Raw genomic sequence first — 57671 nt, 5'->3', positions numbered from 1 at the left:
AAAGGGTGGACAAGTTAGAGTTATAAAAAGCCAATTCATATTTCGTCGCCTAGCCATCAATTCCATCGCTTTTGTCTGCATGTACAGTTCCGCAAACCTATTTTCAAAAGCTTTTTCCAGAGAAGCTAGTTTGAATTCGTTCCCGTTATGAGCCTGTATTGAGCGAAACTGTCTAAACTCTTGCATATCCTGAAGTTCAAACATACGTTCACGTCGCATTTCTGGAGACGCATAAAAAAACTTTTGTTGCAATCTCCCCATTTCAGATTTAAGCCAAGGAAGCATTACAGAATCTATTGCCTCAAAACCTTTTTCGTTAGATGAAATAATGTCCAAGCCATTTTCGCTATTTAATTGACTATTAACCCTTTTTGTAAAAACCGATAATTGAGATAAATTTAAAAATAGTTCACCATTTGACTTTGTAATAGAGGGGGTATAGCACATGCCTTTTTCAAGCATTAAACGTTGACGTCTATAAACTGAGGATGCCCTTCTACGCCTATTCCTAATAGAAGTAGCGTACTGCTTTATTGCTATATGCTGCATTACCTTCCCAGCCTCTCTTTTGACTTGTCGTCGTATATAAGCTGGATCGTATAATCGCATCAAGAAGTTTTTGTACTCAAATGCATTGGACACAAAAGGTATTTGCGAACAAATATATTCCTGAAAATCAGGCTTGTTCATTTTTCGATCTATCGCAAACCGACACAAGTCCGCTAGCTTCTTCATAAGAATATCAGTCAATGTTCTAACGGAACTCGGGTCCCTCCCTTTGAGATATAGATAAAGTGTATAACGATTCATGGGTACTCCGGCACTAACTTGAGAGCTAAAGGTTACCATAGTGGTTTTGGTCATCATCAGAGCATAATGTTTAAATACTCATAGACTTTCAAAGTCTAGGCAATAAAATTATTTTATCTAGTAAAATCAGATACTTTTCGTGATACATTGAACTTACTTCAATACAGAAAAGGCAATGTTATGAAAGAAAAATTAATGGTTTTCGGTGGCTCAAAATGCAAAGGTGTCTCGAAAAAAACGGGCAAGGATTATGACTTTACTCGCATCTTCATCGGTCGTGCTGCGAACGGAGTTGGTGAAAATGGCTCTGCATTCGGTTACGAACAATCAGAGTTCTCTATTACTGATGAGGCTTATCAAAAACTAAAGGAAATAAATTCTGATTTTCCATCGCTAGTGAGCGTGACACTCAGCATTAATAGCAGGAAGCAAGTTTATATTACAGATATTGGCTAATTTTAAAGCTCTTGTTTTATTTTACTTACAATACAAGTAAACTACTGTATAAAATAACATGGAAAAATAAAATGCAATTTAAAATCAAAAACTTAGATGCAGTAGAATTTCTCAAGACGCTTGATGATAACTCTGTAAACCTAATAATTACCGACCCAGCTTATGAATCTCTAGAAAAACATAGAAAGGTTGGAACTACTACGAGACTTAAGAATAGTAAAGCTTCGAGTAACAAGTGGTTCGAGATCTTTCCAAACTCAAGATTTGAGGAGCTTTTTATAGAGATATTTAGGGTACTAAAGAAAGGATCTCATTTTTATCTTTTCTGTGATCAAGAAACCGCTTTTTTTGCCAAGCCTATTGCTGAAGAAGCCGGATTTAAATTTTGGAAGCCTTTAGTATGGGACAAGGTGTCTATTGGAATGGGATATCATTACAGAGCAAGGTACGAATTTATCTTATTTTTTGAAAAAGGGAAACGAAAGCTTAAGGATCTATCAATACCAGATATATTAACCGAAAAAAGAGTTTGGAGGGGTTATCCGACTGAGAAGCCAGTTAATCTTGCCAAAACTCTTATATCTCAGAGCACTGATGAAGATGATTTAGTTGTAGATCCTTTTTGTGGCTCCGGCTTTGTCGGTATCGCTAGCTTATCAATGAACCGTAAATTTGTTGGTAACGATATATGTCTTGAAGCTTGCCAAGTAGCGTCAGAAAGAATGAAAAACTACGAAGACTTAATACCTTAGTCTTTCAAATTATGAAAATTTCTTAAATTGCTTAACCCAAGAAACCAGTGTTTGCGCTCTGCGTTTCGCGGTTGATTCACTTAACCCACGGCAATTGTGAATTAAAAAGTCAGCTGCCGAAGACTCGTCTATTTCAATAATAGAATCAACTTCTTGCTTTAAAGACCAAATATATGCACATTCAGTGTTTTCAAATTGCTCTCTAATAATAGGGATAAAGCTATTTGGGTCTTCGGATCTAGCTACCTTCAGACCATTCGGTGTTAGTTTACCGTAGTCATGTATCAATCCAAGTAACATGCAGGCATCTCTATAGTAAAGTACTTGCCTTTTCTCTTTCTTAAACAAGTTCTCGTTAACACTGCCATGTTGCAACAAAATTGCTACGAAATGTTGAATTTCAAATAAGTCATCGGCCTGTGGGACCATTGTACTATCGAGATAAGACGATAATCTAGAGTCTATTTCAGATAATAAACTGTATGCATTTGATGTGGTTAAAATCAATACCTTATCAGTCGTATCTTCATCAATAAGTTCAATGTCCAAATTCTCTGAGATTTGTACGTCTAGTAGTTTTCGGAAGGTTCGAAGATCGAGTCTGGTATTATCAATCAATTTTAATAATGAGTCTCTATTCCCAAATTTGGCAAAGAGGCTATAACCGTCGTTTCGTAATGAATCTACATTTTCAACTTTGACTCGATATACAAACGAGCCCTCAACGGCATCCTGAGGGTAGAAATCATTCGGTGCATCGGAACCTTTCAATAAGCTCTTCAAAAAATCTGTGAAAGCACTTGTTACACTACTTAGCTTTGCAGTAGTAAGCTTACCTGAATTGCTCTTGGAAACCCTTATTTTGTGTGAATGAGATCTTTTACCATCAAGATTTATGTTTTCAGTTATGAAAACATCATCTTTTGGAAAAAGATAATCTAATCTAGAAAATGTTTTCCACTCTTCTGATATATCGCTTCCGTCATATGGAGCTTTGATTAATAATACGCTATCTTTCTGAGTTGCACTAATCGCCTTTAGAATAGAAATATCTTTCTGTTCTAATTGATTAACTCGTTTTTCAGAAATAGGGGTAATAGTCCACAATTCATTTTTGTCTTCGTCGCCTAAGTTATAGCAAAAGAATTTTTGGTCATAACTATTTGTTGCAGTAAATATAACCGGCTCACCATAAAAGCTATAAACATTATGATAATAAATTTTCCCGAAAATCCGTGACTCTAAAAATAGTAAATTAGCTTTTTTAGTCATACTGGTTTAAATCCGGCAGGAAACACATCAAAATTAAACCAAATTGTAACATGCCCAGAAGAACCCTCGTGGCCAACACCATGCGTGTTATTGATACTACCAGCAGTAAGTGTGGAATCTTTAAATTTATTCGGTAGCCTAGCTTTTAAATCTTCAGCTGCTTTTTTAGAATTAAAAAATGATGTTCCGTGAAAAGCGGGAAGCAAATGCCGTGTACCCCACATATGTTTCTGAGTAGGATCTATACAACTTGGCAAAAAATCATCACCGTCTGGATTAGGCTTAGTAGCAAACCTAAAGAGTTTCAAATCTAACGGTTTTGCATTGGAGGGCGGAACTTCGAGATCCTTAGGCTTGTGTGTCATTCCTGAGCAACTCACTTCAATATCCATATAATTACAGCTATCATCTGCGTCATGATACCAGTAAAAGTGTATAAAGCAACATTTCGGTTACTAATCCATTATGGTTCATAGTCGTTAAGACCAAAGTGTCCAAAATGCTCATCGTCAACAATAGCTTTAACCTTCGCCTTCTTCTGCAATACCGCTTTTGCCTTTGCAAAGGCTATGTCCCACACCCTTTCAAGGGTAGCTTTAAGTTTGTCTATTTCCATAGACTTCATACTTAACTGTGACCTAAACGCTTTCATTTCTAAATTGTTATCGGCAACAGTTTTATGCGCTCTGGCAAGCTCGTGTTGCGCTTCTACTAACTTTAAGTTGAGCTCATCAACACGGCTACTCATTTCGTCAAATTTTTTCTTTGCGGCTTTATTTAAGCGCACGGTAGCGATGTCATTTTTTCTAGCCAACTCATATTTCTTCGAAACCTTATTGAAATATGAGTCTTGGAAAGATCTCAGACCTGTTTTAAACGCAGAAACTCTAGCCTTTTTGCTATTTGAAGTTAAACCAGCCTCTGCAAGGTTACCCGGGTGAAAATTTTTCACTGACATTGACGATAGATCATAACAGTAGAAGTGCAGATGGGGGTACGTCTCGTCACCATGTAACACTATCGATTGCAAGTATTCTCCGAACTCATCTCTTAGGAATTGCCTAGTATCATTTATCCATTTCTTTACTTCGTTTGCATCAAATGCAGAATCTGTAAATGCTATTGGAAATGACACAACCCCAGCAAGTAACACTCTGGCGTCTTTACGAAGGGCTTTTCCGTTAAATTTTTTATTAGAAGCATTCAAGAGCTCAACTTCCGCTCTATGCAGAGTCTTACCCTCAATGGTCATTATCTTCTTTTTACTCTTGATGTGTTTTGAGTGGGATTGTTCTCTCCTAGCCTCTTTAAGCACACCAATCGCATCGGGTTTATCCCCCTTTCTAGTCAAGCTATATTCTTCAATATGTATAAACTGGGATTTTTTCATATGACACCTTTTATTCGAAGTTGAGCGGAGCCATTTCTTTCGCTTGCGAAAGCCGATAAACCGCTAGGTTTGCATCTGTAAGATGCGGAGTCGGTTTTGATGCTCCTACTTCGATAATACCCTTAGTCTGGTTATCCCGCTTAGAATATCGCTAAAAATGTTAACTATTTCAAACAAATAGATAGTTTTCCCTTCAAAAATATAAAGAGCTAAAAAAAAAGTGCGAAAAAATTAGATTTTTTTATCAATAGCACTATCATAAGACCTAAGCACATGATTTTGAACAATTAAATACGCACAAAAAAGATAAAATTAATATGTTGCAGCTAGTGCTTATAATGAACATCGTTAGCATCAACTTAACAACAACAACGGATGAGGTGTTTTGAAAATGTTTTAATATTTGAGAGATTAAATTTGATTATGAAATATATAACTTACAATACGGTTTCCCGTGAAAGTACCGTTCCCCTATTCATCCTACTCTTTACCTATGGACGAAGTTCACTGACTTCTTCGGAGGTAAATCAATGAAAGTGTATACTCCAAGAATGTATGCAGAAAAAGTTGAACACGGACTAGTCTGCTCCAAGACAGTTATTAACTGGATAAAAGCTAATAAATTGGTTGGCCGAAAGGGTGTATCAAAGATAGAAGTATCCCCTTATGGTCGCTACATGATTGTTATTGAGAATGAAGCCAAGTCTAAAGTTGACAAAAAATTTCAAGATATACTTGAGAGAAAAGCATGGAGGGCGGCGTGATGCCACGGAAAAGAATGAGTTCAAGAACCAACTGGCCTGTTGGGTTATACCAGAAAGTTCTGAGGGGTAAGCGCCGCTATTATTACAAATTTCTTGATGGTTCCTCAGAATACTTTGATTCTAGCTTTACAGAACTTGAGGCCATCGAATTGGGCAGACTTCTAAGCCAAGAAGATCGAAGTCCAGAAAAGCTAAGATTAATTAAACAGGAAAGAAATGACCCGTTTAATATTCTATTAAAAAATGCTATTCCGATGGTAATTGACCGTGTAACCACAAACAAAGAACTCGGTCCTTCGAAGTTCAAAACTTTTATTGCGGATTGCGACAGGTTTGTAACTCTACTTGGCGACATCCCATCAAAGAAATACTCAAGTGAGCATGTAAATGCATACCTACAAAAGTACGTAGTTGAAGAAGGTAAGAGCAACGGTGTTTACAATTCGAAAATAAGCTTTCTAAACCGCATCGAAAAGTGGCTGAAAGACATGTCTCTCATCAATGGCCTTTTTGCTAAATATAAAGCTAAGCTTAAAGTAGCTGCCAAAGATGAGCAGCCCTTGCAAATGGAGCATTTTATTGCAATTTACGAAGCTGCGCCCCATTTCTTAAAGGTAGCTATGGAATTGGCATACAACACTACGCACTCTGTTCAAGAGATTCATAATGCACGATATGATGATTGCAGCTTTTTATCCAAACCAGAATTAGACGATTCCTCAGGGTTAAAGATTTACGGATACATGCGTATACATCGACTGAAAGTCGAAGAAAAGGAAGCATCCAGAGTTGAGATTCCTATCACTGAATCTCTAAATGAATTGATTAAGTCTTCTAGGGCAGACAATGTTGTAAGTCCGTATATCGTTCATGACTTACCGAGGAGAAATAGTAAACAGAGTCAAGAGTGTGATCATCCAACTCAATGTAGCCGTGGTAAAATAAGTAAAACCTTCTCAAAAGTTAGAGACTCGCTCGATCTTACTTTGCACATTCCGAAAAAAGGCAAACGTTCTAATTACTCGGAAGCTGATTTTGAGGTTGTAAAGATGCGCAATGTTGCTTCTGAGAAGAAACCCGGATTCCACGGTATTAGGGGTCTTTCTATGCGGCAGCTGAATGAAATTGGAGTAGATCCACAAGCAAGAGCGGCACACACTGACAGCCGTTCTACTAAGGTCTACATCGAAGACAATTTGAAGTGGACACGGGTTCCAGCAGTCAACATGAGATTCTAGTCAAAAATTAACTTTTTATAGATAAAAACTGCTACTGGATATTGGTGCGGAAATGGCGCGGATTTGGTACGCAGTTTTTTTTATAAAGTGCTAAATCTTGCTAATATATTGTTTTTAATATAATAAAATGGTGCGTCTACCCTGATTCGAACAGGGGACCTCTACCATGTCAAGGTAGCGCTCTAACCAACTGAGCTATAGACGCATATAGAATTTTGTTGCACCTGATAGGTGGGCGAATGCCAAGCAACGGCGCGTATAATACTTAGCACGAGCGTTGCCTGCAAGGAAAACTTATCAAATGCCGATTCAAGTGACTAATTTGACAGCAATTAGCCATTTTCTTCAACAATTGCGGTTAACTTAAATCATTTTAAATGGAAGCGGCTTGATAGCGTCTACTAAGGATCCGTCGTTAACAGCACGCATAAAATATTCACCCAACCTGTCGGTTTCTTTCAATACTGTTTGCCAATACTTGATGCGCGTTTTTGCATCAAGTACTTCAAAATCTCTCCTATCGGGGATTTTGCTATAAGGCAAATTAGCAACAAACGATGCCGAAGGCACTAGCATTACAACGTTATCGTAGCTTGACCGATGAGGCACCCTGCCCTTCAAGCCCTTATCGAACCAGCCTGGAATGGGCTTGTCGTAAAAATGCGGATATAACACTAAGCCATCGTCTGGCCCAAAGGACAAATCGAAGTGGTAGTCAATAATACCGCCATCTCGATACATTCCGGCTGGCGCACCTTCAATTTGCTGTACGCCCTCAATAACCACAGGAATAGAACCAGACGCTAGTAGCGCGGTATGAATATTTCCATGCGTTAATGCATGGTACTGAGTAGGCAGTTGATACGGGTCGTTTATCGCAAACTCCGTACCCGGCGTTGAGAACACGTAGCGCTTATATAAACGAGAAAGGTGTCGTCGGTTCACTGTATTGACCGCTGCACTCATCGCCAAGCCCGAAAGTTGCCTAAACTTACTTTCAAAACGAGTAGCACCTAAACATTTAGCAACGATCAGGTGCGCTTTAAAGCGGGAGTTAGACAGCACTTCTTGCCTACCTGCTTCATCCACCATTTCTTTCAGCAGGTCTTCAGCTTTAGCCGTAATTTCTCTAGGCGTAGGCTTATCACTGCTATAGGTCGTTGTTGAATAAGAAGAGGCTAGACGATTTATGGCTGCTAGGGGATCATTTTGAACAGCGCAAATGGTACGAAACGCACCTGCTGAAGAGCCAATCACGTGAATTTGATGCTTAACGTTGGCAAACCACTCAGGGAACAGTACGCGGTCTAAACCAGCAAGAGAAAACCATTTCGGGCCGCCAGATGCCCCCAGAAAATAGCTAAATAACTCAGGCGTAAACCCGTTTTTCATTATGGATTCACGTGCTTTTTTACCTGCGTATATTTCTAAGGGTGCCACTCAATGTCCTCACTGTGCGCCAAATAGAAGCGCTGTATAAAGCGCTTGATAAATATTTAAGGGGAAGCAACATGACTAATAAATCCAATAACTTCCCCATTTAATTAGTTTCGGGGGAATTTAACAGTTAAAGGCGCGAAAGTAACCTTTATAGCAATGCCCTCACATCTGCTCAGACCAGACTTTTCAACGACTTCACCCGAATCTTAAGGCGTTAGTGCATCTATCACTTTTACAAATATTCGATACTCATCTTCAGTGATATTTTCCAAACGCTTATTTTGCCAAGCCACAATTTTAGGCAACAGCGCCCGATAGATTCGTTCTCCTTCCACTGACAATGAAATTAATGTGGCCCGTTTATCTCGCTTGCTCACACGCTTAACGATAGCATCTCGCTTAACCAATCGCTCCAGCGCTCGCGAAACCTGCACTTTATCTAGTCGTGTTGCAATAGCGATTTCTTTTGCCGTTAGCAGTGATTTTGGCGAGCTTTCATTTCGACCGCCTAATGTAGCTAAGATTCGCCACTCTGGTTTAGTAAGTTTATACTCTGCATATTCTTTTGAGAGCGATTCACTTAAATCGCTCGCAAGCATGGCTACCTTGTAGGCAAGCATATCTTCTAGCTGCATGTTTTAAGCCCTTATCACTGTATTACTCTTGCTATTTTTACTTCTGTGACCGCCTTAAAAGCCATGGTTGTTTTTCATTTACCTTAGGCGTTACTTATACCCAGAGTGTCGCTACCATTGGTCGAGCGTTCAGGCGCGTTCAACATTAACCCACGTAACTTTCACAGCTAACATCGTGCATTAAAAACACGCAATACGTGTAACCTTGTAATAGCCCTCAAATAAAAGGTGTAAAGCTAGCGTACCAAATGACGTTGGCTCCATTCCCTCTACTCGCCCACGGCCATTGATTTACATTTCATTTACCTCTAGCCTAAATTACATAGTTTCATTTGTAACTACTTTATTTTGCATTCATCTGTACAGCCACATCGATGGCCGCCTATGAGAGGGTTTATGGATAATTTGTCATATTTAGCGGGTTTTAATAACGAGCACGAGACAGAGGCACTGCCGGGTGCCCTTCCTAAAGGCCAGTTCAGCCCACAAAAAGTGAATTATAAGCTTTACGCTGAACAGTTTAGCAGTACAGCATTTACTGCCCCACGAGCAGAAAACCGCCGCAGCTGGATATATCGTTTACGCCCTTCTATTGCTATGGGCGACTTTGAAAAAATTGATAACGACCTGGTTAGAACAGCACCTGAGTCTGATGTCCATTGCCCTCCGAATGTACTTAGGTGGGACCCTGTACCCTTACCAGAAAAAGACGTTGATTTTGTAGACTCGCTTGTAACCATTGCCACTAACGGTGACGCTAAAGCCCAAGTAGGTATGGGTATTCACTGCTACAGTGCCAGTGCTAATATGCAAAATCGTGTTTTCTACTCATCAGACGGGGAAATGCTTATTGTGCCCCAGCTAGGTGACATGCTGATCACCACCGAGTTTGGTAGGCTCAACCTGTCTGTAGGTGAAATAGCCGTTATTCCTCGTGGCGTTCGATTTTCGGTTAACCCTATTAATGGGCCAATTCGCGGATATATATGCGAAAACTACGGTCATCCTTTTGTGCTGCCAGAGCGCGGCCCGGTAGGCGCGAATGGCTATGCGAACCAGCGTGATTTTTGCTATCCCACGGCCTGGTTTGAAGATAATGAGACGCCTCACACTTTGGTAAACAAGTTCTGTGGAAATTTGTTCGAAGCAAAACTCGATCACTCTCCCTTTGATGTGGTGGCTTGGGTAGGTAACTCTGCCCCTTATAAATATGATTTGTCCCGTTTCAACGTTATGAACACCGTAAGTTTTGACCACCCGGACCCGTCGATATTTACCGTGCTTACCTCACCATCTGAGCTGGAAGGTACGGCGAACGTTGACTTCGTTATTTTCCCTCCAAGGTGGATGGTTGCTGAAAATACTTTTCGCCCACCGTATTACCACAGAAATATTATGAGCGAGTTTATGGGGCTAATTGAGGGGATGTACGACGCCAAAGAACACGGTTTTGTGCCCGGCGGCATGAGCCTTCACAACTGTATGACTCCCCATGGCCCAGAAGCTGAAGTATTTGAAAAAGCCTCGAACGCCGAGCTTTCACCGCAGCGTTATGAAAACACGCTGGCGTTTATGTTTGAATCTCGCTATGCCATTGCGCCAACGGAGTTCGCTTTAAACAGTGATATTCGTCAACGAAATTATTTGGCGTGCTGGAAAGGCCTTAAAAAGTACTACGATGGTGAAAAATAAGCGCCCTGGGATTTGTAACGTTACACGTACCGATACCTAAACAAGCAATTGTACTGATTTTTGAACACTACCGACAAGCATCACCTTTGCTCAATAGCATTTATTTTCAACAAGTTAGGGGAAGTTAGCTTTCCCTAACTCAGCATCTCATTCACGGGTGAAAACAAAACGTTACAGCTTTGCTTTCCATGCCCAAAATCCTTGAACTCGACACCTATTGCTTGCTTTTTCACTGCGCCCTTACAATCAGGTAACAATTATAAAATGTGATTTACGTTGAGGATGTATCGCTATGGCTGATTTGTTTGAAAACCCTATTGGTTTAGACGGGTTTGAATTTTTAGAGTTCACTGCGCCTAAAAAGGGCATGTTGGAACCCATTTTTGAAGCTATGGGCTTTACCCTTGTTGCTCGCCACAAATCAAAAGACGTGGAATTATGGCGTCAAGGCGACATCAATTTATTAAGTAACTACGAAAAGAAATGTCATGCAGCCTATTATGCCGAAGAACACGGTCCATCAGCGTGCGGTATGGCATTCCGCGTTAAAGATTCACAGCACGCATATAAAGAAGTGCTTGCCCGCGGTGCTCAGCCTATGGATACCCATACCGGTCCAATGGAACTGAAACTCCCTGCTATTAAAGGTATTGGCGGTGCGATGCTTTACCTTATAGACCGTTATGAAGGCGAAAATACCATTTACGACATCGACTTCAATTGGATTGAAGGCGTTGATCGCCATCCTGAAGGATGTGGCTTCCATACGCTCGATCACCTCACCCATAATGTGTACCGCGGCCGCATGAATTTCTGGGCAGGGTTCTACGAAAAGCTATTCAACTTTAAAGAAATTCGCTATTTCGATATTAAAGGTGAATACACGGGTCTATTATCGAAAGCAATGACTGCACCAGACGGTAAAATTCGCATACCGCTAAATGAAGAGGCGGTTGGCGGTGGTGGCCAAATTGAAGAGTTCTTAATGAAGTACAATGGTGAAGGTATTCAGCATATCGCTTTCGCTTGTGACGACCTAGTGGCGTGTTTAGACAAGCTTAAAGCGAAAGGCATGAAGTTTATGACGCCTCCACCAAATACCTACTACGATATGCTTGAAGAGCGTCTTCCTGGGCACGGCGAAAACGTAGATGAGCTACAAAAGCGCGGTATTCTATTGGACGGCACAACCGAAAATGGTGAGCCTCGCCTACTGCTTCAGATATTTTCTGAAACCGTTTTCGGCCCAGTATTCTTTGAATTTATCCAACGCAAACAAGATGAAGGTTTCGGCGAGGGTAACTTCAAGGCACTATTTGAGTCGATTGAACGCGATCAGGTAAATCGCGGCGTGCTAAACAAGTAAGTAGATAGCTAACACAATATTAGGGCAGCAAGTTTCGTCACTTGCTGCCTTTTTCATAAAGCGCGCACGCAGCGCCGCTTGGGTCAATGATGACACAAAAGCTGTCTTTTCCGTGATGACGTATATCACCCGCCTGTTTTCCACCTTTGGAAGTAACTTCTTTCAACGCAGCATCTAGATTTTCTACGGTAAAGTAATTAATCCATCCGCTTGGGTACTGCGCGTTTACACCCTGCTTATGACAAATGCCGCCCACAGGTGTGCCGTCGGCCTTCATCATGACATAATCATTGTACCCACCCATATCTATGGGCTCTTTCTTCCATCCAGTTATACCAGTCCGCATAGATAATTACCCACTCAGAAGGCGCTGGCAAGTTTCCTAGCAAAGCGTGGGAATGCAGGGATGGCTGTTCCCTTTCAAATTCCCAGAATGAAGCTAGGAAGCTTGCCAGACCTTCCCGAAGGGCGAGTTTAAAATGTCCGTACTCTTTGTTGTGTCACCTTGATGTAGAGCCACTATACCTGCGGTAACACGCCGCGATTACGAACATTTTAACTCTCGCTGAGTGGGTAATTATCTATGCGGACTGGTATTTCAGCTTCATAAAAGCTGACAAGTTCGTCTGCGTTTTCTACCGTAATATCGCACCATGAAGAATCTGACATTGTCTCTCCCTCTGTTTTTTGTTTAGGGCTGTTGTTTTGTTAGGGCTCTATTTATGGTTGAGGCATTTTTTCTAGTCAGCGCTCTTGTTCTGGTTAGAGATCAAATACCCAGTAAGCTACATAACTGATAAGCGCAATGCCCCATTGCTTCAATAAGCAAAACCCAAGACTAAATTAACTACTAACAGTAGTACCTTACTGAATATTTGTTAACTAATAGATCATTTTAATGTACTGATGTTTTAAAGGTAAAAAGGCTAGAGTCTATTGACCTTTGCTGTACATCAAAGATCAACATGGCCAAAAGCGTTCGATCATTTGAATCTCGCGTTTTAGTAATACGCAAATTTCTGAAAAAAGCCATGGTTGTCAAGCTAAGAAATTGCAAAATTACAAAACATTTTTTATTTTAGTTGTAGACATGGCCTGTGGAAAATGCTTGTGAAATTGAGAATGTTATCCACTGAACATTGTTTGTACAGTTTATTTATTTCTTTAAATACAAACACTTACAACAAAGCCCCAAACTACTCAACAAACTTATCCACAGATTAAGTGGATAACACGTAGCACTTAATCACAGTTAGTGGTTTAATGTGAATATCTTCGAAGTTATCTTTTTTTCGGTTTCTCATGCCCAAACAAACACTTTTAGTCAGAGAATCTTTGTTTACCATTCACAGCTTGGATCCTGAAACCAATATCCCCGCATCTGTACTTAATAGCCCTCTTTTTTTCTTAGGTAAAACAGAAGATGAACTATCTATTGTTGTGCCTGACTCGGTAGACGTACCGTCACTAGATAGTGATGAAGGTTGGCGTGCACTTGAACTGTTAGGGCCTTTGCACTTGTCCATGGTAGGGATCATGGCCCAAATCGGCCAAGTGTTAGCATCAGCAAAAGTGGCTATATTTGTGGTATCAACCTTCGACACTGACTTCTTTTTAGTAAAAGACAATAAACTAAAAGATGCCATTAGTGCGCTTAAGAAAGCTGGCTATTCGGTAAGTGAGGACGTTTAATACCGTGAATGCTAAGCAACTACAATACGCACCAGACAGTTTTACCAAGCAGTTTGTAACTTTAAGCCCGTTTTCAGGGCAAGTGGTTTCACTCTCACACATTGACGATCCCTATTATAAAAGTGGCCTTATGGGGCCTGGTGCAGCAATAAGCTCAACATCAAATACTGTCTTATCGCCTTTCGCTGGTAAAGTATTGAGCGTTTCTCCGCTAGATTACGCTATCGACATACAGTCTAGCGCGGGCCTCAAATGCAAGATTAAATATGGTGGCGATACTAGTCATTTGCATGGCGCACAATTCGCCTGTTCTCTGAAGCGGGGCGATGAAATAAGACTTAAACAAGTACTTTTTACCGTGAATGCTGCATGGCTAAAGCAGCGCGGTGTTAGCAATACCTGTTCAATGACGTTGCTTAATGCAAATGCGCTTATCGGTGTGGTGCCTACGCATCAAAAGTTTGTCGAAGCGGGCGAAGATACGTTGTTGACACTTTACCTCTAGGGCCTGTTGACCTAATTGTAAAACAGGCTTTCAGCCCTGAATGATTTACTATTAAAAATCATCGCAAGTGAGTTTATCAACGTATCAACAGCTTGTATGATGGAGCACATTGAAAAACAAAAATGTACAGGCGCACTGTTTTCGGGCTATTGCGGTTTTCTATTTTCTCTAGCTCTTCGAAACAGCGCCACATAATGGCACTGTTCTAACCAGCGTCTTTCATTTACAAACAACAAAGTAGTACGGAATAAATCACCATGAGCACAATCCTTTATGGGATCCCAAACTGTGACACCATTAAAAAAGCAAAAAAATGGTTAGCAGACAACGATATCGCTTTCACATTTCACGATTACCGCAAGGACGGGATAGATAACGACTTTCTTGTACGCGCCGAGTCTGAGCTTGGCTGGGAAGCAATGCTCAACAAACGCGGCACGACCTTTCGCCAGCTAGAAGAGCAAGAGAAAGCGAATCTAGATAAAGATAAAGCACTGGCCCTGCTAGAGCTTCATCCTGCCATGGTTAAACGCCCTATCCTTGTTCATGACAACGCGTTTTATATTGGCTTCAAACCCGCGCAGTATGAGGAAATATTTTGCTAAACGACTCTGTTATTGAAATTGCGAAAGAATTAATAAACCGCCGTTCTATAACGCCAGAAGACGCAGGTTGCCAAGAAGCCATGGGCGAGTTTTTAGGTGCTTTAGGGTTTAATAATGAAACCATGGTATTTGAAGACACGACGAACCTTTGGTCTCGCAGAGGTAAAGAAGGCCCGGTATTTTGTTTCGCAGGCCACACTGATGTAGTGCCTAGTGGCCCTGAGTCAGCATGGAAAACACCGCCATTTACCGCGACAGAAGTTGACGGCTATCTGCATGGGCGGGGCGCAGCTGACATGAAAGGCAGTCTTGCCGCTATGCTAGTAGCCACCCGCGAGTTTGTGAACAAATACCCTGATCACAAGGGAAGTATTGCGTACCTTATTACTAGCGACGAAGAAGGCCCTTTTATAAACGGTACCACCCGCGTTATTGATACCCTTGAAGCCCGCAATGAAAAAATTGATTGGTGTATTGTTGGCGAACCCTCTTCAACCGACGAAGTAGGCGATATTGTTAAGAATGGCCGTAGAGGTTCATTAACGGGTGATTTAGTAGTAAAAGGTGTCCAAGGCCATGTCGCCTACCCTCATTTAGCTAAAAACCCTGTTCACAGTGCAATGGCGGCCCTTGACGAGCTAGCTAAATCTCATTGGGATAACGGTAACGACTTTTTCCCTCCCACCAGCTTCCAGATATCAAACATTCACGCGGGTACAGGTGCGGGCAATGTGATCCCGGGCGAGATGCACGTTTGCTTCAACTTCCGTTTTTCAACGGAAGTAACCGACCAAATTCTCATTGAGAGAGTCACGGCAATTTTGGAAGCCCACGAACTGGAGTACGAGATTAAATGGACGTTTAACGGTCAACCCTTTTTGACCGATACGGGTGCCTTGTTAGAGGCCACTCAAGGTGCAATAGCGGCGGTTAAAGGAACACCTACCGTGCTGTCTACTGCTGGCGGTACATCTGATGGTCGCTTTATCGCGCCAACAGGCGCACAAGTCATAGAGCTAGGCCCGGTGAATGCCACTATTCACAAAATTGACGAGTGCGTGAAAATGTCTGATCTTGAACAGCTTGCTGATATGTACTTCGGTATCCTAGAACGCTTGCTGGCTAAATAGCCGCTATTGATGGTTATGAATCAAGTGCCAGAAAAAGCGTGGTTAGGCCAGCACAACGACTATCTCGTTGATGCTGGCAACGGCCATAGACTGCATCGCGACGTGATATCGCCGTTTCTTGCCATGCAAGATGCTGCGCAAAAAGACGGTATAGACTTACAGTTGGTCAGTAGCTTTCGAGATTTCGACAGGCAAACTGCCATTTTTAACCGCAAATGGGCAGGTCAAGCACAGCTTCTTGATACCAACGGTGATGAACTGCCATTCGAGGCACTAAGCGATAATGAAAAGCTTCATGCTATTTTGACATGGTCAGCACTTCCCGGCGGCAGTCGCCACCATTGGGGTACTGACATCGATGTGTACGACAGAGCTGCCGTGCATAACTGGGGGGGCAAGTTTAATCTTGTCGAAAGCGAATACCTTTCTGGCGGACCGTGCCATGCCCTTTCATGTTGGCTAGCTGACAATATGGAACAGTTTGGCTTTTATCGTCCTTTTTCTGTTAATACGGGTGGCGTCGCAGTAGAGCCATGGCATTTAAGCTTTCGAAACACAGCGTGTGCTTTCGAAAATGCCAGGCACTTAGATGGCTTTACGAAAGCCATCGAACAAAGCGATATAGAAGGCAAAACATGTATTTTGCCACAGCTACCTAGCTTGTATAATCGCTACGTATTGAACAAAGGGCTGTAGCCTACGGAATTTTTATGAGTACTACCTGGGTCATCATCATTATTGTTTTAGTATTGGGCGTTGTGATTGGGAATATCACGCTGCTTAAATACAGTGCTAGATTTAAATTTCCGACACCTTCTAAACCTTATGATGATAGTGACGACGATTCAAACAAGGACAGTGAAAGCGCGAATACATCCGTTAAAGACCAAGATAAAGACAGCGACACCCCTATGAAATAACCCTATTCTGACAGCGTCAATCGCGGCATTTTAATCGAAGCCTAAGTAAAGCTTTTATAATTCGAGGCTTTTATAATTAGAAGCTTTTACCCATTGTTTGTGCCGATGCCGACACTTGAGTATTAGGGCTCTCAATTATTCATTCACAAATCACTTTTCACATTTAAACACACTCTAAGAGGTTCTAGACGTGTCTAAAAAACAATCCTTACTGGGCAATATCGGCGTACAAGTTGTCATTGCCATGATTATTGGTACCGCGGTTGGTGCCTTTATGGGTGAAAGCGCTGAAATGTTCGCACCACTGGGTGCCATTTTTATCAATTTAATTAAAATGCTGGTCATTCCACTGGTAGCAGTAGCGCTTATCTCTGGCGCTGCGGGGCTTGGCAACAGCACTAATGCAGGAAAAGTGGGGCTATCTACCCTTGCTTATTTTGCGTTAACGTCAGCACTTGCCGTAACACTGGCCCTAATTATGGGTGAAGTGTTTAAGCCAGGAATAGGTATCGACGTTTCTGCGGTAGAAGGTATGTTCTCTGGTGAATACGCCTCTAAAGGTGAGTTACCTTCATTTTGGGCTACCGTTACAGGTATGATCCCCACCAACGTATTTGCATCGTTAACCAACGCAAACATTCTTCAAATTCTGGTGTTTTGCTTGTTCTTCGGCCTCGCCCTGTCTAAACAGCCTAAAAAGAACCGTGAGCCTATTTTAAATGGCGTGAACACTATCGTTGATGCCATGGTGTGGATGATCAACTGTGTGATGAAAATCGCGCCTATCGGCGTATTTGGTTTAATGGCAGAGGCGGTAGGAACATTTGGTTTTGCCGCGCTCATGGTGGTATTCAAACTCTTCTTGGTGTTTACTGCGGCGATTTTAGTGTTTGGTTTTGTGGTTTACCCGCTTTTGGTACAGCTATTTACAAAAACGTCGGCTAAATCATTTCTCGTCGCCATGAAAAAGCCTCAGGCGGTAGCTCTTTCAACCGCGTCATCCATGGCGACACTGCCGGTTACTATGAATACAGTAGAGAATGAGCTAGGTGTAAGAAACGCAACGGCATCTTTTGTACTGCCGTTAGGCGCCACCATCAACATGAGCGGAAATGCCATTTATTATGGCTTGGTAGCGGTGTTTTTTGCGCAGCTTTTCAATATAGATTTATCAATGGGTGCATATGTTGCCATCATCCTAACGTCTACCCTTGGCGCGGTTGGTCAAGCGGGCGTTCCTGGGCCATCATTCTTGGTCGTTGCGGTGTTGCTTGCTGCCGGCATTCCCATTGAAGGTTTACCCCTGCTATTTGCCTTGGACAGAATTTTCGACATGATCCGCACTGCGCTAAATATTACGGGTGATGCAGCATGCGCAGTGATCGTAGATACGATTGCCATTGATGCTGATGCTGTTGAAGAGCAAGCAATAGAAAATACGGCCAAATAAAGACTAGTCTTACAGATAGAAAAGGGCAGCAAAGCTTTTTGAAACGCTTAGGCTGCCCTTTTTTGATTGGATTGTGTCGCTTTTTGCTTATCGCTATTTTAATCGGCACTTAATTGATAAACGTTAATTCACCAAAGCATACGCCCTTCATAATCTTATAAAGGGGTTGTTTTCACCGCGGTACCGCTAATGCTCACCATAAGCATACTGCCTTTATCGCCAATCACTTGATAGTCTAAGTCGATGCCAACCACAGCATTTGCGCCCATGCTTCTCGCCTCGTGCTCAAGCTCAGTAAACGCTAACTTACGTGCGGTGGTTAACTCTTCTTCATACGACCCAGAGCGACCACCCACGATGTCGCGAATAGAAGCGAAAAGATCTTTAAATACGTTTGCGCCCATCACGGCCTCGCCCACAACAATACCGTAATAAGCTTCAATTTTATGCCCTTCAAGCGTTGGGGTAGTTGAAACAATCATGCGTAACTCCTTTTAATGTGAACTGTTTATTTGTCGCTATTAAGGGCGTGTACCCTCTAGCTGTTGTTTTCAAACCACTGCTTAACAGACTTAACAAGTGCCTGAGCATCGTTAGTGTTATATGCCACTGCTGGCTGGTTGCCCCACACAGGTTTTGGCCACGCACAATCATTTTCAAAACGTGCGACGTGATGAACATGAAGCTGCCTTACCACATTGCCTAGTGCTGCCACATTAAGTTTAAGTGGTGAAAACAAGGACTGCATGGCTTTTGATGCCAATGCAGACTCTTTGAGTAAAGTAATCTGCTCTTCTTCAGACAAATCGATAATTTCCGCAATATCATTTTTCATTGGCACTAAAATGAGCCACGGAAACTGACTATCATTCATCAACAGTACACGACACAGCGAAAGATCACAGACAAAAAATGTATCATTGTGTAAACGGCTATCAAGTTTAAACATCTAGCTTATCCAACGTAGTAGGCACAACGGTTAACAAGGCGCGTTGCCCAATGGCCACTTTTGCATTCGGGAAAACAATGGCTTCGCCGTCCTGCTCTGCTATGTACTCTTTACCCGGTTCAGAAGCCAATACCGTGCCTTTAGGGTAGTCAGTGAAGTTTGGCGTATCGTCATCGAAATGAAGCGTAAACTGTTCTTCGTTTCGGTTTATAACTTGGTTCACGCGATAAATATCAAGGTCACCCATCTCAACCGTTGGCGCGTACTCGGTTTGAGTAATTAGCTGCGTTATCGCTTGTTTCGCATCTTCAAATCGACGCATATCGTTTTGCCCAAATGGACGCACTTTGCCAAGTTCAACCGTAAACGCGTGCGCGTTATATTGAAATGACGAGAAATAGCTAAAGGTGGTTGTCGAGCTTTCCGACAGCAATATGGTTTTCACACCACACGCGGCGAGAAATGCCAGCTGCCCTTTGCTGTGTATTCTGTCATGAAGATAAGGATATACCGCAAACTTTTCATTTTTTGAGGCGCGAATTGCAGTGTGTAGGTCGTAGTGATATCGGATGCCCTCACCCGCTTCGAAGAAAGACGCCACAGCGTCTTCAAGCTGTTTAGCACGAACGCGCTCTGCGTTCACTAAACCTTCGCCCTTCGAGTGAGCACCGCTAAACAAGCGGTTCATGTTCTCTTCAACGAAACGCTCTGCAATATCCATCGCTGGCAGGTTGCCAAATAAGAACAAAACATCATGTGCCAGCGTTATGTTCCCTGTAAGGATCCCCTTAACCAAATCATCACAGATTTCGATAGGTGCGGTTTCATTACCGTGAACACCACACGATAAAACAATGCGTTTATTAGGCTTGGAGGTTGGCTGAACTGAAAAACTAATAATGCCAGGTGCGGTAATATCGACGAGCGTACCATTAGCTAATGTAAATTGATGAGAGCGTTCAAATAATGCGGAATTACGGCGAGAAAGTGTTAAAAATTGGCCGCTTTCGATAAGTTCTTGCATAAGTGTGAGCTTTGTCTACGTTGTCTAATCTCGAATGCTTCCAGTGTACCCAGACAGGCCTTCAAAATCACGTTATCTCACTGTTTAATTCCCAGTAGCTGTAAGCATTGAACAACGGAACTACAGATTGCCGCACTTTCAGATACTACGCTTGAGCGCGTCTAGGCGAGTTGCCGATAATTATCTCTTGTTGGGTAAGCTGTACGAAATCATCGAATGGAATGGCGCGAGAGAACAGGTATCCCTGCCCTTGTGTCACCCCTATTTCTCTGAGTATGTGAAGCTGCTCTACGGTTTCTATGCCCTCGGCTACTACACAGCACTCTTTTGCATGCCCTATCACTTTCGCCGCTTCGATAATCGCGCGATTAACAGGGTGAGCTTCAAGTTCCATCACAAAGGACTTATCGATTTTCAGCGCATCCAAATCCAGATCTCGAATATAAGCAAGATTTGAATACCCTTTACCAAAATCATCTACAGAAATAGATACGCCTAAGCTTCGCAGCTCATCTAACTGCTTTTTCACCATTAATGAATTAGACAGTGCCACGTCCTCGGTAAGCTCCAACTCGATTAACGAAAGCGGCATTGAATACGTACGACTCAGCATCGTCAGGGTTGGAACTAACTGGTTGTCGTATAACTGTGTAGGAGAAATATTCACAGACAGCATTAAAGACCGCTTCATTAGGTCCAATTCCGAGAGCGCCCTAAAGGCTTGCTCAAGCGTCCAGTAGCCCAGTTCGCTCATCATATTATACGACTCGGCCGCTTCGATCAGCGGCCCTGGAAATAAGACGCCATCAAGAGGGTGGTTCCAACGAAGTAAGCACTCAGCCCCCACTACTTCTAGCGTTGTCAGATCGACTTTTGGTTGATAGTAAAGCTCGAGTTCATTTTGTGCTAATGCACGTTTTAAATCTGCTTTTAGCGCCAAACTTCTGCCCGTGTCGGTTTTGTCTGACTTAGTCAACGCGAAGTAATTTTCGTATTTGTTTTCTTTTGCTTGTTTTAAAGCCGTTTCCGCTCGGGAAACAAAGGAAGTGATATCAAAGTCATTCTTAATACTGCACACCACACCTACGTTAAAGTCTGCAATAAAAGCCGTACCATCGTAATGCATAGGCGTTTTAAAATGCTCGACTAAGCGTTCGAACATTTGTCGCATTACGGTTTCATTACTTTCATTAGGAAAAACGATGCCAAAAACATCACCACTGATACGGCCAATCGATACCGCAGTTCCAAATAGGAGTTGGATGCGGTTGGCTATTTCAAGTAAAAAGCGATCGCCTACATGAATGCCCAGACTGGTTGTCACATCAGAAAAACGCACTACATCGACCAGCATCAATGAAATAGAAGCACTGCGAGACGCTTGCTTCGAAATGCTATCGATAAACGCATAGCGATTGGGAATGGTTGCCAGTGATGTGTGTTGGCTCATGATGTTTTCCTTGAGCTTTACGCTTCGAGGTACTAAAAACAACTAGTTATATAAAACCATGGCGCTACGAAAGGCGCAACGACAGTAACGTATTATTTTGTATACCGTCTTATACTTTTGTAAAACATTAGCCTAATATTGGACAAAAAACATGGCTGTAGTACTTATTTCTGGTGACGTTAAGAACAAACTGTGCCGTATTTTGAACCCAATACGAAACAATGAAGAAGTATTTAGAGGGTAATAAAAAACCCGGCGAGTGTACCACTGCCGGGCTATTTCTTTACGGTTCTGCGATTAGCTTTCAATCTTACACGGTGAAAGTTTCCAAACGCGTTCTACGTAGTCACGAATTGAACGATCTGAGGTAAATTTACCCATCTTCGCTGTATTGATGATTGCCATTTCTGCCCAACGCTCTTTGTCGCGGTATGCAGCATCAACTGCAATTTGTGCATCAGAATAAGCACGGAAATCTGCAAGCACCATGTACGGGTCACCGTTATCAAGTAAGCTTTGCTTAATTGACACCAATGCACCTGGTTTACCTGGCGTAAAGTAATCCGTTTCTAACCAATCCAGCACAGCTTTAATTTCTGGATCTTTATAGTAGTAGTCATGTGGGTTATAGCCATTCGCTTTAAGCTCGTTCACTTCTTCTACTGTAAGTCCGAAGATAAAGATGTTGTCATCGCCCACTTCTTCAGCAATTTCAACGTTTGCACCATCAAGTGTACCAATAGTTACCGCACCGTTCAGTGCAAGCTTCATATTACCGGTTCCTGATGCCTCTTTACCTGCCGTACTGATTTGCTCAGATACGTCTGCCGCTGGAATCATTTTTTCAGCGAGTGATACACGGTAGTTTGGTAAGAATGCTACTTTAATCTTGTTATTTACGCGCGGATCGTTGTTGATCTTATCCGCTACCTTGTTAATAGCGAAGATAATATCTTTCGCAAGCTTGTAGCCCGGTGCCGCTTTAGCACCAAACACAAATACACGCGGGTGCATATCGTAATCAGGGTTTTCTAGAATACGACGGTATAACGCCATAATATTCAGAAGCGCTAAGTGTTGACGCTTATACTCGTGCAAACGCTTAATCTGCACATCGAAAATGGCGTTAACGTCTACTTCTATATCAAGTGACTTGCGAATTTCCTCTGCTAGCAACTCTTTGTTCTCAAGCTTCACTTTCATGAACTGCTTCTGGAACGTTTTATTGCTCGCAAATTTAGCTAACCCTTGCAGTTTGTCTAAGTCGCGTGGCCAGTCTTCACCAATCTTTTTATCGATTAGCTTAGACAGCGCTGGGTTACACGCTTTCAACCAGCGGCGTGGTGTAATACCGTTGGTTACGTTAGTTAGCTTACCTGGATATAGTTCATCGAACTCTGGGAACAGAGACGACTTAACAAGACGAGAGTGCATTTCTGCCACACCGTTAACGGCAAATGAACCGATTACCGACAGGTGGCCCATACGAACCATCTTCTCGTTACCTTCTTCAATGATTGAAAGCTTAGCTTTCATGGCATTGTCGCCAGGCCACTTCTTATCAACCTCTGCCATAAAGCGGTGGTTAATTTCATAAATGATTTCTAGATGACGAGGAAGGATCTTCTCAATCATGCGCGCAGGCCACTTTTCAAGTGCCTCTGGTAGCAAGGTGTGGTTGGTATATGCAAATACTTTTGTACAAATCCCCCACGCTTCATCCCAGCCAAGCTCTGCGCGGTCAACAAGAATGCGCATTAGCTCTGGTATCGAAATAGCTGGGTGCGTGTCGTTTAGCTGAATAACAACCTGATCGGCGAAACGGCTCCAATCGTCACCATGAGCACGCTTGTAACGACGGATAATGTCTTTAAGCGAGCACGAGCAGAAGAAGTACTGCTGAATAAGGCGAAGCTCTTTACCCGCTTCGGTCTCATCGTTTGGATAAAGTACTTTTGAAATCGTTTCAGCTGATACATTTTCACGCTGTGCATCAACATAACCACCCGCATTGAATACGTCCCAATTGAAGTAGTCAGACGCTTCTGACTGCCACAAGCGTAATACGTTTACGGTTTTACCTTCATAACCTACAACAGGAATATCCCATGGCACACCTTTTACAATTGAGCCAGGGTGCCACTCTTTAAGCACACGTCCGTTGTCGCCGTATTTAGTCTCTACATAGCCGTAAAGCGATACTTCTTGAATAGATTCTGGACGGCAAATTTCCCATGGATTGCCGTAGTCACGCCAGCTGTCTGGACGCTCGATTTGCGCACCGCTTTTAATTTCTTGGCGGAACAAACCGTGCTCGTAGTGAATACCATAACCTATGGCAGGTAATTCCATGGTTGCTAGTGAGTCGATGAAGCAAGCCGCTAGTCGGCCAAGACCGCCATTCCCAAGCGCCATATCAGGCTCTTCTTCAAGAATGTCTGAAATCTCAACACCTAGCTCTTTCAGCGCACCACTCGCTACATCGAACAAGCCAAAGTTTTGCAGGTTGTTTGAAAGCAAACGGCCCATTAGGAATTCAGCAGAGAAGTAATGAACGGCGCGGGTGTCGTTCAGGTAATGACTTTTCTGGGTTTTGCGCAACCCTTCAAGTACTTGTTCTTGAATTGCAGCACACGTTGCTTTCCACCAAGCGTGATTGTTTGCTTTGTTTTCGTCGGTGCCTAGCGTGCAGTGTAAGTGTTTAATAACCGCTGCTTTGAATGCAGCCTTATCGATCACTGGAGAGGGTTGCGTCTTGGTCGCTTTTGCGTTCATTTTGCGTCTCACTCTTAAGTAGAAGCGGTGTTTACACACCGAAAACGTAATTTAATTACAGAATAACTTCAGAATATGACAGCAATATAGCAGCGCTTAAACGATTATGTTGTAATAATTTTGTTAAAATAACAAAAAATCGCATGAATTCGTATGCATTCATGCGATTTTTAACAATTAATTTACAAAAGGAATTTAAAGTGATTTATTTTTGTACTTATTTAATTATTTTTCCGACTAAGGCTTCGGCTTCAGCAATTAGATCCTGTAAGTGGCTTTCACCGTTAAAGCTTTCCGCATAAATTTTATAAATTTGTTCGGTGCCAGAAGGACGCGCTGCAAACCAGCCATTTTCTGTCGATACTTTAACGCCACCAATTGCCGCGTTATTACCTGGCGCATGGGTTTGAACGGCAGTGATAGGCTCGCCCGCCAACGTATCGCTAGTGACGACAGATGCATCCATCGCCGAAAGCTTTTGCTTCTGTTCAAGTGTTGCTGCCACGTCAACACGGCTGTAAACCGGCGCTGCAAATTTTTCCGTTAGCGCTTTGTAGTGCTCGCCAGGATCTTTGCCCGTGATGGCTAGGATTTCAGCTGCCAGCAAACAAAGAATAAAGCCGTCTTTGTCTGTCGCCCACGTGCTTCCATTGCGTTCAAGGAAAATTCCACCAGCACTTTCTTCACCCGCAAAACCAATAGTGCTGTTTGATAAACCATCAACAAACCATTTAAAGCCTACCGGCATTTCAGCCAAAGGTTTACCTAAACTGTTGGCTACGCGGTCAATCATACTGCTAGACACCAGTGTTTTACCGATATTTAAATCGCTAGGCCATTCTGGACGGTGGGTATAAAGGTAGTTAATAGCCACGGCCAAATAATGGTTTGGGTTCATAAGGCCCGCACTTTTGCACACAATACCGTGACGATCGAAGTCAGGATCATTGCCCCAAGCTAAGTCAAAGTTATCTTTCAGCTCGATAAGCCCTGCCATCGCATAGGCAGACGAACAATCCATGCGAAGCTTACCGTCTTTGTCGCGGCGCATAAAACCAAACTGTGGGTCAACCGCGTCGTTAACAACGGTAATGTCCAAGCCATATTTATCTGCAATTCGCGACCAATAACCTATGCCTGCACCACCTAATGGGTCAGTACCTAACTTCAAGTTAGCTTTTGCAATCGCTTCCATGTCGATAACGCTTGCAAGGTCTTCAATGTAAGGTTCCATGAAGTCTTCTTCACGAACCAATTTGCGCGCGGTAGCTTGACGAATATCGATACGCTTAACGTTTTTATTGCCATCGGCAATTAATTCATTAGCGCGTTCTTGAATTTGTTTGGTTACATCACTATCGGCAGGTCCACCATGAGGCGGGTTGTACTTAAATCCACCGTCTGAAGGAGGGTTATGAGAAGGCGTAATGACAATACCATCTGCCTTGTCGGTGTTACCTGCGCGATTGTAGCGAATAATAGTACGTGAAATAACAGGTGTCGGCGTATAGCCCATGCTTTCATTGTCTGCGCGCTGCACGACAACATTGACACCGTTTGCACACAAAACTTCGATAGCGGTAATCATGGCAGGCTCAGATAACGCGTGGGTATCTTTACCAACGAACAGCGGACCGTCGATACCTTCTTGTTTACGATACTCTACCAATGCTTGGCAAATTGCACTGATGTGGGTGTCGGTAAACGTAGCGTTGGAAGCTGTACCTCTGTGACCTGACGTGCCAAAAGAGACCGCTTGACCCGGGTCATTCATATCCGGTTTATAGCTGTAATACTGACTCACTAACTGGGGTACGTTAATGAGTTGCTCTTTTGCTGCATGCTGTCCAGCCTGCGGATGTAATGCCATGAAAAAAATCCTTATTTAGAAGTTTCGTTGTTCTATACCTTGGCTTGCTATTTACCTTCTGAAGAGAAACGCGCAATCACGGTTTCAATAACATCGGGTTGATAGCCTAAGTTACGCAAAACTTGTTCCAGCATATTCGTTTTCTTGGCAGTATTGTTATTTGTTACCACCCAGAACGGGCTATCAGGGATAGCTTTAGGATTAGTACTGCTGCCGTTTTCCAACAATGCCGCCTTACTTGTCGCAAAGTACGTACGGTTTTTACCTTTTATACTTTCAACACGAGTAAAGTTTTCTGCATTAAGCTTGTGCGCTGCACTTAAAACAAACAGGAATTGATCAACGCGCTTGGTAAATGTGCCTAATGCATCTTTTGACACCGCTTCAAGAATGTCTCTTTTCGAATGAGATTCTGTTGCTGGCGTTACTGAAGAAACTTCCGAAACCTTTTTAGCTGCCCTTGAGCTCGCAGGCGCTTTTGCTGCCGTTGCTTTAGCTGGAGCTTTCTTCGCTGCAGCCTTTGGCGCTGCTTTAACTGCTGAACTGGCTGTCGCTTTAGTAGGCGCTTTGGTTTGTACTTTAGTCGCCACTTGAGTTTCAACTTCGGGTGTTGCCTCACTTGCGTTATCTGCGGTTTCTACAACGTCTGTACTTTTTAGTTCGCTTGTTTTTACAGATGTAGATGAAGCCCCACCATGCTGGACACCATGGGACACGGCACCGTCTTCAGGCAAAAGTAAACGTCTTAAAATTTGTGATGCACTCTCACCAATATGCTTCGTTTGGCTGGCGATGAAGGCATATAAATCGTCATCTATTTCAATGCTTTTCATAACTACTTCCTTTTTAAGAGGCACCATTATAGACAACACAGATAAACTACGCAGCACTTAATAACAGATGTTTTGCGGGAATCTATGCTAATAAGGTAAGAAAGTGACGTTTTACAGCTTCCCGTTCCGTCGTATTTGCTGTCGATAAAGTCCATGTAAGCCGTTTTTACTTTTTCAAAAATAGACGTCGCCTTAACAACATTAAGAATATAGGAGAAACAACTCAACGAACCATCAAGTCGCTGATATACCTGCGTATAAAATTTAACAGGTAATTCAATAGAAAGCCTTTCACTATCGTTGCTATTATTAAGAAGTAGTGACCTTCGAAACACCGCATTGTCGGCACTCGTTACCGTTCGCTAAACACGTAAACTAGAACATGAACTCAGACATGAACTTAAACATCATTGCGCAACATCCTTAGAAAAGCCTGAATCGCTTTCTCACTGTTTAATACGTAGTGTGACAGAGTAACTTTAAACTTAAGTGACAATCATATGCGCCAAGATATCATTAACGTACAGCGGGCTCTTAGTCAGAAAATTATTGGTAAAGATCACCAATTAAAACTCGCAATAACTTGTTTACTTGCCAATGGCCACTTATTAATTGAAGACTTACCGGGAATGGGTAAAACCACCCTTTCTCATGCGCTTTCCCAAGTTTTTGGCCTACAATATTCTCGCATTCAATTTACTTCTGACTTACTCCCATCAGATATGTTGGGCGTAAACATTTTCCATAGTAATGAACAAGACGAGGCAAAGCGCTTTTCGTTTAGACACGGCCCTATTTTTAGCCAAGTGGTGTTAGCGGACGAGCTAAACAGAGCCAGTCCCAAAACACAAAGCGCCCTGTTAGAAGCGATGGAAGAGCGACAAGTAAGTATAGATGGTGTAACCCACGCGCTACCCTCTCCATTTTTTGTTATTGCTACACAAAACCCAAGCTATCAATCGGGCACTTATCCCTTGCCAGAGTCCCAACTCGACCGTTTCTTTATGCGTATCTCTTTGGGCTATCCAGCGTGGGAGGCAGAAAAAGCCATGCTATTGCAACAGGATGTATCAGCACCGCTTGCACAAATATTAAATGAGGAGAATTTGCGCGAAATGCAACGAGAGGTAGCCGCTATTCATACCAGCGATGCCATTATTCATTACATTCTAAGATTGGTGAGTGAAAGTCGAGAAAGTAATGATTACCCTAACCCCCTATCGCCACGAGCGAGTAGAGCGATACTACAAGGTGCCAAAGGCTGGGCGTTTGTTTCCGGAAAATCATATGTTACTCCCGAAGATGTACAGGCCGTCTTCGTGGCCATTACCGCTCATAGGCTAACATTGTCTTCACATCAGTTGGCACAAGGGCAGCAAACCCATGCTTTTGACGGTGAAAAACTGAGCCAGAAATTACTCGATAGTATTGACCCACTGGCAGCCTAGCATTCATGAATTTTCGGAGCGCTAAAGGTGCGTAGAATGCCAGCTTCACTTTCGAATTACCTACAACGTAGGCTATTAAAGTGGTTAGACAGGCGAGTTCCGGCTTCTCACGAACATCACCTCAACTTAAACAGTATTTTTATATTGCCGAGCGGATTCGGTTGGTCTTTTATTATTCTATCGCTGTGTTTGTTTTTACTTGGCACTAACTACCAAAACAACTTGATGTTGCTGCTTAGCTATTTGTGCTTAAGCATTATGCTATTAACGCTGTTTTACACTCATCAAAACTTTGCGCGTTTAGCGCTTAAAGCGACGCCCCCCAGTCCATTTCACTGTAACTTACAGGGTGAATTGCAGCTTCAGGTTATCCCTCACGCGGCAGCGCCAACGAAAACGTGCAATGGTGTATTAGCAATAAAGTGGCTAAATACAGCGCGCCCCATGGAAACCGCTGTTCATGCAAGCAATCAAGACACCTCAGTGGATCAGCAGACGTACAGCTTTTCTTTAAACGACAATGAAGTTACGGATACAAGACAAACGCAAACCCTCAGCGTGCCTCTTCCAATACCAGTACGGGGGCGATTTGCACTGGGCAGACTAACCATTGCATGCGATTTTCCGTTGGGATTATACAAATGCTGGACCCACCTCGATTTTGACCAACAGGTTACTGTCTATGCAAAACCTCAAGAAGGTCCGGTCACTGTTAATAAGGTAGCGAGTTCTAATGAGTCGGATAGCGTCAGTCAGGTTAACGACCTTACAAGTAACGAGGACTTCTACGCATTAAACGATTACGAAGTTGGACAGCCGCTTAATCGCGTATCGTGGAAGCATGTGGCGAAAAACGGAAATTGGGTTTCGAAATCCTTTACCTCCTTGCAAAGCGACAGTTTTGTACTTTCAGTTCCCTCAAACATCGATGTGGAAACTGCCGTGTCGGCACTTACCTATGCAACATTGTCTTGGACAGGCGCAGACCGGGTATTTGGAATACAGTACAAAGGGCTTAACATTGCCCCTGCTCGCGGGGTAAAACATAGGCACGAATGTCTTAGTGCACTTGCTTGTTTGAATTCGCATTCATCACAAGCTTCTTCAACCTCAAATAAAACGGTCTCAATATCTTCCATAAAGAGTGAAAGAGCGAGGTCAACGAAATGAACTCCGCTATCTTAAGCCGTTTATCACAATTAACCGTTGTTAAAAGCGTGTTTAGCCAACCAACGTCCGTGGCTGTGCTTATGCTCTGCATAGCTTTCTCTCTTATTCTTTTTTCTCTTACCGCGCCACTTATGACATGGGTAATTATGCTAGGTGGATGTGCTGTGATAGTGAGGGCCGCAGGCCTTAGTGCGTTGAATAGTTTGCCAACATCACGCACGGTTAACTTGCTGGCGATATTGGCAGTGTTCGCATTATCGTGGTTCGGCTTTTCAGTAGGATTGCTTGATAGCATGATCAACCTATTGACCGTCGCTTGCGCGCTCAAAATCATGCTGGTTGAGAAAAAACGAGATTTTCACTTAATTGTATGTACCTGTTTGTTCTTGATCGGCTGCGGATTTATCTCGTCTCTAAGCGTATTTGCGTGGATTGGCTATACAGGAATACTGGCCCTGCTGCTATTCGCGACTGCCATTTATCACGGTGCAGGAATACCCAAATCAAAAAGCATTAAATTCGTGACCGTGCTTATTGTCCAAGCTTTCCCTATCGCGCTGCTACTGTTTTTACTGCTTCCCCAACTCCCTCCGCTTTGGCAGATGCCCACGTCAAAGTCGACTGAAACCGGGCTTTCTGACACGGTGACGCCTGGTGATATTGCGTCACTTGCAAGTTCATCTGAATTGGCTTTCAGCGCCACATTTGAAAACGCAGAAGCAGTCCCTGTTGCACCGTCCAGGTATTGGCGCGCTATGACCTTAGAACATTTTGACGGGAAAACCTGGTCTATTAGCGACAAGCGCAAACAGGCAGAGCAGCAGCTAGCTTACATGGGCAAGCCAACACCCTTGTCAGCTCTGGCCGAGGAAAATACGCCTCAAGTGATAAGTTATGAATTGATCGTGGAACCCACACAGCAAACGTGGCTGTTTGCGTTAGCGCCTTCGACCCCCAACAACCGCGAGAACAGTATTTTCGTAAGAAGTCTTTTTGATTTTACGTTAAGGGCGAATAGCCCAATATCCAGTAAAAAAGCGTTTTATCTGCGCTACTATCCAACTGCTCAAATCACTAGCGGAATAGGAAATTTTGAATCGCAACTAAACCTTCAGGTTTCCATGAATGGCAACCCTCAAGCCAGAGCATGGGGACAGAGACTTGCCAAACAATACTCAAGCGCACAGCAAATAGTTAGCGCACTAATGCGTGAATTTAATCAAGGGGGCTTCCGCTACACCCTATCGCCGAACGCCATGCCTACCGACCCCATCGACCGTTTTTTATTTGAAGAACGCTCAGGTTTTTGTGCCCATTACGCAGGCGCCATGGTGTATGTGCTTCGCGCCGCAGGGGTACCGGCAAGAATGGTGACAGGCTACCAGGGCGGAAGCGCACTTAATGACAATGTGCTTCAAATAAGGCAGTACGATGCACATGCGTGGGTGGAAGCTTTTATTGATGGTGTGTGGATTCGACACGACCCAACGAGTATGGTGGCACCGTCACGCTTAACCTTCGGGCTTGAACGTGCGCTGGAAGAGCTTGGGGAGTCTCGTAAAGCCAGTATTTTGGGCGACCTTAGCAACGCTGCTATTTTTGCAACATTACAAAGCTGGTTTCAACAGCTCGATTACTCGTGGAGTAAATGGGTACTGGGCTTTGACAATACTGCGCAAACCAACATGCTTGAAGAATTACTAGGCTCGCTAACGCCGCAAAAAATGCGAGTTGTTTTTCTTTCCGCCATTGGCCTAATTGGGCTTATTTTAGCACTTTATTTTTTACCCAAAACGCATCGCAACACACTATCGCCCTCACACAGAGTTCTACTAAACGCAATAAAATGCGTTGAAGCTAAAACAGGAAAAGAAAGAGGGAATAAAACCTTGTCCGCCTTTATGAGTGAAGTTAACCCTTTGATAAACGAAGATGCTACCAAGGCACTAACACTTCTGTGTGAACTATTTGAGCATGAAGAATACGCACATCGAACACAAGAGACAAAAGTTTATCCAGCCATGAAGCGTCAGTTAAAAATGTTAAAACAGGCATTAAAGTAGGAAATGGTTAAACCGGTTGCACCTTAAACACTCACACTCCCCCCCTTTTTAGTGCAGACTAATTAATAGTGCCTTGGCGCGAGCGTCTATCAACACAGCCATGAATTTATACAAAGCATTGTTTTTAAAAGCAATAAATAACGCATTTACATACATTTTGGTTATTGGCACTTTTTTAGCTTTGTACAAATGGATAACAAAAGTACGAAGGCGCTTATACAAGTATTAGTTGCCAACGGGCTTTAGAGTACAAAGGCGTACACATAACCGACGGTTTATTTGTTAGCTACCACAATGCATGAGTTTCGGACAAAGGCGTCCCCAGTTCTTTCTTACGAGAGCGCTGCGGACGCCTTTTTTTGATCTTCTGGAACGCATTGAAACAGTAAACGCCAACACACAGATGACAACTTATTAATAACGACAACGTGAGGTGAAACCATGGCTTATCTTCTCCCCGCTGAGTTTGCAACCAAGATGGTAGATGCAGGCGAAGCCAAAATTTATATGTCTACACGAGATACTCTAATTCGCGCTTATATGGCAGGTGCAATATTGGCCCTAGCCGCTGTTTTTGCCGTTACCATTGCCGTTCAAACCGGCGTGTTTCTTCTTGGCGCAGTGTTATTCCCAGTGGGCTTTTGTATGCTCTACCTTATGGGGTTTGACCTATTAACCGGCGTGTTTGTACTTACCCCACTCGCTTGGCTTGCACAGCGACCTGGCGTCACGCCAAAACAAATTCTACGAAATTGGGGATTAGTATTTTTAGGTAACTTTGGCGGCGCATTAACCGTGGCCTTTATGATGTCGTTTATTTTTACCATGGGGTATAACGTGGATGGCGGTGCCATCGCGACTAAGGTAGCCAGCATTGGCGAAGCTCGTACATTGGGCTACGCAGAACACGGCGTTGCAGGCTGGTTCACCATTTTTATTCGCGGCATGTTGTGTAACTGGATGGTGTCGCTAGGCGTAGTGGGTGCAATGATTTCAACTCACGTTAGCGGAAAAGTACTAGCCATGTGGATGCCAATCATGCTGTTCTTCTTTATGGGTTTTGAGCACTCAGTAGTAAACATGTTCCTTTTCCCATTTGGCCTTATTATGGGCGGCGACTTCTCGGTTATGGACTACTTCATTTGGAACGAGATCCCAACTGCACTTGGAAATCTTGTTGGTGGCCTCGCCTTTACTGGACTAACCCTGTACACCACCCACGTTAAGACGCTACCCAAACGTACTATCCCTGTTGATAAAGCCGCTGCATCGCAAACACTGCCTATTTAATTAAGGCGCTTATCTTAAAGCCATCATGCCTTGTCCCTACAAGACACGTCATGATGGCGTTATCCGTTTCCTTGGAAATAACTAATTGGGCTCATAATTAAATATGCAGGTAAGAAGCAATTAAACATGAATGAGCGAGCCGCGTTAAACGCCCCAATTAACCCACCAGCTAACACGCTCAGTGTAAGTGCATTTTCTACAGCCGGCGTTAAAGCGATAAACCAAGATGCATACGCTTTTCATGTTTCTGATAACCCAGATCAAAGCAGCGTTTTTGTTATCGCCGACGGTGTAAGTAGCAGTACGGTTAGCCAAGTTGCTAGCGACTTTGCTACCAGTCAGTTTATTAAACTGTTTAATATGGCGCCGGAACAATGGTCGGTTAAGACGCGCGCTGAAACCATTATTAAAGAGATAAACGCGCTGCTTTACACACGTACGCAAAGAAGTCCCTTCTGCTATACACCAGAAAAAGGTTATGTGTGCACGTTAACAGTGGCGGTGGTAACAGGCAATCACATGGATGTATTTCATGTGGGGGATTGTCAAATTCAGGCTATTTCTAAGAACGCACAGTCGCCTGTCTTACTCACAAAACCTCATCGTAAAGTATCGGAAAGTGAGCCTTCGCAGAGTTATCTTACTAAAGCATTAGGCGTTCAAGCACATATAGACATCGACCACACAACACTCACCCTCAACTCATCGAGCACGTTTTCGATAAGTAGCGACGGGGTTTATGAGTTTGTTTCGCTACCCACCATTCTTATGAAAATCAGTGAGGCCGATACGCTTTCTGAAAACCAAGCTGCGTTGGTAGTACATGAGGCATTTACTAGAGGAAGCGATGACAACCTCACCTTACTTCTCGTAAAGGTTCTTGTAGCTAGCCATGATGGCCTAGACGATCACAGACACCCACTGTATACAGGCGTTTCAACTTCACCCCATTCATCTGTACTTAACAGGTCATTGGGCGACCAACTGATAACCAATTCTGAGGTTTCTGATGCTGCGATTCATTACTCAAATCAGCAGTCTGATGAACAAGTATGCGAAGACTCTGCTGCCGCAAACTTCAAAACGGGTGATGATGTTGATGGACTGAAGCTAGAACGACAGCTTTATACGTCGGCCCGAAGCCATGTCTTTATTGCCACCAGTTCGTCTTGTGAAGCTACGCACACAAAAAGCCCTGTGGTTGTAAAAACGCCGGCTACCGATTTTACCCTATCACCAGAAATGATTAATGGGTTCCTAATAGAGAGCTGGTTTTCGAGACGGATTAATTCGGCACACGTTATTAAAAGCCCAACGTTTACTGATTTGGGTTTACCGTACTCTCCTTCTGCTTTTTACAGCGTAAGTGAATATGTACAAGGTCAAACGCTAGCTCAATGGGCTGTTGATAATCCTACGCCGCCATTAGAGCAAGTTAGAAATATAATCGAGCAGGTTGGTAAAGGTTTACAGGCAATGCACCGTCAGGGCATTGTTCATAGGGATATACGCCCCGACAATATTATTATTAGCGAACAAGGGCAGTGTACAATTATAGATTTGGGTTCAGCAGCCTTAGCCGATGCCCCAAGCCTCTATAGTGACACACCTATTCCTGGCGCTGCACTTTTTTCCGCACCTGAATACTTTTTAGGAAATGTTGGCACAGAGCGCTCTGATCTGTTCTCCTTAGCCGTACTCACCTACTATCTTTTGTGCGGGCGTTACCCCTATGGCACAAAGCTCGCTCACTGTCGCACGCTGGCCGAGCAGAAAAAGTTAAAATACCAAACCGCACTGGCTCCTAATCGACCAATACCTAATTGGGTTGATAGCGCCCTTAAACGTGCTTTGCATGTGAACCCTGATAAGCGATTTTCTTCACTATCTGAGTTTCTTTTTTCGCTTCGCTACCCAAATCCATCACAACATACGGCGTACGAGCCGTTAGTAAAACGACACCCTCTTTTTGTGTACAAGGTGCTAATACTGGCACTTATTTTTAGCAATCTAGTTACGCTCATTTTGTTTAACTAACCCTTTAAGGAAATGTAAATGATTACATCGAGAACCCAAGTTACCGACATGATCCAGTCAGCCAAAATTTTAAAAGGCATAAAGTGGAGCCAGATTGCCGAAGTTGTTGGTCAATCAAAAGAATGGAGTACAGCAGCTTGCTTAGGACAAATGGCCATGACAAAACAGCAAGCTGAAGCCGTGGGTGAGTTACTTGAGCTTACCGACGAAGCGATTGCCTGGCTTCAAATCGTGCCTTACAAAGGCTCGTTACCCACAGAAGTCCCTACCGACCCACTTATTTACCGCTGGTATGAATTAGTGAGTGTGTATGGCACTACATTAAAGGAATTAATTCATGAAGAGTTTGGCGACGGCATCATGAGTGCCATTGATTTTTCTATGGATTTACAGCGCGAAAACGATCCTAAAGGTGACCGTGTCAGCGTAGTTATGTCAGGTAAGTTTCTGCCATATAAGATGTACTAAACGTATTTCAGGATGGGACACTCGACATAAAAAAAGCCGGTCATGCGACCGGCTTTTTAGTATTTCTTGAAGCGTAAGCTAACCCAAGGTCAGCTTACGTTCGCAAAGGCTAATTACTTAGCAGCTTTACGTGCTTTTGCTTCTTCAATTACTTTGTCAGCTACGTTCTGAGGACATGCTGAGTAGTGGCTGAATTCCATAGAGAACTGACCACGACCAGATGTAATAGTACGTAAGTGACCGATGTAACCAAACATCTCAGATAGAGGTACGTCAGCCTTGATACGAACGCCAGTAGCGCCAGCTTCTTGGTCTTTGATCATACCACGACGACGGTTAAGGTCACCGATTACGTCACCAACGTTGTCTTCTGGGCTGAATACGTCAACTTTCATCACAGGCTCAAGAATTTGAGGACCTGCTTTTGGCATTGACTGACGGAATGCACCTTTCGCTGCAATTTCGAACGCGATTGCTGATGAGTCAACTGCGTGGAAACCACCGTCGAATAGCTCAACTTCAACGTCTAGTACTGGGTAGCCCGCTAGAGGACCTACTTCCATCATACCTGCAAAACCTTTTTCGATTGCAGGGAAGAATTCTTTAGGAACGTTACCGCCCACAACAGTAGATGTGAACTTGAAGCCAGAGTTAGTTTCGCCCGGACGGATGCGGTAATCAATCTTACCGAACTGACCAGAACCACCAGACTGCTTCTTGTGCGTGTAGCTGTCTTCAACTGCTTGTGTGATAGTTTCACGGTAAGCAACTTGAGGTTGACCAACTTCTAGCTCAACGCCGTAAGTACGCTTCAAGATGTCTACTTTGATATCTAGGTGAAGCTCACCCATACCTTTAAGGATGGTTTCGCCAGAATCTTCGTCAGTTTCAACTTGGAAAGATGGGTCTTCTGCTACTAGTTTACCGATAGCGATAGACATCTTTTCGTTAGCGCCTTTGTCTTTTGGCTTAACAGCAATCGAGATTACTGGCTCAGGGAAGATCATTGGCTCTAGTGTACATGGGTGCTTAGGATCACATAGTGTGTGACCAGTTTGAACGTTCTTCATACCAACAACAGCTAGGATGTCACCTGCTTGTGCTGAAGTAAGTTCAGTACGTTCATCAGCGTGCATCTCAACCATACGGCCGATACGCTCAGTTTTACCCGTTGCGCTGTTAAGAATAGTGTCGCCTTTGTTTAGCTTACCAGAGTAGATACGGATAAACGTAAGGGCACCGAAACGGTCGTCCATGATTTTGAACGCAAGTGCACGGAACGGCTCGTCAACAGATACTGTTGCAACTTCACCAGTAGGCTCACCCGTTTCTTCGTCAGTTAGATCTTGTGGATCAACTTCTGTTGGAGAAGGTAGGAAGTCTACAACCGCGTCAAGAACTAGCTGAATACCTTTGTTCTTAAATGCAGAACCACAGTATGTTGGGAAGAACGCTAGGTCACGAGTACCTTTACGGATACAACGCTTGATGTCTTCTAGAGACGGCTCTTCACCATCCATGTAAGCCATCATTAGGTCGTCATCTTGCTCAACAGCAGTTTCGATTAGTTGCTCACGGTACTCGTTAGCCTTATCAACCATATCTGCTGGGATATCTACAACTTCGTAGTTTTCAGGAAGACCTGAATCGTCCCAGATGTACGCTTTCATATCTAGAAGGTTAACAACACCTGTAAACTCGTCTTCGATACCGATTGGAAGCGTCATTACTAGTGGGTTAGCAGCAAGTACTTTCTTAACTTGGCCAACTACACGGTAAAAGTCTGCACCCATACGGTCTAGTTTGTTTACGAAGATTACACGCGCAACTTCTGATTCGTTAGCATAACGCCAGTTAGTTTCTGACTGAGGCTCAACACCGCCAGAACCACAGAATACACCGATACCGCCGTCTAGTACTTTAAGTGAACGATATACTTCAACTGTAAAGTCAACGTGTCCCGGAGTATCGATGATGTTCATGCGATGATCTTTCCAGAAACAGGTTGTTGCCGCTGACTGGATGGTAATACCACGCTCAGCTTCCTGCTCCATGAAGTCAGTTGTTGATTCACCATCGTGAACCTCACCAGTTTTATGGATTTTACCAGTAAGCTTCAAGATACGTTCTGTTGTGGTAGTTTTACCCGCGTCTACGTGGGCGAAAATACCAATGTTTCTGTAATGAGATAAGTCTGACATTAGTTCACTTTCATTGGTTCAGAGTAAAAAAACGGCCGGATTATAAAGGATTTCTATACCAGATTTACACCTTTTTTAGCATAAACCTTAAATTCGTTTGCTAAAATCCGCGCCACCATTAATTCTTTTCTTTAAGTATCAACAACTTATTAATTAATGACACTTTTTTGAAAAATAACAAAATCACACCTCATCTTTTGAAGTGCGAACAATTGTTACTGTAACTTCATCTCTGTCGTGGTAGAGATGCCTCACCTTCACCGCAAATGCATCTTCCAAGGCATTTAATCGGCCTCTTAGCAACGTCATGGCTTCAACTACAGTTTCATAACGTTGTTTCATAGGTAACTTTAAATTGAATATTGCGTGCGTTGCCCAGTGCTTAACTAACCAATCACCCATCAATTTAGCTACCCTATCGGGTTGCTCTATCATATCACATACCAGCAAATCTACACGACCAAATTGTGGTCGATAGGTAAACCCGTCTGCCGCGTGATGTTCAACCAAGCCCGTGTTCATTAAACTATCGGCTACAAGTCCATTGTCGATAGCTTCAACATACATTCCGCGCTTCACTAGCTGATATGTCCAACCACCCGGGCATGCACCTAGGTCCACGGCACGTCCACCGCTTCGAAGTACCTTAGCCTGCTGTTTGTCGCTCAGCATATTCACTAAAGCATCTTCAAGTTTAAGCGTCGAGCGGCTCGGCGCATCACTTGGGAACTTTAACCGGCAAATACCCAAGTGATCGCCACTAGCATGACTGGGTAATGTATAGCCAATATGGCAAATCTCAAATGACTCAAAGAAAATATGTAGCTTTGGTTTACCTAAGTTTTCCTTTGCGGTGAGCCATCCCGCCTTTCTTAGGGCTTGGCGAAGAGGAACCGTAAACTTCCGGCAGAACTTTGCGAGGGTTTTACCTTCTTCTGTATCTGGGTATTCGACGTCTATGGCGCCAAAAATTTGAAATGGTTTTTCTACCTCTTTTAGGGCTTCAAGCACTTGCCCTACTCTGTCTTCTTTTTCTATATCGGTAAGAGTGGCAAAAACTGCCACCAGCTGACGAGGAAAAATACTGTCGTGAACAGCAAACTGAGTAATGGTTTGCTCTAGCTGCGAGCCATCATATAAGTGATAAAGTACAAAGCCACTGTTCTTCTTCGACACTGGGTAGCCATAACATTGGGCTTCACCATATCGAGATGTAAGTTCGTTAGCCGTATCGTTTTCATACCCAGGTCGGCAATAACCCAAAATACTGGTGTTAGACATTACCTTTCCCCGGCGTGTGGTGAGCTTTGTTCTGCTCTTCTTTTTGTTTCTTATTTAAATCATGACCTTTTATCAGTCCAATCACTAACAACACCCATCCAATAATAAAGAACATGCCACCCAAAGGGGTTATCGGGCCAAACCATTTTATGCTGCTTATTCCTAGCGCGTATAAACTTCCACTAAACAACACAGTTCCGGTAACGAAACAAAACGCTACCCGATTAGCCCACGTCGATGAGATAACGCCTGACAGCGCAGGTAAAAGCAGCAAGGCTAATGCGTGATACATTTGATAACGCACGCCAATTTCAAAGGTGTTGAGCTGCTGTGCAGTTAACACGCTTTTTAATCCATGTGCGCCGAACGCACCTAATATGACCGAAAGGCCCGCTAGCAATGCGCCTGCAATAAGATAAGGTTTAGCAACGGTGGCAAACCCAAGTTTTTCAGTTTTCATTAAATTAGTCTTTCGCTCTGATTTCTAATTCATCATTAATTATTTAAATGGGCTTCAATAAAAGAAGCGGTAAGCGTGGCAGCGGTAACAATATGTTCTTCCTGCGTTTTGCCACTTGCTTTGCGAGGCTTAAAACTGTGATCGCCGTCGTCTAAATAGGCGCATTCAATCTCTGTAGATAATACGCTGCGCTTTTTGTAATCCTCTACTTCGCTCTTTGTACCAAAGGTATCTCGTTCTCCCTGAATAATAAGCAAAGGCTTAGACGCCGTTTGCAGATGGTCGGTGCGTGTTTTTTCTGGCTTACCAGGAGGATGGAACGGATAGCCCAGCGCTATCGCGCCTTTTACATTGCTCACCGCTTCGTACACCATGGTCGCCATACGCCCGCCCATCGACTTTCCACCGATGAACACAGGCAAGTTATGCAAGGCTTTGTTATCTTTGCTGCAGGTTTCAATCACCGCAGTAAAATGTGACATAAGTTTATCGGCTTTATCGGGAGGCCTACGCTTACCGGTAGCTTTTATGGTTTGCATATAGGGAAAGTTAAAAAGAACGGTTGATATACCTCTAGCAACAAGTTCCTTCGCAATGTCTTGCATGAACTCATGCTCCTTACCGGCGCCGGCTCCATGGCCTAGTATCAAACACGCTAAGGGCTTATCGGCTTCATGCAATTCAATGTCAAAACTAGGCTGCTCAGCAATGGTGTTCAACTTAGTCATATTACAACAAGTCCTCTTGTTCAGCTTCGACCAGCGCTAAGATCCAGTCTCTAAATGCCGCAATCTTACCGAGTTCAGCCTGTGATTCCTCACACACGAGATAAAACGCATCGCGACTCTCCACTCGTTCTTCAAACGGCATAACTAGCCTTCCCGCTTCAATTTCCGGCCTTGCAAGTACCGTGTTACCCAACGCAATGCCTTGACCGAGTGCAGCGGCTTGCAAAACTAGCATGGAGTGACTAAAAACCGGTCCTTGGTTAACGTTTACGCCAACCACACCTACATGCTTCAACCAATTTTTCCATGCAGTACGGCTTAAGTCGTGAAGCAACACGTGGTGCCGTAAGTCAGACAGGCTGGATAAAGGTTTGGGGCCTTGAAAAAGCATTGGAGAGCAAAGCGGAGTAAGAAACTCTCGATGTAGCTGGTCGGCTTGAAGACCAGCCCAACGACCTTTACCGTAATATATCGCAACGTCTACATCGTCTTCTAAGAAGCCTTCATCGAAATCAACTGCCTTGATGCGTACGTCGATGTCTGGATGCGCCAAACTAAACTTATGAATACGGGGTACCAGCCATTGGCTCGCAAAGCTGGGCGGCATCGCTACCGTGATAGCACCTTTACTGCCCTTCGCAAGTAGCCTTTCTGTCGCATCTTGTAAGTTTTTGAAGATATCTTTTAGCTCAAGAAAATAAGCTTGACCTTCTTCGGTTAGAAGCAGGGTTCTATTTCTTCGAAGAAATAGCTTCATCGATAAGAAATCTTCAAGCGCTTTTATCTGGTGGCTAACGGCAGCTTGCGTAACAAACAGCTCATCGGCAGCCTTAGTAAAGCTCAAATGGCGAGCAGCCGCTTCAAACGATTTCAAGGCGTTGAGAGGGGGTAAACGTCGATGCATATATCGTTTTTAATCCAGTGTGACCGAAGCATGACAAATTCATTAGTTTTTCTAATGACAACCCATACTTTTACTCGTTTTATTTTTCACCACCCACTGACTATAATTTACCCGAAATTAAAAAAGAACTTTTAATTTCAGCATTTTATGATGAACATTTGTTAAACATTTTAACATTCATCAACAATTATTTAATTATTTTTATTAGGTGTGAAAATGAAAAAATTACTTTTAGCTAGTGTTTCTGTAATGGCTTTTGTAAGCGCTGCTGCAAATGCTAACGCACAACCAGAAAAGATCAATCTACAATCGTTAATCAACACAGCAATGACCAGCGTAAAAATGGCCGAAGTACTGCCAGAAAACGATGCGCACATTGTTGTGAAAAAGCAGTCTAAAGCGATTTTAGCTGAAGAGACGCAAGTTCAGCTTCACAAGAACTTATTAGCAATGACAAAAGGTGAAGAGCGCGTAAACGTTTCTGAAGCGGAATAAGCAACTCACACACCTGATACGCATGCCGGTGCTTGCACCGGCATACGCCATCAAATACTAGCTTAGGTATTACTTGTATCTAACGCGTCAAAACCTTTCACCAATTCATCTAGTGCTTTCATCTGCTGCAAGTAAGGCTCTAATTTTGCCAACGGCAGTGCGCAAGGCCCATCACATAGTGCTTCATCAGGATTAGGATGCGCTTCTATAAATAGCCCTGCCAAACCTAATGCCATACCACTTCTGGCCAACTGTGCAGCTTGCGCTCTACGACCATCTGCAGACGTCGCACGGCCACCCGGCATTTGAAGTGCGTGAGTCGCATCAAATATTACTGGGGCATATTCTTTCATTGCGTCCATGCCAAGCATGTCCACAACTAAATTGTTATATCCAAAGCAGCTACCACGCTCACAAAGAATAACCTTATCGTTCCCCGCTTCGCCTAGTTTTCCTATGATGTGACGCATTTCATGCGGTGCTAAGAATTGAGGCTTTTTCACATTGATAACGCTACCGGTTTTTGCCATTGCAACCACAAGGTCGGTTTGGCGCGCCAAGAAAGCAGGCAGTTGAATTACATCCACCACTTCAGCTACGGGAGCTGCTTGGTGCGGTTCGTGCACATCAGTGATAAGCGGAACGTTAAAGGTCGACTTAATTTCTTCAAAAATACGCAACCCTTCTTCCATGCCAGGCCCACGGTAAGAAGTCACAGATGAACGGTTCGCTTTATCAAACGAGGCTTTAAAAACGTACGGAATATTGAGCTTTTGCGTTACTTCAACATAGTGTTCTGCAATACGCATAGCGAGATCGCGAGACTCAAGTACGTTCATTCCACCGAACAGAACAAACGGCAAGTGGTTGGCAACGTCAACGTTACCTACATTAATAATCTGTTGAGATTCAGACATTATCTATTTCCAATTAAATCTTAAAAAAGAGGTTGTTTGGTTACAGCAACCATAGCCGTTGCCATAAGCACAACAAGCGCTGCTACGAAAATGCTCCATTTGCCTAACGCTGTTTTGGCTTTTTTCAATGCAAACAATCCAAACACTATGTACAGCACCACGCCCACAACTTTAAATGTGAGCCATGCATTAACTAAAGGATATTGAGATAAAATAATGCATAGCCAAATTGCGCTGGCTAATAGCACGGTATCAATGATATGAGGGAGAATTTTAACCCATTTTTTGCTAAGTGCTGTAGCGTCGAATTGACTCCATATAAAGCGAAAGACAAAAAATAATATGCTCAAGCCAACGGCGGTCATGTGAAGGTGTTTAGCCATCATGTACATAATGTGTTCCTGTTCTTATTAGATAGTAAGGCTGCTTCTGGTTACTTTATCACAGGTGTTAATTGAGCCGATTTAGTTTTACAGCAATGCAAAATTCAACAGACTCAGAATACGAGTAGCAGACTCAAAAAAACAGGTGCATGTAGCACCTGCCTTGGTTTTAATTATGGCGCCTGTTTAAAGGCTGTTATTGTAACGTATTACAGTACGTAAATAACGGAGAAATAAATCATTATGCGTCAGGGAATTGAGCTTGAATTGCCATAAAGGCCGGAAGGTCATTTAGCATACACTGAACTAAATCAGGGTCGAAGTGCTTGCCACTTTCCTCTTTCAATACGGCTTCAACCTTATCAATTGTCCACGCTGGCTTATACGGCCTTGCGTTTAACAGTGCATCAAACACATCAACTAACGTGGCAACACGGCTTTTTATATCAATTTCTTCGCCTTTAAGCCCGTCTGGATATCCCTTTCCATCCCAGCGTTCGTGATGCTGCTTTGCTAACATTGCTGCAAGTTGGATAGTGGGCCGGCTTGAATCTCGCAAAATCTGGTAACCAAATTCAGCATGCTGACGTATTTTAAATACTTCCTCTTCGGTTAACGGCGTCGTTTTGTGCAAAATAGATTTAGGCACTATAGACGTCCCAATATCATGGAGTGGCACGGCAAGGCGTAATGCGTGGATGTCTTGCTCGTTCAGCCCAACCTTTTCTGCCAACAGTTGCGCCATTTCAACCATTCTTGTGAGATTATTTGATGCATTTGACTCATGCTCTAACGCTCGACCTAAACGCTCAATTATTTCTTTCTGCGTCGCTTCAACATCTACGGTTTTAAGTACGTTGTCAAAAGCAAGCTGAACACTGTCTGAAAAGCGTTTTACCAGATGACGATCACTTTCCCCTATTCGTCTCGGCAATCCTGACAAGTACAAGAGTGCGCCATTGTGGCTTTTACTGTTGCAATAAGCCACAACGTGATCTTCTGCATAAACAATTTGCTTATCGCGCATGGCTCTTGCGCACAGGGCATATTCTTGTGCGCTAATCGCGTCTTTTAAAGGCACCCCTTCCTTACTGGCGTACTCACCGTTGCCAGCAAAAACATATAGTTCGTCGTCACCCAGTTTGTTGTTGCTGGTATTAATAGTACGCGATGTGGTTGCCACCGCTGTAGTAATGTAGGCTGCATCCTTTGAACAGCCCAGAATAGATGCCAGCTGTTGAATGATGCCCTGCATGAACTTTTCGAGGGAACGGGAGGAAAATAAATCCACAGACGCATCTATAATTTTTTCAAGGCCGCGTCTATTTTCTTCGATAACGATAATATCTCGATATGAGCGGAGCGCTGCAATGATAACAGTAAAAAGTTTTTGCGCGGTCAGTTCGGTTTTCGACTTGTAGTCGTTGATGTCGTAATTAATGATGACATCTTTTTCAGGGGCTTGGCCAGGTTGACCAGTACGCAAAATAATACGCGTGAAATGATTGTCTAATTCGTTACGAACATACTCCGCCACTTTAAGACCGGCGTCATCAGTCTCCATAACAACATCAAGTAACACAACGGCGATATCATCATGGGTTTTGAAAATGGCCTTCGCTTCCTCTCCGCTATAGGCACTAACAAACTCAAGGGTTTTGCCATTTAAACTAAAGTCATTTAGCGCCAGCTTGGTAACGGCGTGTACTTCGGGTTCATCATCAACAATGAGTACTTTCCAGCTACCCAGATCATCTACTTCATTTTCATCGTCATCTTCTGCGAAAAGAAAGTCATCATTCATCTGGTACGTCCTGTAGTGTAAGAGATTGTTCAATACCAATCCGCATAGATAATTGCCCATTCAGAAGGCGCTGGCAAGTTTCCTAGCAAAGCGTGGGAATGCAGGAATGGCTGTTCCCTTTTAAATTCCCAGAATGCAGCTAGGAAGCTTGCCAGACCTTCCCGAAGGGCGAGTTTAAAATGTCCGTACTCTTTGTTGTGTCACCTTGATGTAGAACCACTATAACTACGGTAACACGCCGCGATTACGAACATTTTAACTCTCGCTGAGTGGGTAATTATCTATGCAGATTGGTATATTCTAGCGCTTTTTGAGGTCTTACAACCGCTTAATAGATACTAATGTAAAACAAAATATAAGCAAGTTTGCAATTAAATTTTGATAACTACAGAAAAGATAACTTCTTTGAAGGTTAAAACCTACTGCCACTGTCCTAGCGTTACACGGTCATTGTCGCCGTAGTCTTTAATAGTTTTGACGTCTATAAATCCCGCATCTGCAAGCAAAGCGTTAACCGCTGCCCCTTGGTCAAAACCGTGTTCGAATGCGAGCAGCGCGCCTTTATTGAGGTATTGAGGTGCGTTATTGATTATGTGTTTAATGTCGTCTAGACCATCACTACCCGAAGTTAATGCTGTTTTAGGCTCAAAACGCACATCGCCCTCATTAAGGTATGGACTGGATTCTTCTATGTAAGGTGGGTTTGAAACAATAATGTCGAAGGTTTGACCTGCCAGCGCACTAAACCAGTCACTTTGCACAAAATGCGCATTGGCTATGCTATTAGCTTGAGCATTGCGGGTAGCAAGCTTCACCGCCCCCTCTTGGTAGTCTACGCCAGTAACGGATGTTTCTGGCAGTTCGCTCGCTAATGCCAGCGCAATGGCGCCCGTACCGGTTCCCAAATCACAGATTGATAGGGATGCAGAGGATTGTTGATTTGCCCAATTAAGCACGTGCTCAACCAATACTTCTGTATCCGGTCGTGGAATTAATGTATCTGGCGAGGTAAACAGTGACAGGGTCCAGAAATCACGCTTGCCGATAATATACGCCACGGGCTCACCCCGTTTACGCTTGGCCACATCCGCTTCAAATTGCGCTTTCTGGTCGGCATCCAAGGTTTTATCAGGCCATGTGAATAGATAAGTTTGTGACTTACCTAGAATGTTCGCCAACATGACTTTTGCATCAACAGAGGGTGACTCCCCACCCTCTAGTTGCTCAGCAGCCCATGCTAAGGCGTTGTCTATGCGCATTGTTTTTCTATAAACAGTTTGTGTAACAAGACAGCGTTATTCGTCAGAAAGAGAGGCCAGTAGATCGGCCTGATGCTCTTGCAAAATTGGGTCGATAAGCTGTTTCAGATCACCTTCCACTACTTCGTCTAAACGATAAATAGTCAGGTTGATACGGTGGTCGGTTACACGTCCCTGCGGGAAGTTATAAGTACGAATTCGCTCAGAGCGGTCACCGCTACCGACTAAGCTCTTACGAGTAGAAGCCTCTTCTGCTGCTCGCTTTTCTTCTTCAATCTGATTTAAGCGCGCTTGAAGTACCGACATCGCTTTCGCACGGTTTTTGTGCTGTGAACGCTCGTCCTGACATTCCACTACCAAGCCTGTTGGCAAGTGAGTAATACGAATCGCCGAGTCGGTTTTGTTAACGTGCTGACCACCCGCACCTGATGCACGGAAGGTATCGATGCGAAGCTCTGCAGGATTAATTTCAATTGCCTGCGACTCTGGAATTTCTGGTAATACCGCCACGGTACATGCCGAGGTATGGATACGGCCTTGTGATTCGGTTTCTGGTACACGCTGTACGCGGTGACCGCCCGACTCGAATTTCAATACGCCGTACACGCCATCGCCGCTAACATTCGCAATGACCTCTTTATAACCGCCGTGCTCACCTTCATTGGCGTTAACCAACTCTACACGCCAGCCACGACTTTCGGCATAACGGCTGTACATGCGGAACAAGTCACCTGCGAATATTGCCGCTTCGTCACCACCTGCACCTGCGCGAATTTCCAAGAAACAGTTGTTGTCATCGTTAGGATCTTTAGGCAGAAGTAGCACCTGAAGTTCAGTTTCAAGGCGTTCAATTTCCGCCTTGGCTTCTTTCATCTCTTCCTGTGCCATCTCGCGCATTTCAGCGTCATCTTCGTTCAACATTTCCTGCGCTGAAGCCAAGTTTTCTTGTGCTTGCTGATAAGCATTGAAGCCTGCCACTACATCTTCTAGCTGACTAAACTCTTTTGACAAGTTGCGAAACTTATCTTGATCGCCGATAACTCCAGGGTCGCCTAACAACGCCTGAACTTCTTCGAAACGCTCGACTAAGTGTTCGAGTTTCCTAACTACCGACTCTTTCATATGCTTTTTATTACCTTATTTATTATCGTCTGACGAAAAGTCAGATAAATCTAATGCCTGTCCCATCCATCGGCTCAATGCCGGGTCATCGTGCATGGCAGCCTCGCGTAACGCTAAGGTTGTTGGGTGCAATAGCGTATTGGTTAATTTATACGCCATTTCTTCTAATACCGTTTCGGCATTTTTACCTTCCGCTAATTGCGCTTTGGCTTTTTCCACAATATCGTCACGCTGTGCCATGCCTTTTTGGCGATACTGTCTTACTAAATCTATCGATTGCTGCGACTGCTTCCACGTCATGTAGTCGCCAGCTTGTTTGTCTATGAGCTTTTCGGCTTCTTTTGCTGCTTGCTCGCGGTTTTCTAAATTCTTCTGAACAATATGCTGCAGGTCATCAACAGTATAAAGATAGGCATCGCCTAGCTCGTTAACCTCTGACTCAATATCTCGTGGTACCGCCAAGTCCACCAAAAACATCGGCATATTTTTGCGCTGTTTAAGGGCTTTCTCCACCATCCCCTTGCCAATTAAGGGCAGTTGGCTAGCGGTAGAGCTTATCACGATATCAAAGTCTTTTAAGTGCTCTGGCACTTGCGATAAGGTAAACACACTCGCATCTAGTGTTTCGGCTAAGGCCTCTGCGCGGGCTACGGTTCTATTCGCCACCGCCAAACAGCTCACGCCCTGCTCTTTCAAATGTTGAGCCACAAGCTCAATGGTTTCGCCAGCTCCCACTAATAACACTGAACGTTTTGGTAGTTCAGCGAATATATGCTTGGCCAACTGAACGGCTGCATATGCCACGCTTACCGCGTTTGCACCTATATCTGTTTCACTGCGAACTCGCTTCGCCACCGAAAACGTATGTTGAAACAGCTTATCAAATTCGCTGCTCACCATACCTGAGTGTTTTGCATCACCAAACGCCTGCTTCACCTGACCTAAGATTTGAGGTTCACCCAAAATCAGTGAATCAAGTCCGCTGGCTACACGCATAATGTGCTTTACCGCTTCATCCTGCGCGAGCACATAGCTGTTATTGGCAATCTCTTCTACATCCAAGTGATGGAAGTCACTTAACCATTGTAGAAGCTTTTGGCCGGTGTCGTCTTGAGTATTGACGTATAGCTCAGTGCGGTTACAGGTCGATACAATGACAGACTCATCTACGCCTTCCAGCTTTTTTAAACTCGCAAGCGCTTCCACCAGAGAATCTGGTGTAAAGGCCACTTTTTCGCGAAGTGCTACTGGTGCTGTTTTGTGGTTAATACCGAGGGCGAGTAAAGTCATTAAAATCTGTGCTGGCAACGTCGGAGCGGCATTGTACGAAAAACCCAAAATGATTGAAAGTGTTGGTGAAACTGTGTTCCCATAATGTCACAATTAAATGTGTTTTATTTTTATACAGGTAACGCGCCTTAATGATTCGCTTTATTTCCCTACTGTTGTTTCTCTGCTTCGTACTGAGCGCATGCACAACCGCTCCCAAAGGCCCAGAAAACGCGGTAAACCTCACGGCCCAACTTGAAAAAGTTGCTGAAGTACATCAGTGGCAAATGCGCGGAAAAATTGCATTTCGCCAAGGAAAGGAAGCGGCCAGCCTTAATTTAGTCTGGAAAAACGATTCCGGTGATTTTGATTTTCGATTAACCAATTTTTTAGGGGTAAGTCTGGTAAACCTTAATGTTACCCAGCAGCAGTCGGTATTAGAGGCTGACGGTGAAACGTACGTTGATGCTTTACCAGAACCACTTATTTATCAGATTACGGGAATGGTCATTCCGGTGGAATCACTGTTGTCTTGGGTAAAAGGACTACCGCTGGACGGTGATAAATTCACCCTAACTGAAAAAGGATTGGTTAATACCCTTGAAAGCTATTGCCGAGGTTGCCGCAATTGGCAAGTTGCTTATGGTAATTACGGTAGTGTTGAACTAGATGATGGCACATCTGTATGGTTGCCTCACAGCATAACGCTTACCCAGAATGAAACGCCGGACATGCCTAATACTCAGCTTAAAATTAAAATTTATCAGTGGACTCTGTAGTGAACTCATCTGTTTCAGAACATAAAGATTGGTGGCCTTCCCCCGCTAAACTGAATCTTTTCTTGCATATACTTGGCCGCTACGACAACGGCTATCACCAGCTTCAAAGTCTGTTTCAAATGCTAGATTACGGCGATGCACTCGCCTTTGACATAAGTACAGACGACACAACGATTCGCATGGAAACCCCACTGGATGGGGTTCCGGACGATCACAATTTAATTGTAAAAGCAGCGCGGCTGCTGGCAACAAAAACAAAATGTAATGAAGGTGCCGTTATTTCGTTAGACAAGCGCCTTCCTATGGGGGGCGGCATTGGCGGGGGTTCTTCGAATGCAGCCACCACGTTAGTGGCGCTTAATCACCTTTGGAACACAGGGCTAAGTGAAGATGAACTGGCTGAGCTTGGGTTATCTTTAGGCGCTGACGTACCTATTTTTGTGCGAGGTCTAACAGCATTTGCAGGAGGCGTTGGAGAAGACATAACGCCAGCTCCCCAAAAAGAACAGTATTTTCTTGTAGCGAACCCAAATGTTCATGTCAGTACAGCAGAAGTGTTCACCTCGCCGGATTTGCCCAGAAATACACCTGCGATACGTTGGGAAGACTATAAATTTGAAAAAACTTGGAATGATTGTCAGCAATTAGTCGCGAATCGCTATCCTGAAGTTGCAAAATTATTACAGTGGTTGGTACACTACGCACCGTCGCGAATGACGGGCACAGGTGCATGCGTGTTTGCCACTTTTTCTGACTACACTTTAGCCGAACAAGTTAGGGCTCAAATGCCTGAAACTTGGCAGAGTTTTGTCGCAAAAGGTGTGAATCGCTCACCACTATTAGATAAATTAGAACAACAAAGATAGCGTGTACGCCACATCGGACAAGAACTTAAAAATTGGGGTATAGCCAAGTTGGTAAGGCAGCGGGTTTTGATCCCGCCATTCGTAGGTTCGAGTCCTGCTACCCCAGCCAAACCTCTTTTATCAACGCACTGAGGAACCACTTGTGCCAGATATGAAGCTCTTTGCAGGTAATGCCGTACCAGAACTTGCCCAGAAAGTTGCCGATCGCCTCTACACCAAACTTGGAAATGCCAAAGTTGGCCGTTTCAGTGACGGTGAAATCAGCGTAGAAATTCATGAAAACGTCCGTGGCTCGGACGTTTTTATTATCCAGTCTACGTGTGCGCCTACTAACGATAACCTTATGGAACTTATTGTGATGATCGACGCACTACGTCGCGCATCAGCTGGTCGTATTACAGCAGTAATTCCTTACTTTGGTTATGCACGCCAAGACCGTCGTGTTCGTTCAGCTAGGGTGCCAATTACTGCGAAAGTAGTGGCTGACTTCCTGTCTAACGTTGGTGTTGACCGCGTACTTACTATCGACCTACACGCCGAACAGATTCAAGGTTTCTTTGATGTTCCGGTGGATAACGCATTCGGTACTCCTATCCTTCTTGCTGACATGGTAAGACGTGATTTTGCCGACCCTGTAGTCGTTTCTCCTGACATTGGCGGTGTTGTACGTGCACGTGCTACTGCGAAACTACTTAACGACACCGACCTTGCCATTATCGATAAGCGTCGCCCTAAAGCGAACGTGGCTCAGGTAATGAACATCATTGGTGACGTAAAAGACAGAGACTGCATCATTGTCGATGACATGATTGATACAGGCGGTACGCTTGCAAAAGCAGCCGAAGCACTTAAAGCACATGGCGCGCGCCGTGTTTATGCTTACGCGACTCACGCTATCTTTTCAGGCAACGCTGCAAACAATCTTAAAGAGTCTGTTATTGACGAAATTATCGTTACCGACTCTATCCCACTAAGTGCAGAGATGAAGCAAATTGGAAAAGTAAAACAGCTTACTTTATCTGAGATGCTTGCAGAAACTATTCGTCGTATCAGCAACGAAGAGTCTATTTCAGCAATGTTTGAATACTAAAATTTAAATATTGTTACTCCTACCAAAGAGCTGGCCCATGGTAAGTGGCGCCGGCTCTTTTTTTACCTTTCTTTTTTCTTTGAAAGCGAACATCGCCTTAAGAATAAGAACAGTACATCAAGCCAAACACATTCCGTTTACGCCTTAAATATACTTTATTGCCGTTTTCCGACTCGTTAATGTGACTTTCTTTTCATCAATTTTAGGTTTAACGTTAAGAATTGTTGTGCGTTAAAACTAATATTAAGGACATAAAATGAAAACAAAAACACTATGCCTTGTTGCAGTAATTGCTGCCCTTTTAAATACAGCGGGCTGCTCTGGAGATGACGACTCAGTGAAACAAGCAGATCTTGAGAAACAAGGAACTGAAATGAAAGACAAATCTTCCACAGTTCAAGCTAATGATAAGAGTTCTATGCCCAAGGAACTGGTAGCCGAACCAGTTACTCAGGCTGAAGCCGTAGAAGATAATGCAAAAGGTGAAGTCACCATGAAGGGCAGTATTATTTATAAAGATCTCGAAGGCGGTTTTTACGCTTTTATTGCTGAAAATGGCGATCGCTATACGCTACATGGTTTAGATGAAACTTATCAAAAGAACGGCCTTGTTGTGGAAGTTAAAGGTATGCCTAAACCTGATATGATGACCTTTACACAATTCGGTACGGTGCTTCAAGTATCAAGCGTTAAAGTACTCGATACCAGTAAAGTCATTGATAACCTGCAAACACAATGATCGCGAATATAGCTTTGCGTGTAGCAAATTATTCATAAAGGTAATTAAGCTAGCGATTTAGCAATTATAGAATTTTTGCGTACGCGTGAATGTTGCACTGCAACACTTAAAAGGACGGTTATTGATGATAAATGCATATGCCGCTAAAGAAGCGGGTGGAAAACTGGAAAAGTTTCAATACGACCCCGGTAAGCTTGGCTCACATGACGTTGAAATAGACGTTGAAAGCTGTGGTATCTGCCACAGCGACCTAAGCATGCTCGATAATGAATGGGGCATGACAGAATATCCCTTTGTGCCTGGTCATGAGGTTGTCGGCACAATTAGCCAAATAGGTGAACATGTAACGTCACTTAAGGTGGGACAGCGTGTCGGTTTAGGCTGGCATTCAGGCTACTGTAATAGTTGTAGAACCTGCGAAGAAGGCGATCATAACCTGTGTGCCGATGCTACGATGACCATAGGTGGTCGTCACGGTGGATTTGCAGATAAAGTGCGCGCCCAAGCACGTGCCGTTATTCCCCTTCCCGATGCTATCGATAGCACAAAGGCAGGCCCTCTTTTTTGCGGAGGTATTACCGTTTTCAACCCTCTTGTCCAGTTTGGTATTAGCCCAACCAGTGAAGTGGGTGTAGTTGGTATTGGCGGTCTGGGCCATCTCGCTCTGCAGTTTTTAAATGCATGGGGATGTAAGGTAGTAGCGTTCACTTCTAGCGAATCTAAAAAGAAGGAAGCGCTAGAGCTAGGTGCGTCAGATACGATTAATAGCCGTGATGAAGATGAGATTAAAAAAGCGCGCGGTCGGTTTGACTTAATTATTTCAACCGTAAATGTAAAGCTTGACTGGAACTTGTATCTATCTACATTGGCACCGAAAGGCCGGCTTCACTTTGTAGGCGCCACCCTTGAACCTCTAGATATTGGTGCGTTTAACTTAATTGGTGGTCAGAAAAGTGTGTCAGGTTCGCCAGTGGGAAGCCCCGCGACCATTAAAACCATGCTAGATTTCGCTGCACACCACAATATTGAACCTGTGACCGAAACCTTCAAGTTTGATGACGTAAATGAGGCTATTGCTCGATTAAGAGAAGGTAAAGCCCATTACAGAGTGGTGCTGACGAAGTAAACGCTTGTGTAAAAAGTTGCTATGTTCCTAAGGCCTGTTGATCTTATTGAGCCTTTGGAAAGAGACAATTAGCGGTCAAGTTAGTCTTAACAAAATGCTTTTTTCTATAAATATGATAGAAGCGCGCCAAGGTGCGCTTCTTTTATTGTGAGTAACGCAAATACTTGCATTTGCTTAGCTGGATATTTTATCTGCCTTTGTAATTGTATGTTTTGGTAGGTGGTGTTAGAATTCGCCGCCCTTGAATTTTGGGCTGGTGTTTTATTGCGCATAGAAAATTACTTTTTAACGTAATTAACATCATTTTACCGTGGGTTTTGGTCGCAAAAATCCACATTATTAGACTTATATTTTTGGAGACAGACAATGTCTGAAGCAAATTTCAAACTAGACGCTTCTGTTCGTACAGACCTAGGGAAAGGTGCGAGCCGCCGCCTACGTCGCGAAGATAAGCTTCCTGGTATCATCTACGGTGGTGAAGAAGCACCAGTTTCTATCACACTAGATCATAACAAAGTAAACAACTCTGCTGACTTTGAAGCGTTTTATTCTCACGTTCTTGAGATTAACCTTGACGGTAAAGTTGTTGAAGTTCTAGTTAAAGATATGCAACGTCACCCGTTCAAGCCAAAGATCACACACATTGACTTCCAACGTGTAATCGCTGGTCAAGACGTTCACACTAACGTACCACTTCACTTCGTAAATGAAGAGAAATCTGCTGCTGTTAAAGCTGGCGGTATTGCTGAGCACCACGTAACTGAAATCGAAGTTACTTGTCTACCTAAGAACCTTCCTGAGTTCATCGAAGTAGACATGGCTGGTGTTGAAATGGGTCAAACGCTACACCTTTCTGACCTAACTCTTCCAGCTGGCGTTTCTTCAGTAGAACTTGCGAAGAACGACGAAGCTCACGACCTAGCGGTTGTAACTGTTAAGCCTGCTCCTAAAGCGGCTGACGCAGAAGAAGACGGCGAAGAAGCAGCTTCTGAGGAATAATCCTCTTGGCTGATATCCGCCTTATCGTGGGTCTGGGTAATCCAGGCCCCGAATATGAAAATACCCGACACAATGCCGGTGAATGGTTTCTCAACCAACTAGCCGACACCTACAACGCCCCGCTAAAACCAGAAACCAAATTCTTCGGTAAAACTGCTCGCATTACCATTGCAGGCAAAGATATCCGTTTGCTCTACCCCACTACCTTTATGAATAAAAGTGGACAAGCCGTAGCAGCACTGGCTAACTTTTACCGCATAGAACCAGAACAAATATTAGTAGCGTTTGACGAGTTAGATTTACCCCCAGGTGTTGCAAAATACAAAGTGGGCGGAAGCTCTAGTCAAAATGGCGTGCGTGACATTGTGGCTAAAATGGGTAACAACAAGAATTTTTTGCGTTTGCGCATAGGTATTGGTCATCCAGGTCATAAAAGCCGCGTTACCGGCCATGTTCTTGGAAAACCACCAGCAGAAGAAAAAGCAGCCATTGAAAGTGCCATCGATGAAGCGGTACGCTGTACAGAAATTTTGCTGAAAGAAGACCTTAAGCAAGCACAAAACAGGTTACACTCGCACAAAGGGTAAACCTAGCCAGTTATCACTTTTCCAAACTAAGGATCCATACCATGGGTTTTAAATGCGGTATTGTTGGCCTACCAAACGTAGGTAAATCAACACTTTTCAATGCATTAACTAAAGCAGGTATAGAAGCGGCAAACTTCCCGTTTTGTACTATCGAGCCAAACACAGGTGTTGTTCCTGTGCCAGATCTTCGTTTGGACAAGTTGGCTGAAATCGTAAAGCCTCAGCGCGTTATTCCTACTACCATGGAATTCGTAGACATTGCTGGCTTGGTTGAAGGTGCCTCTAAAGGTGAAGGTTTAGGAAACAAATTCCTTGCTAACATCCGTGAGACTGACGCTATTGGTCACGTAGTACGCTGCTTTGACGATGAGAACATTGTTCACGTTGCAGGTCGCGTTAGCCCTAAAGACGATATCGATGTTATTAACACCGAGCTTGCACTTGCTGACCTAGAAACGACAGAAAAAGCACTTCACCGTGTTGCTAAGCGCGCCAAAGGTGGCGATGCTGATGCCAAGTACGAAATGAAAGTGCTTGAGAAGATTAAGCCGCACCTAGACGAAGGCTTGTTACTACGTTCACTTGAGCTGACTAAAGAAGAGCTTGCGGCAATCAGCTACATGAACATGCTTACCCTTAAGCCAACCATGTACATTGCAAACGTGAATGAAGACGGTTTTGAAAACAACCCGTATCTTGATCAGGTTAAAGAAATTGCAGCAGGCGAAAATGCCACTGTAGTTGCAGTGTGTGCGGCAATCGAGTCTGATATTGCTGAGCTTGAAGACGACGAACGCGAAGAGTTTATGCAAGACATGGGTCTAGAAGAACCAGGTCTTAACCGCGTAATTCGTGCGGGTTACAGTCTTCTTACATTACAAACCTATTTTACTGCAGGCGTAAAAGAAGTACGTGCGTGGACCTTCCCTGAAGGCTCAACTGCACCACAAGCGGCAGGTAAAATTCACACCGACTTCGAAAAAGGCTTCATTCGCGCTGAAATCGTAGGCTACGAGCACTTCGTTGAGTTCAATGGCGAGCAAGGTGCGAAAGACGCAGGCAAATGGCGTTTAGAAGGTAAAGACTATATTGTTAAAGACGGTGACGTTATTCACTTCCGCTTTAACGTGTAATTTCTATTGTAGATATTAGCACTGTTTACTAAAGCCACCGCAAGGTGGCTTTTTTGTTTCTAGCAAATAATTGTGAAGCGCACATAGGCCTGATATAACTAGTAAAAAACTAACGGCTTTTGTAATGACTATTAATCAGCTTTGCGCTTCACGCCCTTTAACTTGCAGCAAATCACAGCACGCCAAACGATTTTCAGTAATAAAAACCTCAATTAAAGTGTTGTGCTTCTTAAGCCTGGCTAATTTTTCTTTTGCCAGTGAACCTCAAACTAATCCAGTGAATTCACAAATCAGTAGCGATGCTGTTGAAAAGGCACCAGCATTAGCAAGTAACACTGCCAGTTGGTATCAAGTTCCTCAGAGTAATACTGTGACGTTTAAAACTGCATATGGCGATGTAGTTATTGCGCTTCACCCTGCCCTTGCGCCGAAACATGTGGCCAGATTTAAAAGTTTAATAGACGCAGGCTTTTATAACGAACAAGCATTTTATCGTGTAGTAGACGGGTTTGTGGCACAAGCAGGCAGTAACGATACTCACGATGCCTCAAAATTTCCGCCGACACTGCTTAAGCCAATCAACGCTGAATTTACCCAACCGCTCAATAGCAATGTCAACGTAGTTGAGAGCAAGGATATGTTTGCGCCTAACACCGGATTTTTAGATGGCTTTCCAGTAGGCATTGATAAAAGCCGAAAAGAAATGTGGGGACTTCATTGCCCAGGTGTTGTGGCGTTTGCTCGCAATAGCGAGAAAGATACAGCCAGTACGGAGTTTTATATTGTGATTGGGCAAGCACCACGACACTTAGACAGAAATATGTCGGTCGTTGGTCGCGTACTGCACGGTATGGATGTGCTTCAAAAGTTGCCGCGAGGAAATATGGACAGAGGTGGCGTTCTAGATGATATAACGCAAGAAAGCAAAATTAAGCAGGCTTTTGTGCATGCAAACAACGCGGCACCTTATTTCTTACAAACGCCGCATCATGAAGAATATAAAAAACGGGCAAACACAGGAAGAAACTTAGATAACCCGTTTTTTCATGACAATACGTATGGCCCGCGCCCTATTGACGTATGTTATTACCAAACAAAAACCAGTAACAAAGCGTGGTAAATAGCTAGCTTATTTCGTGCAAGTTGTTCAATTTCACGGCTTTTTGCGCGTATTTCGCCCTAATGCGCACACTTAATGAGCATTTAAAAAAAGTTAGTAAAAAAGGGGTTGACGGTTGCCAGTCATATACGCATAATACGCGCCACTTCCTGAGAGGGAAGAGAATAGCAAGGCTACGTAGCTCAGTTGGTTAGAGCACATCACTCATAATGATGGGGTCGCAAGTTCGAATCTCGCCGTAGCCACCAATTCTCACTTATCTCTTTTAGGAAAGTCTAGCTGCGCGGAAGTGGTGGAATTGGTAGACACGCTGGATTTAGGTTCCAGTGCTTCACGGCGTGAGAGTTCAAGTCTCTCCTTCCGCACCACGACTGGGGTATAGCCAAGTTGGTAAGGCAGCGGGTTTTGATCCCGCCATTCATAGGTTCGAGTCCTGTTACCCCAGCCATTCTTTTTGAATGACTATTATAGCTAGCGTCTACGCGGAAGTGGTGGAATTGGTAGACACGCTGGATTTAGGTTCCAGTGCTTCACGGCGTGAGAGTTCAAGTCTCTCCTTCCGCACCATTTGGGGTATAGCCAAGTTGGTAAGGCAGCGGGTTTTGATCCCGCCATTCATAGGTTCGAGTCCTGTTACCCCAGCCAAATTCTTGAGAAGCCGCTCATCGAGCGGCTTTTTATTGAAGATAAAAGTTTAGGCTACGTAGCTCAGTTGGTTAGAGCACATCACTCATAATGATGGGGTCGCAAGTTCGAATCTCGCCGTAGCCACCAACTTTTACTTATTCCTTAATTGGAAGTCTACATTGCGGAAGTGGTGGAATTGGTAGACACGCTGGATTTAGGTTCCAGTGCTTCACGGCGTGAGAGTTCAAGTCTCTCCTTCCGCACCAATATTGGGGTATAGCCAAGTTG

The 57671-nt window shown here is 43.7% G+C and carries 54 protein-coding genes and 9 tRNA genes (1 of these 63 running past the window's edge); 37 read left to right on the top strand and 26 right to left on the bottom strand.

Annotated features, from left to right (window positions below):
- Positions 1-690 carry the 5' portion of a replication endonuclease gene (locus ACFI6L_RS10720; protein ID WP_462573956.1) on the bottom strand. The gene continues 1035 nt to the left of window position 1, outside the view, so the window shows 690 of its 1725 coding nt (coding positions 1-690); the start codon lies at positions 688-690; its stop codon lies off the left edge, out of view.
- A gap of 300 nt (positions 691-990) precedes the next feature.
- Between ACFI6L_RS10720 and ACFI6L_RS10715 the strand changes: the two genes are divergently transcribed.
- Together ACFI6L_RS10715 and ACFI6L_RS10710 are read left to right on the top strand one after the other, a co-directional pair.
- Positions 991-1266 (top strand): hypothetical protein, encoded by a 276-nt coding sequence (locus ACFI6L_RS10715; protein ID WP_462573955.1) that lies wholly within the window; start codon positions 991-993, stop codon positions 1264-1266.
- Positions 1267-1337: 71 nt separating this feature from the next.
- Complete coding sequence (locus ACFI6L_RS10710; RefSeq protein WP_462573954.1) at positions 1338-2018, top strand: DNA-methyltransferase; 681 nt, start codon at positions 1338-1340, stop codon at positions 2016-2018.
- 9 nt (positions 2019-2027) lie between these two features.
- On the opposite strand, the gene ACFI6L_RS10705 is transcribed toward ACFI6L_RS10710, so the two are convergent.
- The 3 genes from ACFI6L_RS10705 to ACFI6L_RS10695 all read right to left on the bottom strand — a co-directional run bounded on the left by ACFI6L_RS10705 (position 2028) and on the right by ACFI6L_RS10695 (position 4680).
- The gene (locus ACFI6L_RS10705; protein ID WP_462573953.1) at positions 2028-3290 is read right to left on the bottom strand and encodes a DUF6575 domain-containing protein; all 1263 of its coding nucleotides are present in this window, start codon (positions 3288-3290) and stop codon (positions 2028-2030) included.
- On the bottom strand, positions 3287-3682 hold the full coding sequence (locus tag ACFI6L_RS10700) for a hypothetical protein (RefSeq protein ID WP_458726645.1): 396 nt from the start codon (positions 3680-3682) through the stop codon (positions 3287-3289). The genes ACFI6L_RS10705 and ACFI6L_RS10700 overlap by 4 nt, the downstream gene beginning before the upstream one ends.
- 71 nt (positions 3683-3753) lie before the next feature.
- On the bottom strand, positions 3754-4680 hold the full coding sequence (locus ACFI6L_RS10695; protein WP_458726644.1) for a plasmid recombination protein: 927 nt from the start codon (positions 4678-4680) through the stop codon (positions 3754-3756).
- Between the two features lie 530 nt (positions 4681-5210).
- On the opposite strand from ACFI6L_RS10695, the gene ACFI6L_RS10690 reads away from it, so the two are divergent.
- Both ACFI6L_RS10690 and ACFI6L_RS10685 read left to right on the top strand, forming a co-directional pair.
- Positions 5211-5444, top strand: a complete 234-nt coding sequence (locus ACFI6L_RS10690) for a hypothetical protein (protein WP_462573952.1) — start codon at positions 5211-5213, stop codon at positions 5442-5444.
- Positions 5445-5458: 14 nt separating this feature from the next.
- Positions 5459-6682, top strand: coding sequence for a site-specific integrase (locus ACFI6L_RS10685; protein ID WP_462573951.1), 1224 nt, complete (start codon positions 5459-5461; stop codon positions 6680-6682).
- Between the two features lie 128 nt (positions 6683-6810).
- On the opposite strand, the gene ACFI6L_RS10680 is transcribed toward ACFI6L_RS10685, so the two are convergent.
- From ACFI6L_RS10680 to ACFI6L_RS10670, 3 genes are all read right to left on the bottom strand, one after another.
- Positions 6811-6887: transfer RNA gene (locus tag ACFI6L_RS10680), tRNA-Val, on the bottom strand.
- Positions 6888-7045: 158 nt separating this feature from the next.
- Positions 7046-8122, bottom strand: a complete 1077-nt coding sequence (locus ACFI6L_RS10675; protein ID WP_462573949.1) for a patatin-like phospholipase family protein — start codon at positions 8120-8122, stop codon at positions 7046-7048.
- Positions 8123-8328: 206 nt separating this feature from the next.
- On the bottom strand, positions 8329-8757 hold the full coding sequence (locus ACFI6L_RS10670; RefSeq protein ID WP_014976177.1) for a MarR family winged helix-turn-helix transcriptional regulator: 429 nt from the start codon (positions 8755-8757) through the stop codon (positions 8329-8331).
- A 396-nt stretch (positions 8758-9153) separates the two neighbouring features.
- On the opposite strand from ACFI6L_RS10670, the gene hmgA reads away from it, so the two are divergent.
- The gene (gene hmgA, locus ACFI6L_RS10665) at positions 9154-10449 is read left to right on the top strand and encodes a homogentisate 1,2-dioxygenase (RefSeq protein WP_348670775.1); all 1296 of its coding nucleotides are present in this window, start codon (positions 9154-9156) and stop codon (positions 10447-10449) included.
- 292 nt (positions 10450-10741) lie between these two features.
- Positions 10742-11815 carry a 4-hydroxyphenylpyruvate dioxygenase gene (gene hppD / locus ACFI6L_RS10660; protein WP_014949049.1) on the top strand — a complete coding sequence of 358 codons (1074 nt, stop codon included), beginning with the start codon at positions 10742-10744 and terminating at the stop codon, positions 11813-11815.
- Positions 11816-11852: 37 nt separating this feature from the next.
- Here hppD and ACFI6L_RS10655 read toward each other — a convergent pair whose 3' ends face one another.
- Positions 11853-12161: a VOC family protein gene (locus ACFI6L_RS10655; protein WP_231506449.1), complete on the bottom strand. Its 309-nt coding sequence runs from the start codon at positions 12159-12161 to the stop codon at positions 11853-11855.
- Between the two features lie 956 nt (positions 12162-13117).
- Between ACFI6L_RS10655 and ACFI6L_RS10650 the strand changes: the two genes are divergently transcribed.
- The 7 genes from ACFI6L_RS10650 (at position 13118) to ACFI6L_RS10620 (ending at position 18117) form a co-directional block, all read left to right on the top strand.
- Complete coding sequence (locus ACFI6L_RS10650; RefSeq protein ID WP_014949047.1) at positions 13118-13507, top strand: ACT domain-containing protein; 390 nt, start codon at positions 13118-13120, stop codon at positions 13505-13507.
- 4 nt (positions 13508-13511) lie between these two features.
- Complete coding sequence (locus tag ACFI6L_RS10645; RefSeq protein ID WP_014949046.1) at positions 13512-14012, top strand: PTS sugar transporter subunit IIA; 501 nt, start codon at positions 13512-13514, stop codon at positions 14010-14012.
- A 257-nt stretch (positions 14013-14269) separates the two neighbouring features.
- Positions 14270-14617 carry an ArsC family reductase gene (locus tag ACFI6L_RS10640; protein WP_014949045.1) on the top strand — a complete coding sequence of 116 codons (348 nt, stop codon included), beginning with the start codon at positions 14270-14272 and terminating at the stop codon, positions 14615-14617.
- A complete protein-coding gene (gene dapE / locus ACFI6L_RS10635; protein ID WP_462573948.1) occupies positions 14611-15747 on the top strand; it encodes a succinyl-diaminopimelate desuccinylase in 1137 nt (378 codons plus the stop codon). Before ACFI6L_RS10640 ends, dapE begins: the two co-directional genes overlap by 7 nt.
- 9 nt (positions 15748-15756) lie before the next feature.
- Entirely contained in the window at positions 15757-16443 is a 687-nt protein-coding gene (locus ACFI6L_RS10630; protein WP_075176317.1) for a M15 family metallopeptidase, read from the top strand.
- A gap of 14 nt (positions 16444-16457) precedes the next feature.
- Positions 16458-16667: a DUF2897 family protein gene (locus ACFI6L_RS10625; RefSeq protein ID WP_069944063.1), complete on the top strand. Its 210-nt coding sequence runs from the start codon at positions 16458-16460 to the stop codon at positions 16665-16667.
- 190 nt (positions 16668-16857) lie between these two features.
- Positions 16858-18117, top strand: a complete 1260-nt coding sequence (locus tag ACFI6L_RS10620; protein ID WP_081333974.1) for a dicarboxylate/amino acid:cation symporter — start codon at positions 16858-16860, stop codon at positions 18115-18117.
- Positions 18118-18272: 155 nt separating this feature from the next.
- Here the strand turns inward: ACFI6L_RS10620 and ACFI6L_RS10615 are convergent, their stop codons facing one another.
- The 7 genes from ACFI6L_RS10615 to ACFI6L_RS10585 form a co-directional block, all read right to left on the bottom strand.
- Positions 18273-18599 (bottom strand): heavy metal-binding domain-containing protein, encoded by a 327-nt coding sequence (locus ACFI6L_RS10615; protein ID WP_014949040.1) that lies wholly within the window; start codon positions 18597-18599, stop codon positions 18273-18275.
- Positions 18600-18655: 56 nt separating this feature from the next.
- Positions 18656-19066 (bottom strand): HIT domain-containing protein, encoded by a 411-nt coding sequence (locus ACFI6L_RS10610; protein ID WP_014949039.1) that lies wholly within the window; start codon positions 19064-19066, stop codon positions 18656-18658.
- Positions 19059-20090, bottom strand: coding sequence for a succinylglutamate desuccinylase (astE, locus tag ACFI6L_RS10605; protein ID WP_462573947.1), 1032 nt, complete (start codon positions 20088-20090; stop codon positions 19059-19061). The genes ACFI6L_RS10610 and astE overlap by 8 nt, the downstream gene beginning before the upstream one ends.
- A gap of 145 nt (positions 20091-20235) precedes the next feature.
- Positions 20236-21540 (bottom strand): putative bifunctional diguanylate cyclase/phosphodiesterase, encoded by a 1305-nt coding sequence (locus tag ACFI6L_RS10600; protein WP_039230212.1) that lies wholly within the window; start codon positions 21538-21540, stop codon positions 20236-20238.
- Positions 21541-21837: 297 nt separating this feature from the next.
- Complete coding sequence (locus tag ACFI6L_RS10595) at positions 21838-24315, bottom strand: glycogen/starch/alpha-glucan phosphorylase (protein ID WP_014949036.1); 2478 nt, start codon at positions 24313-24315, stop codon at positions 21838-21840.
- A gap of 217 nt (positions 24316-24532) precedes the next feature.
- Entirely contained in the window at positions 24533-26185 is a 1653-nt protein-coding gene (gene pgm / locus ACFI6L_RS10590; protein ID WP_462573946.1) for a phosphoglucomutase (alpha-D-glucose-1,6-bisphosphate-dependent), read from the bottom strand.
- A gap of 47 nt (positions 26186-26232) precedes the next feature.
- Positions 26233-27018, bottom strand: a complete 786-nt coding sequence (locus tag ACFI6L_RS10585; RefSeq protein WP_462573945.1) for a SeqA protein — start codon at positions 27016-27018, stop codon at positions 26233-26235.
- A gap of 500 nt (positions 27019-27518) precedes the next feature.
- Between ACFI6L_RS10585 and ACFI6L_RS10580 the strand changes: the two genes are divergently transcribed.
- The 6 genes from ACFI6L_RS10580 (at position 27519) to cynS (ending at position 35494) form a co-directional block, all read left to right on the top strand.
- Positions 27519-28466, top strand: coding sequence for an AAA family ATPase (locus ACFI6L_RS10580; protein ID WP_462573944.1), 948 nt, complete (start codon positions 27519-27521; stop codon positions 28464-28466).
- 36 nt (positions 28467-28502) lie between these two features.
- Complete coding sequence (locus tag ACFI6L_RS10575; RefSeq protein WP_101564051.1) at positions 28503-29636, top strand: DUF58 domain-containing protein; 1134 nt, start codon at positions 28503-28505, stop codon at positions 29634-29636.
- Entirely contained in the window at positions 29633-31699 is a 2067-nt protein-coding gene (locus tag ACFI6L_RS10570; protein ID WP_462573943.1) for a transglutaminase TgpA family protein, read from the top strand. The genes ACFI6L_RS10575 and ACFI6L_RS10570 overlap by 4 nt, the downstream gene beginning before the upstream one ends.
- A 441-nt stretch (positions 31700-32140) precedes the next feature.
- Positions 32141-32989, top strand: a complete 849-nt coding sequence (locus ACFI6L_RS10565) for a formate/nitrite transporter family protein (RefSeq protein WP_014949030.1) — start codon at positions 32141-32143, stop codon at positions 32987-32989.
- 126 nt (positions 32990-33115) lie between these two features.
- Complete coding sequence (locus tag ACFI6L_RS10560; protein ID WP_462573941.1) at positions 33116-35026, top strand: protein kinase domain-containing protein; 1911 nt, start codon at positions 33116-33118, stop codon at positions 35024-35026.
- Between the two features lie 18 nt (positions 35027-35044).
- Complete coding sequence (gene cynS / locus ACFI6L_RS10555; protein ID WP_014949029.1) at positions 35045-35494, top strand: cyanase; 450 nt, start codon at positions 35045-35047, stop codon at positions 35492-35494.
- Positions 35495-35607: 113 nt separating this feature from the next.
- On the opposite strand, the gene fusA is transcribed toward cynS, so the two are convergent.
- The 5 genes from fusA to ACFI6L_RS10530 form a co-directional block, all read right to left on the bottom strand.
- A complete protein-coding gene (gene fusA / locus ACFI6L_RS10550) occupies positions 35608-37695 on the bottom strand; it encodes an elongation factor G (RefSeq protein ID WP_061485411.1) in 2088 nt (695 codons plus the stop codon).
- A gap of 183 nt (positions 37696-37878) precedes the next feature.
- Positions 37879-38976, bottom strand: a complete 1098-nt coding sequence (rlmM, locus tag ACFI6L_RS10545; RefSeq protein WP_462573940.1) for a 23S rRNA (cytidine(2498)-2'-O)-methyltransferase RlmM — start codon at positions 38974-38976, stop codon at positions 37879-37881.
- Complete coding sequence (locus ACFI6L_RS10540) at positions 38969-39436, bottom strand: DUF423 domain-containing protein (RefSeq protein ID WP_462573939.1); 468 nt, start codon at positions 39434-39436, stop codon at positions 38969-38971. Before ACFI6L_RS10540 ends, rlmM begins: the two co-directional genes overlap by 8 nt.
- A 35-nt stretch (positions 39437-39471) precedes the next feature.
- A complete protein-coding gene (locus ACFI6L_RS10535; RefSeq protein WP_338853378.1) occupies positions 39472-40164 on the bottom strand; it encodes an alpha/beta family hydrolase in 693 nt (230 codons plus the stop codon).
- A 1-nt stretch (position 40165) separates the two neighbouring features.
- Complete coding sequence (locus tag ACFI6L_RS10530; RefSeq protein WP_014949024.1) at positions 40166-41068, bottom strand: transcriptional regulator GcvA; 903 nt, start codon at positions 41066-41068, stop codon at positions 40166-40168.
- Positions 41069-41284: 216 nt separating this feature from the next.
- Between ACFI6L_RS10530 and ACFI6L_RS10525 the strand changes: the two genes are divergently transcribed.
- Positions 41285-41563: a hypothetical protein gene (locus tag ACFI6L_RS10525; RefSeq protein WP_014949023.1), complete on the top strand. Its 279-nt coding sequence runs from the start codon at positions 41285-41287 to the stop codon at positions 41561-41563.
- 62 nt (positions 41564-41625) lie between these two features.
- On the opposite strand, the gene kdsA is transcribed toward ACFI6L_RS10525, so the two are convergent.
- The 6 genes from kdsA to hemA form a co-directional block, all read right to left on the bottom strand.
- Positions 41626-42480, bottom strand: a complete 855-nt coding sequence (gene kdsA, locus ACFI6L_RS10520) for a 3-deoxy-8-phosphooctulonate synthase (RefSeq protein ID WP_014949022.1) — start codon at positions 42478-42480, stop codon at positions 41626-41628.
- 20 nt (positions 42481-42500) lie between these two features.
- On the bottom strand, positions 42501-42872 hold the full coding sequence (locus ACFI6L_RS10515) for a SirB2 family protein (RefSeq protein WP_462573938.1): 372 nt from the start codon (positions 42870-42872) through the stop codon (positions 42501-42503).
- A 232-nt stretch (positions 42873-43104) separates the two neighbouring features.
- Positions 43105-44667: a DUF3369 domain-containing protein gene (locus ACFI6L_RS10510; RefSeq protein ID WP_462573937.1), complete on the bottom strand. Its 1563-nt coding sequence runs from the start codon at positions 44665-44667 to the stop codon at positions 43105-43107.
- 419 nt (positions 44668-45086) lie between these two features.
- A complete protein-coding gene (gene prmC / locus ACFI6L_RS10505; RefSeq protein WP_462573936.1) occupies positions 45087-45926 on the bottom strand; it encodes a peptide chain release factor N(5)-glutamine methyltransferase in 840 nt (279 codons plus the stop codon).
- 36 nt (positions 45927-45962) lie between these two features.
- Positions 45963-47048 (bottom strand): peptide chain release factor 1, encoded by a 1086-nt coding sequence (prfA, locus tag ACFI6L_RS10500; RefSeq protein WP_014997976.1) that lies wholly within the window; start codon positions 47046-47048, stop codon positions 45963-45965.
- Between the two features lie 15 nt (positions 47049-47063).
- Complete coding sequence (gene hemA / locus ACFI6L_RS10495) at positions 47064-48338, bottom strand: glutamyl-tRNA reductase (protein ID WP_014949017.1); 1275 nt, start codon at positions 48336-48338, stop codon at positions 47064-47066.
- 131 nt (positions 48339-48469) lie between these two features.
- Between hemA and lolB the strand changes: the two genes are divergently transcribed.
- The 17 genes from lolB to ACFI6L_RS10410 all read left to right on the top strand — a co-directional run bounded on the left by lolB (position 48470) and on the right by ACFI6L_RS10410 (position 57649).
- Positions 48470-49096, top strand: coding sequence for a lipoprotein insertase outer membrane protein LolB (gene lolB, locus ACFI6L_RS10490; protein WP_131138404.1), 627 nt, complete (start codon positions 48470-48472; stop codon positions 49094-49096).
- Positions 49096-49962: a 4-(cytidine 5'-diphospho)-2-C-methyl-D-erythritol kinase gene (gene ispE, locus ACFI6L_RS10485; RefSeq protein WP_239301624.1), complete on the top strand. Its 867-nt coding sequence runs from the start codon at positions 49096-49098 to the stop codon at positions 49960-49962. Before lolB ends, ispE begins: the two co-directional genes overlap by 1 nt.
- Before the next feature lie 33 nt (positions 49963-49995).
- Positions 49996-50071 (top strand) — tRNA-Gln (locus ACFI6L_RS10480).
- A 33-nt stretch (positions 50072-50104) separates the two neighbouring features.
- Positions 50105-51052, top strand: a complete 948-nt coding sequence (locus tag ACFI6L_RS10475; protein ID WP_014949014.1) for a ribose-phosphate pyrophosphokinase — start codon at positions 50105-50107, stop codon at positions 51050-51052.
- Between the two features lie 256 nt (positions 51053-51308).
- The gene (locus ACFI6L_RS10470) at positions 51309-51791 is read left to right on the top strand and encodes a ribose-phosphate pyrophosphokinase (protein ID WP_239301607.1); all 483 of its coding nucleotides are present in this window, start codon (positions 51309-51311) and stop codon (positions 51789-51791) included.
- A gap of 124 nt (positions 51792-51915) precedes the next feature.
- Entirely contained in the window at positions 51916-52917 is a 1002-nt protein-coding gene (gene ahr, locus ACFI6L_RS10465) for an NADPH-dependent aldehyde reductase Ahr (protein ID WP_014978887.1), read from the top strand.
- A gap of 366 nt (positions 52918-53283) precedes the next feature.
- The gene (locus tag ACFI6L_RS10460; protein WP_014976150.1) at positions 53284-53916 is read left to right on the top strand and encodes a 50S ribosomal protein L25/general stress protein Ctc; all 633 of its coding nucleotides are present in this window, start codon (positions 53284-53286) and stop codon (positions 53914-53916) included.
- A gap of 5 nt (positions 53917-53921) precedes the next feature.
- Complete coding sequence (gene pth, locus ACFI6L_RS10455) at positions 53922-54503, top strand: aminoacyl-tRNA hydrolase (protein ID WP_039225631.1); 582 nt, start codon at positions 53922-53924, stop codon at positions 54501-54503.
- A 41-nt stretch (positions 54504-54544) separates the two neighbouring features.
- Positions 54545-55636: a redox-regulated ATPase YchF gene (gene ychF, locus ACFI6L_RS10450; RefSeq protein WP_075176301.1), complete on the top strand. Its 1092-nt coding sequence runs from the start codon at positions 54545-54547 to the stop codon at positions 55634-55636.
- 124 nt (positions 55637-55760) lie between these two features.
- On the top strand, positions 55761-56756 hold the full coding sequence (locus tag ACFI6L_RS10445; protein ID WP_462573934.1) for a peptidylprolyl isomerase: 996 nt from the start codon (positions 55761-55763) through the stop codon (positions 56754-56756).
- Between the two features lie 171 nt (positions 56757-56927).
- A tRNA-Met gene (locus ACFI6L_RS10440) sits at positions 56928-57004 on the top strand.
- Positions 57005-57039: 35 nt separating this feature from the next.
- Positions 57040-57124, top strand: a tRNA-Leu gene (locus tag ACFI6L_RS10435).
- Between the two features lie 4 nt (positions 57125-57128).
- Positions 57129-57204: transfer RNA gene (locus ACFI6L_RS10430), tRNA-Gln, on the top strand.
- Between the two features lie 34 nt (positions 57205-57238).
- Positions 57239-57323, top strand: a tRNA-Leu gene (locus ACFI6L_RS10425).
- Between the two features lie 2 nt (positions 57324-57325).
- Positions 57326-57401: transfer RNA gene (locus ACFI6L_RS10420), tRNA-Gln, on the top strand.
- Positions 57402-57453: 52 nt separating this feature from the next.
- Positions 57454-57530 (top strand) — tRNA-Met (locus ACFI6L_RS10415).
- A gap of 34 nt (positions 57531-57564) precedes the next feature.
- Positions 57565-57649: transfer RNA gene (locus tag ACFI6L_RS10410), tRNA-Leu, on the top strand.
- The last annotated feature ends 22 nt before the right edge of the window (positions 57650-57671 follow it).

Source organism: Alteromonas sp. G4i35 (assembly GCF_054960375.1).
Note: the sequence above shows the minus strand (reverse complement) of the source record. Positions and strands in the feature narration are given on the sequence as shown.

Bases quoted from the DNA above. Each gene is read 5' to 3' on its own strand.
- ACFI6L_RS10715 (WP_462573955.1), top strand. From the start codon at position 991: ATGAAAGAAAAATTAATGGTTTTCGGTGGCTCAAAATGCAAAGGTGTC.
- ACFI6L_RS10710 (WP_462573954.1), top strand. From the start codon at position 1,338: ATGCAATTTAAAATCAAAAACTTAGATGCAGTAGAATTTCTCAAGACG.
- ACFI6L_RS10705 (WP_462573953.1), bottom strand. From the start codon at position 3,290: ATGACTAAAAAAGCTAATTTACTATTTTTAGAGTCACGGATTTTCGGG.
- ACFI6L_RS10700 (WP_458726645.1), bottom strand. From the start codon at position 3,682: ATGGATATTGAAGTGAGTTGCTCAGGAATGACACACAAGCCTAAGGAT.
- ACFI6L_RS10695 (WP_458726644.1), bottom strand. From the start codon at position 4,680: ATGAAAAAATCCCAGTTTATACATATTGAAGAATATAGCTTGACTAGA.
- ACFI6L_RS10690 (WP_462573952.1), top strand. From the start codon at position 5,211: ATGAAAGTGTATACTCCAAGAATGTATGCAGAAAAAGTTGAACACGGA.
- ACFI6L_RS10685 (WP_462573951.1), top strand. From the start codon at position 5,459: ATGAGTTCAAGAACCAACTGGCCTGTTGGGTTATACCAGAAAGTTCTG.
- ACFI6L_RS10670 (WP_014976177.1), bottom strand. From the start codon at position 8,757: ATGCAGCTAGAAGATATGCTTGCCTACAAGGTAGCCATGCTTGCGAGC.
- hmgA (WP_348670775.1), top strand. From the start codon at position 9,154: ATGGATAATTTGTCATATTTAGCGGGTTTTAATAACGAGCACGAGACA.
- hppD (WP_014949049.1), top strand. From the start codon at position 10,742: ATGGCTGATTTGTTTGAAAACCCTATTGGTTTAGACGGGTTTGAATTT.
- ACFI6L_RS10655 (WP_231506449.1), bottom strand. From the start codon at position 12,161: ATGCGGACTGGTATAACTGGATGGAAGAAAGAGCCCATAGATATGGGT.
- ACFI6L_RS10650 (WP_014949047.1), top strand. From the start codon at position 13,118: ATGCCCAAACAAACACTTTTAGTCAGAGAATCTTTGTTTACCATTCAC.
- ACFI6L_RS10640 (WP_014949045.1), top strand. From the start codon at position 14,270: ATGAGCACAATCCTTTATGGGATCCCAAACTGTGACACCATTAAAAAA.
- ACFI6L_RS10630 (WP_075176317.1), top strand. From the start codon at position 15,757: ATGGTTATGAATCAAGTGCCAGAAAAAGCGTGGTTAGGCCAGCACAAC.
- ACFI6L_RS10625 (WP_069944063.1), top strand. From the start codon at position 16,458: ATGAGTACTACCTGGGTCATCATCATTATTGTTTTAGTATTGGGCGTT.
- ACFI6L_RS10615 (WP_014949040.1), bottom strand. From the start codon at position 18,599: ATGATTGTTTCAACTACCCCAACGCTTGAAGGGCATAAAATTGAAGCT.
- ACFI6L_RS10610 (WP_014949039.1), bottom strand. From the start codon at position 19,066: ATGTTTAAACTTGATAGCCGTTTACACAATGATACATTTTTTGTCTGT.
- astE (WP_462573947.1), bottom strand. From the start codon at position 20,090: ATGCAAGAACTTATCGAAAGCGGCCAATTTTTAACACTTTCTCGCCGT.
- ACFI6L_RS10600 (WP_039230212.1), bottom strand. From the start codon at position 21,540: ATGAGCCAACACACATCACTGGCAACCATTCCCAATCGCTATGCGTTT.
- ACFI6L_RS10595 (WP_014949036.1), bottom strand. From the start codon at position 24,315: ATGAACGCAAAAGCGACCAAGACGCAACCCTCTCCAGTGATCGATAAG.
- pgm (WP_462573946.1), bottom strand. From the start codon at position 26,185: ATGGCATTACATCCGCAGGCTGGACAGCATGCAGCAAAAGAGCAACTC.
- ACFI6L_RS10585 (WP_462573945.1), bottom strand. From the start codon at position 27,018: ATGAAAAGCATTGAAATAGATGACGATTTATATGCCTTCATCGCCAGC.
- ACFI6L_RS10580 (WP_462573944.1), top strand. From the start codon at position 27,519: ATGCGCCAAGATATCATTAACGTACAGCGGGCTCTTAGTCAGAAAATT.
- ACFI6L_RS10575 (WP_101564051.1), top strand. From the start codon at position 28,503: ATGCCAGCTTCACTTTCGAATTACCTACAACGTAGGCTATTAAAGTGG.
- ACFI6L_RS10570 (WP_462573943.1), top strand. From the start codon at position 29,633: ATGAACTCCGCTATCTTAAGCCGTTTATCACAATTAACCGTTGTTAAA.
- ACFI6L_RS10565 (WP_014949030.1), top strand. From the start codon at position 32,141: ATGGCTTATCTTCTCCCCGCTGAGTTTGCAACCAAGATGGTAGATGCA.
- ACFI6L_RS10560 (WP_462573941.1), top strand. From the start codon at position 33,116: ATGAATGAGCGAGCCGCGTTAAACGCCCCAATTAACCCACCAGCTAAC.
- cynS (WP_014949029.1), top strand. From the start codon at position 35,045: ATGATTACATCGAGAACCCAAGTTACCGACATGATCCAGTCAGCCAAA.
- fusA (WP_061485411.1), bottom strand. From the start codon at position 37,695: ATGTCAGACTTATCTCATTACAGAAACATTGGTATTTTCGCCCACGTA.
- rlmM (WP_462573940.1), bottom strand. From the start codon at position 38,976: ATGTCTAACACCAGTATTTTGGGTTATTGCCGACCTGGGTATGAAAAC.
- ACFI6L_RS10540 (WP_462573939.1), bottom strand. From the start codon at position 39,436: ATGAAAACTGAAAAACTTGGGTTTGCCACCGTTGCTAAACCTTATCTT.
- ACFI6L_RS10535 (WP_338853378.1), bottom strand. From the start codon at position 40,164: ATGACTAAGTTGAACACCATTGCTGAGCAGCCTAGTTTTGACATTGAA.
- ACFI6L_RS10530 (WP_014949024.1), bottom strand. From the start codon at position 41,068: ATGCATCGACGTTTACCCCCTCTCAACGCCTTGAAATCGTTTGAAGCG.
- ACFI6L_RS10525 (WP_014949023.1), top strand. From the start codon at position 41,285: ATGAAAAAATTACTTTTAGCTAGTGTTTCTGTAATGGCTTTTGTAAGC.
- kdsA (WP_014949022.1), bottom strand. From the start codon at position 42,480: ATGTCTGAATCTCAACAGATTATTAATGTAGGTAACGTTGACGTTGCC.
- ACFI6L_RS10515 (WP_462573938.1), bottom strand. From the start codon at position 42,872: ATGTACATGATGGCTAAACACCTTCACATGACCGCCGTTGGCTTGAGC.
- ACFI6L_RS10510 (WP_462573937.1), bottom strand. From the start codon at position 44,667: ATGAATGATGACTTTCTTTTCGCAGAAGATGACGATGAAAATGAAGTA.
- prmC (WP_462573936.1), bottom strand. From the start codon at position 45,926: ATGCGCATAGACAACGCCTTAGCATGGGCTGCTGAGCAACTAGAGGGT.
- prfA (WP_014997976.1), bottom strand. From the start codon at position 47,048: ATGAAAGAGTCGGTAGTTAGGAAACTCGAACACTTAGTCGAGCGTTTC.
- hemA (WP_014949017.1), bottom strand. From the start codon at position 48,338: ATGACTTTACTCGCCCTCGGTATTAACCACAAAACAGCACCAGTAGCA.
- lolB (WP_131138404.1), top strand. From the start codon at position 48,470: ATGATTCGCTTTATTTCCCTACTGTTGTTTCTCTGCTTCGTACTGAGC.
- ACFI6L_RS10470 (WP_239301607.1), top strand. From the start codon at position 51,309: ATGAAAACAAAAACACTATGCCTTGTTGCAGTAATTGCTGCCCTTTTA.
- ahr (WP_014978887.1), top strand. From the start codon at position 51,916: ATGATAAATGCATATGCCGCTAAAGAAGCGGGTGGAAAACTGGAAAAG.
- ACFI6L_RS10460 (WP_014976150.1), top strand. From the start codon at position 53,284: ATGTCTGAAGCAAATTTCAAACTAGACGCTTCTGTTCGTACAGACCTA.
- ychF (WP_075176301.1), top strand. From the start codon at position 54,545: ATGGGTTTTAAATGCGGTATTGTTGGCCTACCAAACGTAGGTAAATCA.
- ACFI6L_RS10445 (WP_462573934.1), top strand. From the start codon at position 55,761: ATGACTATTAATCAGCTTTGCGCTTCACGCCCTTTAACTTGCAGCAAA.